Genomic DNA, 57671 nt, shown 5'->3' on the forward strand with positions numbered 1-57671 from the left:
GATTAGTAAGGGGATACACAGTGGAATGGGAGTTCCAATGTTTGAGTTTTTTAATATAACCCAAGAATTAAATAGCAAAAAAGTATTTATAAGAGATATTGATCAATGTTGGTATCATAAAGGGTTAGGTACTTTTTTGATAAGTAACATATTTGAATTAAAAGAATATATAGAAGAATTAATAGGGATCTCTAGGGCAACTAAAGTTGTCTTAGTTGGAAATTCTATGGGGGGGTACGCAAGTTTAGTAATAGGAAGGTTACTTAATCATCATGATGTGAGAGTAATTACATTTAATCCCCAAATATTTATAGGAATCGATAATTTTGAAGTATTCAAGGACTTGCGTTGGGAAAGTGAAATGAAAAAATTACCGTTTGTCAGCGACCCAGCACTGCTGAACCTAAATTATTTCTATAAACAAAATAAAAGTATTGGGGGAGAATATGAGATTCATTACTCTCACACTGACAGAAAGCATGCTGAGCTTATGAAAGATATAGATGGTGTTAAATTAATAAAATACAAATTGGATAGTGAAGTAGATGATCATGAACTCGTTAAGATATTAAGAAATGAGGAGAAACTACTTGGTATTTTGAACCAAGGATTAAAACGACAATGAAATCTTTATCATTAGTAATGATTGTTAAAAATGAATCAAAAGTTTTGTGTCGATGTTTAGCCAGTGTTTTAGGATTGGTTGATGAAATTATAATTGTTGATACAGGTTCCACTGATAATACTATCCAGATTGCCAGAGAACATAGTGCGAAAATTTTCTACTACGAATGGAACCGAGATTTTGCAGCGGCGCGAAATTACGCTCTGGATCAGTCCACAAGTGACTGGAACCTTGTACTTGATGCAGATGAATATATCTCAAATGATTGTTCCGCAGCAATCCGAGAATTTATTCAATCAGGGCCAGCAATCGGTAGAGTTAAGGTGAAGAATCAGTTTGAGAGTCAGGATGGAGTGAATACTGAAATAAGTTATATCTCAAGGTTATTTCCAAAGGGGTGTAAGTACTCCGGTAAGATACATGAACAAATACAATCTGATTTGAGTAGAGTCATCATTGACGTGGAAATTAGTCATGATGGTTATTTAAATCAAATTAAGAGTGATCGTAACATTCCTATTCTACTTGACTGCATCAAAGAACATCAGCAAGATGCTTACTTTCATTATCAGATTGCGAAGGAATACCGAGGGCTCCAGGAACATAATCAGGCTGTTGCTCACTTAAGACTAGCTTACCAGTTTATAGACCGAAGGAAAACTTATGCACCTCAAATCGTCATAAACTATCTTTACGCTACGATAGCTGCAGGGACCTTAGAGGAAGGGATTTCTGTTATAGAGGATAACTATGAATACTTAGAGGAAAGTGCTGATTTTTTCTTTGTTGCTGCCCTATTTATGCTTGAGCTTATCTTAAGTAATCCAGACGAATACAGTAGCAATTTAGCTTTAATAGAGCAATTTTATAAACGGGCTCTATCCATTGGAGAAGTTGAAGTTGAAGGTAAGGTTCAGGGGACTGGCAGTTATGCGGCACACCATAATTTGGGCGTCTATTATGAAGTCATAGGTCAGCACGATCAGGCCATGCAGCAATATAGTTCTGCAGCGGAATATAATTACGGTCCCTCTTTAAAAAGATTAGAGAATTTGCGAGAAAAATAATTTTGTGAGGAGAAAGGATACCCCCTTTCATACAACTAATTATATTTTCTCTCAAAAAACATTGAGATGAATAGGAGGGATTCAATGGGCGTTTCAGCTGCTATGATTGTAAAAGATTCTGAGCGTTGTATCGCACGCTGCCTCGATAGTATTGTAAACGCTGTTGATGAGATTGTAATAGTCGATACTGGATCGGAAGACGAGACAATTTCAATTATTAATGAATATATTCAGAAACATTCACATATTAAGTTGTACCATTTCAAATGGATTGATGACTTTGCAGCTGCACGGAACTATTCTTTGGAGCAGGTCACTCATGAATGGGTATTCGTAGTTGATTCGGATGATGTGCTGCCTAGTACGGAGCGAACTAAAATCCGTTCCTATATTCAGGGTCAGAAAGAGATTGGCCAAGAAGCGGTCTTCGATATTATTTATGATAACACTGTGGCCGGAGAAATAGTGGAAGTGATTCCTGTGGGGTATGTGAGGCTATTCCCGGCTCACTTAAGATACATGGATAGGATTCATGAACAGATATCCTATGGTGATATCCCTCGCTTATCAAGTGATATTCATCTACTACATGATGGTTATGATGTTAACATAGTTGATCTTAAGGCTAAGAAAAAGCGTAATATTGACTTACTGATTGCGAGCTTGCAAAGTAACCAGGGTAATGCTAGATTATGGCTGCATTTGGCTAGAGAAATGTCGGTTTTAGATCTCCCTAAGGCTTTGAGGTATTTGGACATTGCTGAGTCAAAGACTAACAATCCTGATCTGCTATTACTTATTAGGGATGAAAGGACAGCAATAAGCTCATTATAAATATCGTTTTGAGATCCTTTCTTCATTGCTCCTTTAATCTGATACAGCCAGTAATAGTTCTACCGTTCTTATAATTCGTCAATAATCTACAAAAAATACCAATAAAACATTTTCTTTACCAATTGACAATGGATAAGTCTGGATGGTATAGTCTGAATTGTGGGCTAAGGTCTTGGCCAGAGCTTCACTTCATTTGATGACGAAGGGAATGTTAGTGCATGCAAGGTAAAGTAAAATGGTTCAACGCAGAAAAAGGTTACGGTTTCATCGAGACTGAAGATGGCGGCGACGTATTCGTACACTTCTCCGCAATTCAATCCGAAGGCTTCAAAACTTTGGAAGAAGGTCAATCCGTAGAATTCGACATCGTCGAAGGCGCACGTGGACCTCAAGCCGCTAACGTAATCAAATTATAATCATCCGGACAATCCGACCTACATATATGGTTAGATGGTTACCAATTGAATTATCGCTAGCAATAGACTCCGGTTTTTCCGGGGTCTTTTTTTGTTTTTCTAATAGATTCATTTTAAGATATTACATAATAGATTGAGGAATGAGGAAAACGGTTAATTACTTCTTCAAGCGCCCTATATCAATATCATGTAAATAAAGAATTTCGCCTAAATATGATGAAATATCGCGAAATATGGCGTTACGCGTAGGTGGGCAGATGTGGCTTGAACAGATGTCATGATTCGGTCACCGGGAGTTTTTACATGGCGCTTACATTCGTGTTATAATGAAGTGGCAAAGGAAAAGGAGGAGTGCCCTATGAATTTAAGTATTCGAGGTCAACAAATCGAGGTTACCGATGCTTTGAAAGATTATGTCGACAAAAAGTTGAGTAGACTCGAGAAGTATTTCGATGCACCCCTTAACTCTGACGGTGCTGTTACATTGAGCACGACGAGAGGCTTGCATACGGTTGAGGTGACGATCCCTTTGAAAGGCATTGTGCTCCGCGCCGAGGATGAGAGCGACGATATGTACGCTTCCATTGATGCTGTGGTGGACAAGTTGGAACGTCAGATCCGTAAACACAAAACGAAAGTTAACCGGAAGTTCCGCCAGGAAGGCAGCTTGAAAACACTCTTCGTTGAAGATCCGACAGGTACAGTAGCTACTGCTGAACTGGATGTGGATACAGAGGACGATGATTTTGAAGTGGTACGGACGAAACGGTTTATGTTGAAGCCGATGGACGTGGAAGAGGCAATCCTCCAAATGAACATGGTCGGCCACAATTTCTTCGTATTCTCTAACATTGAGAATGAAGAGGTCAGCGTTGTGTACAAACGGAACGATGGGAAATATGGTTTAATCGAGCAAGGTTAATCACCTATGTACGATGACTCTGAATTACCCATTAAAGGTTAAAATGAGTACTTACGAAAAATGGACTACAGGAGGACACTTTAGTATCCTGTATGATTAAAATGAACAAACTAACAAGAGCCTCAGTCCCATACGGGATGGGGCTCTTTTCTGCATGGACGCAGCCGGGAAAATTTGTGCAAGCAAGTTTATGAAACTATTTCCCATGCAGACGCGTCTAATAGAGAGTAGGAAGAAGGATCACTGCCCACCTAAAAGATGAACTTTTACTCTTAATGTGTAAATAGTGGAGTTTTATGATAGACTCAGTAAACTGAGAAAAGGTTCCAATTTTACCATGAACATTTCCTTGGACTCACCATATGATCTGAAAATATAACAGCGAAAAGAAAGGCTTCCGCTAACGGCTATGATTTTTTGCACTTAAACGTGTACGAAGAGGCTCCAGAAGTTCTAAGAAGTATGCCTCGGCGTGTTGCGGCGACCCTTACAAACTGTTACAATTTATGCAAGAGAATCATTGTCCTGATGAGGAATTGTCAACGAATGATCGCTAATCATAATCAATGACAGGCACAGCACCATGAACATGATTCGTAAGGTTTGGATTTGCCCTTATTATGCAAGGAGCGAGTCCGTGAATATCGAATCAGCTTCATGAGTAATCCTGGCCAAGCCTGGAGTTGATTCATCCATATTAATGTTTTATATCGTTTGTCACCCCCGGGCAAGTGGATGCACATATCCATCCGATGGTGTCGCATGGCGGCAGCAGGGGGTCTATTCTGTTTTGCACGAAAGGGGTATACCATGCTAGGACTTGTCAAAAAGATCTTCGGCGACATGAACGAACGTGATGTTAAACGTCTGATGAAGACGGTCGATGTGATCAATAAACTGGAACCACAATTTCAGGCATTGTCTGATGAGCAACTGAAATCCAAAACCGAGGAGTTCCGTGCCCGTATTGAAAAAGGGGAAACAACGGATGAGCTTCTGCCGGAAGCATTCGCAACGGTACGTGAAGCATCCCGCCGGGTTCTGGGCAAACGTCACTATGACGTACAGATGCTGGGTGGTATTGCTCTGCATGAGGGCCGCATCTCCGAGATGAAAACGGGTGAAGGTAAAACCCTCGTGGGAACTCTCCCGGTTTACCTGAATGCATTGATGTCCAAAGGGGTACACGTCGTTACCGTCAATGACTATTTGGCACAGCGCGACAGCCAGGAAATGGGACAGATCTACGAATTCCTGGGCATGACGGTAGGGGTTAACCTGAGCGGCATGGACCATGCGCTGAAACAGCATGCATATGCTTGTGATATTACGTACGGAACGAACAATGAATTTGGATTTGACTATTTGCGTGACAACATGGTGCTCTACAAAGAGCAGATGGTACAACGTCCGCTGTTCTTCTGTATCATTGACGAAGTGGATTCCATCCTGGTCGATGAGGCGCGTACGCCTCTGATCATTTCCGGACAAGCTCAGAAGTCGACGGATATGTACTATGCTGCAGACCGTTTCGTGAAACGACTGACACCGGAAGAAGACTTTACAGTAGATATCAAAGTGAAATCCGTAGCCTTGACTGAAGGCGGTGTGGCTAAGGCTGAGAAAGCATTTGGCATTGAGAACTTGTATGATCACGCCAATGTCACGCTTAACCATCACATCGTACAGGCGCTGAAAGCGAACGTAATCATGCGTCGTGACGTCGACTACGTAGTCAGCGAAGAAGAAGTCATGATCGTCGACGAGTTTACAGGCCGTCTGATGGCAGGACGTCGTTACAGCGATGGTTTGCACCAAGCGATTGAAGCGAAGGAAGGCATCGAGGTACAGAACGAGAGTATGACGCTCGCTACAATTACGTTCCAGAACTATTTCCGGATGTACCGCAAGCTTGCGGGGATGACGGGTACAGCGAAAACCGAGGAAGAAGAATTTAAGAAAATCTACGGCCTCGAAGTATTGCAGATTCCTACCAACCGTCCGAACAAACGGAATGACATGGCAGATGTTGTATACAAGAGCATCGATGGCAAGTTTAAAGCTGTAGTTGAAGAGATCGTAGAACGCCACAGCAAAAACCAGCCGGTTCTGGTCGGTACAGTATCGATCGAGAACTCTGAGCGTCTTTCCGACATGCTGAAACGCCGTGGTGTGAAACACCAGGTGCTGAATGCCAAGTACCATGCGGAAGAAGCAGAAATTATCTCTGGAGCTGGTCAAGCTGGTGCGGTTACGATCGCAACCAACATGGCTGGCCGGGGTACAGATATTATTTTGGGTGAAGGCGTAGCTGAAGTCGGCGGTCTTCATATCATCGGTACAGAGCGTCACGAATCACGCCGGATCGATAACCAGCTGCGTGGACGCGCAGGACGTCAGGGTGACCCGGGATCTACACAGTTCTATCTGTCCCTTGGTGATGAGCTGATGAGACGCTTCGGTGCAGACAACGTACTGAACATGATGGAGCGTCTTGGCTTTGAAGAGGACCAACCGATTGAGAGCCGCATGATCACTCGTGCAGTTGAGTCCGCACAGAAACGTGTTGAAGGAAACAACTTTGACGTACGTAAAGTCGTTCTTCAATATGATGACGTCATGAATCAACAGCGTGAAATTATTTATAAACAGCGCCGCGAGGTGCTTGAATCGGAAAATATCAAACAGATCGTTATGGATATGATCAAGCCTTCCATTGAACGTATTGTTGAAGCGCACTGCAGTGACGACATTCCAGAGAACTGGGAACTGCAGGAAGTAGCGGACTATATGAACAGCAAATTGCTGGATGATGGTTCGATTACCAAAGACGATCTGTGGGGCAAGGAAGCCGAAGAGATCATCGAGTACCTGTTTGATAAAGTGCAGAAAAAGTACAATGCACGTGAAGAGCGTATCGGTGAAGAAATGGTTCGTGAATTCGAGAAAGTTGTTGTGCTTCGTGCAGTCGACAGCAAATGGATGGATCACATTGATGCAATGGATCAACTGCGTCAAGGTATCCACCTTCGTGCATACGGCGGTACAGATCCACTGCGTGAGTACCAATTTGAAGGCTTCGAAATGTTCCATCAGATGATTGCTTCGATTCAGGAAGAAGTGGCAACTTATGTGATGAGAGCTCAAATCGAGAGCAATCAGGAGCGTCAGGCGGTAGTGGAAGAGAGCCAGATCTCGACTAGCGGAGAACCTGCTGAGAAGCGTCCGGTAAAAGTCTCCGACCAAATCGGCCGCAACGATCCTTGTCCATGCGGCAGCGGCAAAAAGTATAAACACTGCCACGGCCAAGAATAGTTAAACGATATTCTCTTACACCCTATAGAATACATGAACGGCTCCTTGCGGCCGGGCATTTCAATTGATCAAATGAAGGATGCATAACCGGTGATTGGTGCATAGTTATAACTATGCAGCCATGATCCAGGTGAAGAGAATTGCCGCTATAATGGTAATCTGGACACCAAGGTGAAGCATCTGACACCCGATCTGGAGAAGTGCCCGGTTTGCGGGGAGCTTATCTTAATGAAAAGAGGAATTGCACATGATTGATCCAAGCGTGAAGCAGGACCTGCGTGAAATAGGCAAGAAACTAACAAACCTTAGGGGGTCTCTTTGACTTAGATCTCAAGCAGGAAATGATTGAGAACTTTGAAGAGAAGATGTCGGCTCCCGACTTCTGGGACGATAATGAAAAGGCGCAATCGGTTATCGCCGAGATGAATGCGGTGAAGGGATCGGTTGATCAATACGCCAAACTCCAGCAGGACTATGACGATGCCCTAATGATGGTTGAACTGGCCGATGAAGAAGGCGACGAAGATCTGGCCGCCGAGGTTGGCAGCAGCGTCACAGCGATTGTAAGCAAGCTTGAAGAGTTTGAGCTTCAGCTTCTGCTGAATCAACCGTATGATAAAATGAATGCCATTCTTGAGCTTCACCCGGGTGCGGGCGGTACCGAGTCACAGGACTGGGGACAAATGCTGCTCCGGATGTACACTCGCTGGGCCGAGAAACGCGGCTTCAAGGTAGAGGTGCTCGATTATCTGCCAGGTGATGAAGCCGGGATTAAAAGTGTTACGTTGTCCATCAAGGGACATAATGCTTATGGTTATTTAAAAGCGGAGAAGGGTGTTCATCGATTGGTGCGGATCTCTCCTTTTGACTCTTCGGGCCGCAGACATACATCCTTCGTATCCTGTGACGTTGTTCCAGAGATTGATGATACGGTGGAAGTGGACATCCGGACAGAGGATTTGAAGATCGATACGTATCGTGCGAGCGGTGCGGGTGGACAGCACATCAATACCACCGACTCTGCCGTACGGATCACACACATTCCTACCGGAGTCGTGGTAACGTGTCAGAACGAACGTTCACAGATCAAAAACCGTGAGCGCGCGATGACGATGCTTCGTTCCAAATTGTATGAGCGTAAAATTGAAGAGCAAAAACAACAGCTGGATGAAATCCGAGGCGATCAGTCGGATATTTCATGGGGAAGCCAGATTCGCTCCTATGTATTCCATCCCTATAGTATGGTAAAGGATCACCGTACGAGCGTAGAGACAGGAAATACAGGTGCAGTTATGGATGGCGACCTCGATGGATTCATCGACGGTTATTTGCGCAGCCAGATTAAAGTAGAAACCGATTAATCAAAGTTCCTGTATGGACCGGATACGTGTAGGCGTATGCTGGTGTATACAGGGGCTTTTTTTTGAGCCCAAATAGGGAAGAGAATTCAGCAACTTATCAGTCATATAAAAGGAGAGCGCGACAACCATGCAAGAGCATCAGCATTTCGTTCCAAACCGCAAAAAGAGGTTAGCCACCCTTATCCCTCTGAACGGACCCTGGAGAAACGTAGTGGATACGGCATCCATTATTATTGGTTCGTTTCTCATTGCGGTAGCCTTTAACTTATTTTTATTACCTAATCAGATCGCTTCAGGTGGAGTATCCGGGCTGTCTATTCTCGGAAAGGAATGGCTGGGGCTCGAGCCCGCATACACGCAGTGGGCCATCAATATTCCACTTCTCATCGCAGGGTTTCTGCTTATTGGTAAACAGTACGGGATCCGTTCAGTGCTCGGCAGTATTGTGCTGCCCCTATTTGTTTATCTGACGAAAGACTGGGCCATTCCGACGACGAATCCTTTGCTTGGATCTCTATATGGAGGTATTGGTGTGGGGCTCGGCATCGGCATTGTATACCGGGGAAGAGGTTCAACAGGTGGGATGAGTATCCTCGCCAGAATCGTACAGAAATACAGTGGACTCAGTTACTCTCTTTGCGTCGTAATCATGGATGCTACCGTTATCATTATGGCTGCGTTTGTATTGTCGTTGGAACAGTCACTTTATGCACTGATTGGATTATACGTTACCGGAAAAGTCATTGATGCTGTGGAGATGGGACTTGGCTACTCGAAGGTTGCTTATATTATTTCCAACAAGACGGAGCCGATCACTAAAGTCATTCTAGCCGATCTGGATCGTGGATTAACGAAGCTGGAGGCGAAGGGTGGCTACACGGACGACCAGCGTACCGTATTGATGGTCGTCGTTGGGCAAAATGAGGTGCCGAGACTGAAAGCACTGATCCGGTCCGTGGACCCGGGTGCTTTTGTTATTATCAGTAATGCGCACGAAGTGCTCGGCGAAGGCTTTAAGCGAGACGAGGCATAATTTCAGCGCCTATTAACGAGCGACATATAAAATAAAAAAGCAGGGATGTCCATTCCAGCCAACATGGCGGAGGATGTCCCTGCTTTTTCTTTTTTTAGGTTGTAACTATTTGGAGTAAACCTACATCATAACGGAGAGGACAGAATAAATCTGGAGAAGTGAAGCGCTCGCCTAAAAGCTTTCTAAAAGAAAGCTACTTCGGAAGCATAGGCTATCCCCGGATTTTTCCCTTTATATAAGGAATCTAAAAAATCTGGGGATAACAGCGATCGGAAGATTATTCTGTCAGCGGAGTTACAAAATTGGAGAAAGTAAGCGGGAGATCGCTTCTTTGAAACGAATCTTCAGGCTGCGCTTGTTGTACTCCTCCTGCGTCATCTCACGGGACACCTTAAGGTCATGCTCGAAGGTATCGACTAATGCCGTGGCGATGACCTCATCATACATAAAGGCATTCACCTCAAAGTTCAACCGGAAACTGCGGTAATCAATATTGGCGGTACCCACCGATGCGACCATGCTGTCAATAATGAGCGTTTTGGCATGGATAAAGCCGTTATCGTATATAAATACTTTTGCTCCGACTTTTAACAGCTCACCAATGTAAGACAGCGTAGCCCAATATACGAAGGCGTGATCCGGTTTGTTGGGAATCATAATGCGCACATCAATACCTGACAGGCACGCGAGACGTATGGCTTCGAATACACTGGCATCCGGGATAAAGTAAGGCGTCTGAATCATGATCGAATGTTTGGCTCCATTAATCATCTTTAGATAACTGTTCTTGATGTGCTCCGTCTCTGCATCCGGTCCGCTGGAGACAATCTGCATCGCCGTCGTTCCTGTACCCTCAATATGCGGGAAATGTTCAGGAACATAAGGGGTGTCATGCTGCTTGGATGCCTCGTTCCAATCGAGAAGGAAGCGCGTCTGAAGCGCATGAACGGCATTTCCCTGAATCCGCAGATGGGTATCACGCCAATAACCGAATTTGGAATTCAATCCGAGGTACTCATCACCCACATTAAATCCGCCGGTATAACCGAGGTTACCGTCAATGATGACGATTTTACGGTGGTTGCGGTAGTTCATGCGCAGGTTGATCAGGCTAAATTTCGATGGGAAAAAGACTTCCACCAAACCGCCTGCTTCGCGCAGTTCTTTGAAAAAGCGATTCGATACCCGCCGCGATCCAAGCGCGTCGTACAGCAGACGAACCTTGATGCCTTCCCGCGCTTTGCGGATCAGAGCATCCCGAATGCGTTTACCCAACCGGTCGCCCCGGTAAATGTAATATTGCACGTGAACATGATCCTGCGCGGCTTCAATATCATCGAGTAACCGTTGGAATTTGTCCGTTCCATCGGTGATGATCTCTACAGCATTGTCTTCCGTAAGGAGAGCGCCGTTCTGTTTCAGATTCATATAGATCATGTCCTGGCTGCTTTCGGTGGCTCTGTTGTTGAATGGCGTCCGATTATCATGCAGTTGTTCGAGCTGTGCGGCGATGCGTTCCTCCAGACCAAGCTTCTTTCTCTCTTTCCATTGGAACAGCCGGTAGCGGGTCAGATTCTGACCTGTTAGTAGATAAAGTACGAACCCAAGCACAGGAATAAAGTTCAGGACGAGCAGCCAAGCCCAGGATGCACTGGCATCCTTGCGTTCGAAGAACACGACTGCTGCAGCGAAGATAATATTCAGGCCCAGGAGTACCATAAGTAAAATGGATTCGATATGCACTGTAGTCCCCCATGTCTCGTAATGACCAACGTGAATCCATTCATAAACCCTTCCTCGTGTAGAATTTGTTATGAATAAGACCTTGGTATGTAATGTTTCCTATAAAACGTATTTTAGCAGAAGTATTCGGGTTCGTCCGCAGATATTGGAAAGATATGTTCGGATTTGATAAGAATCCATGTGAAATTGATGGTAGAGTGTTGTATTTATATAACTAGAGTCGTATAATAATACACAAATATGCATAGAAGCGACGGAATTACAGTGTGAGGGCCGTTTGAGGGCGTAAGCATCGTATAAGTATCGCATATAACAGGATTGGGGGAGCGAGAGTGAGTAACAAATTGAGAGTGGCAATTGTCGGTTCCACCGGCTACGGCGGGGTGGAGCTGATTCGTTTTTTTCAGAACCATCCACAGGTAGAAATCACTTCGGTGATCTCTTCATCCAGCAGCGGCGAGTCTATTGCAGACGGATTTCCGCATTTGACGGATGTGATTCGCAGGCCACTGGATGGCGTAGTTCCAGCTGAGATTGCAGAACGTGCAGATCTGGTATTCACAGCTACCCCATCCGGAGTAAGCGCGAAGCTCGTTCCAAGCCTGCTCGAAGCAGGGCTGAAGGTGATCGATCTCTCTGGGGACTTCAGATTGAAGGATGGAGCCGTATATGAACAGTGGTATAAACACCCGGCTCCGCCGAGTGATCTGCTGGAACAGGCTGTATACGGGATGGCCGAAGTGTACGGAGATGAAGTAAAAGGCAAAAATTTTATTTCCAACCCGGGCTGTTATCCTACAGCTACCCTTCTTGGACTTATTCCTGCAGTGGAAGCAGGCTGGATCGATCCATCTACGATTATCATTGATGCCAAATCCGGTGTATCCGGTGCTGGACGAGGAACGAGTCTGACAAATCATTATGCAGAGATGAACGAAAATTTCAAAGCCTATAAACTCAACAAGCACCAACATATACCTGAGATTGAGCAAGTGCTTGGCAATATTACCGGAAGTCCGGTAACGGTGACGTTTACGACGCACCTGGTGCCAATGACACGTGGGATCATGAGTACGATGTACGCAAGCCTGGTGGGAGATCATAGTGATCGGGATCTGGTGGACCTGTACCGCAAGTATTATGAGAATCGACCGTTTGTAAGGGTACGTGAACCAGGCATCTGGCCTTCGACCAAAGAAGTGCAAGGATCGAACTACTGTGATATCGGATTTGCAGTTGATCCAAGAACCGGACGTTTAACAATCATATCGGTCATCGACAACCTGGTGAAGGGTGCTTCCGGGCAAGCGATTCAAAATATGAACCTGATGATGGGATGGGAGGAAAACCTCGGGCTGAACATGACGCCGGTATATCCGTAAGGAAGGGGATCGGGAGAGCACGCTGCTGCACTTCCTGAACCATTCAGGAGACCATCGGATTCGGGATTAGCAAGCGGTTAATCGGCATGCAGCCGAACGCACACGGGGGATAACATATGGGAACAAATGTGAAGCAACAGGCTTATACCGTAGTGGAAAACGGAACGATTGTAACCCCGCGCGGGTTCGCTGCTGGCGGACTTCATTGCGGTTTGAAAAAAACATCACGCAACGATATCGGAGCGATCCGTTGTGAAGTGCCAGCCACGGCAGCAGCCGTGTATACGACGAACGTATTCCAGGCTGCGCCGCTGAAGGTAACTCGCGAGAGCTTGAGCAATGGACGCCTTCAGGCCGTTGTTGTTAACAGTGGTAATGCCAATGCTTGTACTGGCCAGCAGGGTGAAAAGGATGCATATGCGATGCGTTCGGCAGCAGCACGTGAACTTGGCGTAGCTGAAGAGGATGTTGCAGTGGCATCGACTGGTGTAATCGGTGAGTTGTTGAAGATGGACGCAGTACATTCGGGCATCAGCGCATTGCCGGCAAGCTTGGGGCAGGATGCCAATGAAGCGGAGCAATTCTCCCAAGCGATCCTGACAACGGATTTGGTGAAAAAGGAAGCCTGCGTATCTGTCGTTGTAAACGGCAAGAACGTTACGATTGCAGGTGCAGCCAAAGGATCTGGCATGATTCATCCCAACATGGCGACGATGCTCGCATTTATGACGAGTGATGCGGTTATTGGCGCAGAAGCACTGCAAAGTTTGCTGCGTCAGGCGACCAACCATACATTTAACATGATCACCGTAGATGGAGATACGAGCACAAACGACATGCTGGTTGCAATGTCCAGTGGGATGGCGGGGAACGAAGAATTGTCCACGGATCATCCGGACTGGGACGCTTTTGCTGCAGGATTCACTTATGTGTGTGAAGTGCTGGCCAAAGCAATTGCACGTGATGGTGAAGGAGCAACCAAGCTGGTTGAGGTGCAGGTTACGGGTGGAGTGAGTGATGAATCGGCACAGGCGATTGCCAAAACGGTTATCGGCTCCAGCCTGGTGAAATCAGCGATGTTCGGTGCGGACGCAAACTGGGGACGGATTATTGCAGCCGTAGGGCGTGCAGGACAGCCGGTTAACCCGGACACCGTGGATATCCGTTTGGGAGATATCTCGGTACTTGAGCAGTCCCGTCCAGTTGTATTTAACGAAGAAGCGGCGCTGGCCTATTTGCAAACCGATACGGTTCGCATTGTGGTGGATCTGCACCACGGCGAAGGAGAGGCTACAGCATGGGGCTGTGACCTGACATACGATTACGTTCGAATCAATGCGGCATACCGCACTTAATACGCTTTTCATTTTATAAAAAATATAACTACATTTACATGTTAACGGAGAGTGCGGAACCAATCTGTAGAAGCGAAGCGTTCGCCTTTGTCTCTGGGTTTCCCCTATTAGAGGGATTCGGAAAAACCTGGAGACAACAGCGATCGAAAGATGGTTCAGTAATCGGAGTGGTCAAGTGTAACGGTCTATAGTCATTTTAAGAAAATCGAAAGGAGTGACCCTCATGAATTCAACATTGCAAAATGAGAGTGCCGGAGTGGAAAAAGGTGCAGAGAAGCAGACGTTTGTTATGAAATGCGGAGGCAGTACGCTCGCGGCTTTGCCAGAATCCTTTTTTGCGGATTTGCGTGACTTGCAGTCCCAGGGAACTCAGCCCGTCATCGTGCATGGTGGAGGTCCGGCAATATCAGAGAATCTGGCGAAGCTGGGCATTGAAACCGAGTTCGTGAATGGACTCCGCAAAACGACCGAACCCGTGCTGGATGTCGTGGAGATGGTGCTGGCCGGGAGTATCAACAAACAGATCGTACGCCTGATCCAGCGCGTCGGAGGACATGCGTTGGGCTTGTCCGGCGTAGACGGTGGTCTGATCCAAGCCAAACCTGTGGCGAATCATGCAGAGATCGGCTGGGTTGGAGACGTAACGGGAGTTCAAGCAGGAATCATTCAAGGCATTGTGAACATGGGGTATATGCCAGTGATTGCGCCGGTGGGCGTGGATGAAAACGGACAACGGTATAATATCAATGCAGATACAGCTGCAGGTGCGGTAGCTTCCCACCTCGGTGTAAGCCGGATGATCGTTGTGACGGATGTACCTGGAATTATGAAGACCGTTAACGGGGAGAAAAAAGTACTGCCATCGGTCTCCGTACAAGAGATCGAGGACATGATTCAAACCGGAGAAATCTACGGCGGCATGATCCCTAAGGTGCGCGCAGCGATTGCATGCATTCATGGCAAGGTACGCGAGGTTATTATCGTGGACGGAAGCGAGCCACAAATTCTGAGCCGCGTGCTGAAGGGCGAAACGATCGGAACCCGAATTATCCGCATGCAATAAGGGGAATTTCAAAACAGATAGATTAATATTATGTACGGATTTATATAAGTTGAATAACAACGTTACACAAGAACGTAGAGTGCAGAACCAATCTGGAGAAGCAGCGCGCTCGCGTTTATACCCGGATGTTAACCTCTAAAAAAGTAGATCAAAAAAATCCGGGGATAACAGCGATCGGAAGATGGTGCTGCAATCGGAGTGGCTCTGTGTAAGTTGGTTTGTCTTATATGGAGTACCGGTATACTTACAAAAAGGAATAGGAGTGTGAAAGGTGATGGCAAAAGGCAATGAACAGCCAGGTTCTGGCACAGCAGTAGCGGGAGCAGCAGCAACAGGTGCAGCGGCACAGACGGAAAGCTCTCTTTTCCAAACGTATGCGCGTTATCCAATCAGTCTGGTCAAGGGTAAAGGCAGCTGGTTATGGGATGATCAGGGCAACCGTTATCTCGACTTCATGTGCGGACTCGCTGTAACGAGCCTTGGCCATGCACCGGAGAAAGTGGGAGCCAAGCTGAAGGCTCAGATTGATGAGCTGTGGCATGTCTCCAACCTGTTCCAAATTCCGGGTCAGGAGAAAGCAGCCGCGTTGCTGACGGCCAATACATGCGCGGATGCGGTGTTCTTCTGCAACAGTGGCGCGGAAGCCAATGAGGCGGCTATTAAGGTAGCCCGTCGCTATCATCAGAAGGTGAAAGGGAACGACCGTTATGAAGTGATTACGTTTGCCCAGTCCTTCCACGGACGGACACTCGCAACACTGACAGCAACAGGGCAGGATAAGGTGAAAGAAGGATTTTTGCCATTGCCAGCGGGATTCGTGACTGTTCCTTTGCATGATATTGCAGCACTGGAAGCGGCGATTGGCCCTAAAACAGCAGCGATTATGCTGGAAATGGTTCAAGCCGAAGGTGGCGTATATCCGGTCGAACCGGAATTCGTCAAGCATGTGCGGAAACTTTGCGACGAGCATGGTCTCTTGTTGATCGTAGACGAAGTACAGACCGGAATGGGACGTACAGGCAAGCTGTTTGCACATGAACACTACGGCATAGAGCCAGATGTGTTTACGGTAGCCAAAGGGATCGGCAGCGGCTTCCCGGTAGGCGCGATGCTGGGTAAAGGTTTCCTGCGGGATGCGTTTACGCCAGGCAGTCATGCAACGACATTCGGCGGTACGCCGCTAGCTTCTTCCGTGGTGATTGCCACGATTGAAACGATGCTGGAAGATCGCTTGTCTGAGCGCGCTGCTGAGATGGGTGACTATCTGATGAGCTCCCTGCGGAACCGTTTGGCAGGCAATTCATTTGTGAAGGAAGTTCGCGGATTGGGGCTTCTGGTCGGAATCGAATGTGCAGAGCCAGTAGGCGATATTGTTTTGGCCGGACAGAAACGCGGCATCCTGTTCGTCAACGCAGGGCCGAATGTCATTCGTCTGCTTCCGAATCTATATGTCAGCAAGGAAGAGATTGATGAAGCGGTATCCCTGGTAGCAACGTTGATTGAAGAGCACGTAGCAGCGAAGAAGGCCTAATCCATTTTGACAAAATGAAAGCTTGCTGTACTAGGGCCTTTCATGGCCCTGGCGCAGAACTAGATGATGAATCCCTGTAGCCGCGCGGAGAACTGCGGAAGATTAAAGTAAGCCATAGGCTGCCTGAGCGTGCGCTGCCACGGCTGCTCTCTTCTGCCCGAGCGGGTGCAGGGAACCGGATATAAGGAGGACAACATTCACATGACAGCACAACAAACGGAGAAAATCCAGAAGATTGATCTTAGAGGCCGTGATTTTATTGAGTTTACGGACTACACAGCCGAAGAGATCCGCTACTTGCTGGACTTGGCGATCGAGATTAAAGGCAAGCAAAAAAACGGCGTAGCCTATCAACCGCTGAAAGGTAAAACGATTGGACTTATCTTTGAAAAATCATCCACACGTACGCGTGTATCCTTCGAAGTAGGCATGTTCCAGTTGGGTGGACACGCGCTCTTCTTGAGTAAAAACGATATCCAGCTCGGTCGCGGGGAGACAACCCACGATACGGCTAAAGTATTATCCCGCTACCTGGATGGCATCATGATTCGTACCTTTGGACACCATAATGTAACTGAATTGGCGGAGCATGCCGATATCCCGGTTATTAACGGCCTGAGCGATGCTGCTCATCCGTGCCAAGTACTGGCGGACTTCCAAACCGTACTGGAGCACAAAGGCAAACTGGCTGGCCTGAAAATGGCTTATGTCGGAGACGGTAACAACATGGCTCACTCTCTCATGCTGGGTGCAGCGAAGATGGGCATGCATGTTGCTGTAGCGACGCCAAAAGGTTATGAGCCGGATAGCGCAGTGGTAGAGCAGGCGCGCAGCATTGCGAAGGAAAGTGGTTCTGAAGTGACTGTGACGTACAGTGCTCAGGAAGCTGTGAAGGATGCGGATATCGTTTATACCGATGTCTGGGCAAGCATGGGCTTTGAAGAGGAGCAAAAGGTTCGTGAGCAGGCTTTTGCTGCGTACCAGGTCGATGAGGAACTGATGAAAGGCGCGAAGCCAGATTACATGTTCCTGCATTGTTTGCCGGCACACCGCGGGGAAGAAGTAAGTGCGGGTGTAATTGATGGACCGAACTCCCTGATCTTTGATCAGGCAGAGAACCGGCTGCATGCACAAAAGGCCTTGATGGCTGCGTTAATGAGCGAATAGCCGCTGTTTACCTAAATGAGTTGATTTTAGGCGCAGGGTTAGCGATGATAGATAAAAGTTTATAGTAACTGAATTTGGGGAGGACCAACGAACATGGCTAAGGAAAAAATCGTACTCGCCTACTCTGGCGGGTTGGACACATCTGTAATTTTGAAATGGTTGAAAGAAACCTATGATGCAGAGATTATCGCATTCACTGCAGATATCGGACAAAAGGATGAGCTGGACGGCCTGGAAGAAAAAGCACTCGCTACCGGCGCTTCCAAAGTATATATCGACGATTTGCGCGACGAGTTCGCGAAAGACTTCATCTACCCGATGTTCCAAGCGGGTGCTCTGTATGAAGGACAATACCTGCTCGGTACAAGTATCGCTCGTCCGCTGATCGCGAAACGCATGGTCGACATCGCTCGTGCAGAAGGTGCTACTGCGATCGCTCACGGCGCTACGGGTAAAGGGAATGACCAAGTTCGTTTCGAGTTGAACGCAGCTGCGCTGACACCAGACGTTCAAGTCATTGCGCCATGGCGTTTGGAAGAATTCCGCAACCAGTTCCCGGGACGTGCCGAGATGATTGCTTATGCAGAGAAACACGGTATTCCGGTAACGGCATCCGCAGCTAAGCCTTACTCCACAGACCGTAACCTGCTGCATATCAGCTATGAGAGCGGTGTGCTTGAAGATCCTTGGTTTGACCCAAGTACAGACGAGAACAAAGACATGTTCCTGCTCAGCAATGCACCGGAAGATGCACCCGATCAAGCGGAATACGTTGAACTGGAATTTGAACAAGGCAACTGCGTAGCCCTGAATGGTGAACGTCTGAGCCCGCTGCAAGTGATGGAGCAACTGAACGAGCTGGGTGGTAAACACGGAATTGGCCGTGTCGACATGGTCGAAAACCGTTTTGTTGGCATGAAGAGCCGCGGCGTATACGAGACACCGGGTGGAACGATCCTGTTTACAGCACATCGTAAAATGGAATCCATCACGATGGACCGTGAGGTCATGAACCTGCGTGATAGTCTGATCACCCGTTACAGCACACTCGTGTACAATGGCTTCTGGTTCGCACCGGAACGTCTGGCACTGCAAGCGCTCGTAAGCGAAAGCCAAAAAAACGTAACAGGTACCGTACGTGTGAAACTGTACAAAGGCAACATCATTGGGGCAGGCGTGAAAAGCCCTGTCAGCCTGTACAATCCGGACATCGCTACGATGGAAGCTGATCCAACACAAGCATATGATCAAGGGGATGCAACCGGCTTTATCCGCCTGAACGCCCTGCGTCTGAAAGTTAATTCCGGCGTCGAACAAAACAAGAAATAATTCTTTAAAATAGCCTCATATCATGACCAATATCACTTTACAGGGCAGGCCGTTCTTGCACATCGGGCAGGGGCGGCTTTGTCCATGAACGAAAGGGGAGAACTCACCGTGAGCAAGCTGTGGGGAGGACGTTTTACCAAACAAACCAATCATCTGGTTGAGGAATACACGGCATCAATTAACTTTGACAAAGCTTTGGCTGAGGAAGATATTCAAGGCAGTCTCGCCCATGTAACGATGCTGGGCAAGTGTGGCATTTTGCCTGTAGAAGATGTGGAAACGATCAAGGAAGGCTTGATTACAGTACTGCACAAAATTCGTGCAGGCGAAGTGGAATTCTCTGTTTCAGATGAAGACATCCACATGAACATTGAGAAAAACCTTATCGAAACCATTGGCCCTGTCGGTGGCAAATTGCACACAGGTCGCAGCCGGAATGACCAGGTGGCAACAGACATGCACTTGTACCTGCGTGAGCGTGTAGTTGGTTTTGTCGGTATGCTGCATGCGCTGCAGGAGGCGTTGATCGGACAGGCCAAGGACAATCTGGATACAATCGTACCGGGTTATACCCATCTTCAACGTGCACAACCGATTCTGTTCGCCCATCACCTGATGGCGTATGTCTCCATGTTCCAACGGGATGCGGAGCGTCTGATGGACAGCTACAAACGGATTAACGTTCTGCCGCTGGGTGCAGGTGCACTTGCAGGAACAACATTCCCGATTGACCGCCACTTCGTGGCCGAGCAGCTCGGCTTCGACGGTGTGTACGAGAACAGCCTGGATGCGGTTAGTGATCGTGATTTTATCGTAGAGTTCCTGGCAGCTGCTTCCCTGATCATGACTCACCTGTCCCGTCTGAGTGAAGAACTGGTGCTGTGGAGCAGTACCGAGTTTGGTTTTGTTGAGCTGGACGATGCGTTCTGCACAGGCAGCAGCATTATGCCGCAGAAAAAGAATCCGGATGTACCTGAGCTTGTTCGTGGTAAAACCGGACGTGTATACGGCAACTTGATCGGTTTGCTGACGGTTTTGAAATCTCTTCCTTTGGCTTACAACAAAGACATGCAGGAAGACAAGGAAGGCATGTTCGATACGGTTGCTACGCTGGAAGGCGCGCTGCAATTGTTCGCACCGATGATTGCAACGATGAAAGTGAACAAGGACCGGATGCGCCAAGCGGTGAACCAGGACTTCTCCAACGCAACGGATATTGCAGACTTCCTCGTGGGTGAAGGCTTGCCATTCCGTCAGGCGCATGAAGTCATCGGTAAAACGGTGCTGTACTGCATCCAGAACGGCAAGTATTTGCTGGATCTGAGCATTGATGAGTTCCGTCAGTTCTCCCCGCTGTTCGACGACCGCATCTACGATGTGCTCCAACCGGAAGCGGTGGTTAACGCACGTAACGTCTATGGTGGCACAGCCTCTGGACAAGTGGCTGAAGCCATCGGACGCAGTGAAAAGGTGCTGGAAATTACGGCGCAATGGATCACTAGCCGAGGTTAACGCCAAGGTTGCTCTACATTGTTTATAAGGAAGGTATGGCTTCTTAAAACCCCTCAGGTCTGGAGTGGGTAAGAGATTCTGTTACATGAACTCTTACCGCAAGACCTGAGGGACTTTTTTCATTTCAGGAGATTATAAACGCGTGTTTAAACTGAAGTTCCAGAAGAAAGGTGCATTTATCTATGTATGTTTAGGAAGGGAAGAGTTGGTTAGTATCTGTCATTCCAGGATAATGAATATTTAGAATTTGTGCTAAATCCTTTAGTGACTTTGGAGTTGTGTGTTATATTCCTTTCCGAATTCTTTGATCTTTCGGACTCAGATAGCTCCATTAACAAGGTTTTTAGCGTGTTAAACGTTTGAAGTCCAATGTACTTCAGAAGCCGTATCTCCTTCTCACTAGCGTTAACAATGTCTTCAATGCAATCATAACCGTTCCTTCGCAGAATGTTGATTAACTTTTTTATTGTGTTTTCAGGAAATAATTCAGCATCAGCAACTTCCAACAGACATGAAATATCCCTGGATAGGGTTTTGTCATCTAACGATAATTGATCTCCTAATGTCACCATTTTCATCACCCGATGATTTCCTTTACAGTTATGGCCGTTGTTTTAGTGAGATCAAGGAAATCTTGATTCTCTAGTGCGATTAAAGGGCGAGTAGGATAATTTCTATCGACGAGTACGATCTTACCTTGTCTCCCATCAGATAACAAAACTTCGCAACCAAGTTGGGATGCCATTAATGATTCCAAAAAGGTTAACCCGATCTGGGACTCCAGACGATTATCCATAATTTCTTCGTGAATCATATTAACAACATTGAAGAAGGGGTGGGCTTCTCTGTATGGACGAGGGGATATCATGGCCATATAAATATCAGCAAGAGCGACTATTTTGCTCAGAGGGTCGATCTGATCACCTTTTAAACGATGCGGATAACCACTGCCATCTTCTCTTTCGTGATGCTCCAATGCAACCCGTGCTACACGAGGACTTGCCATGGAGTTCTTCAACATATCATGTCCCCAGATCGTATGCTGTTTCATGATTTCATATTCATTTGCATTGAATCTGGACGTTTTGTTGACTAAATCCGAAGGAAGCTTGGTTGAACCGATATCATATAGAGTTGCTGCAGTAGTCAATGTCTTTAATTCCTGTTCGTCCAAGCGAAGTTGTTTCCCCAGCTTGGTTGCAATGAATGCAACTCCCATGTTGTGGGTATAGCGAAAATCCCGTGTTCCCTTTAGCTCTGAAAGGAGTCGGAACAAGCTTGCTGAATTCGATGTGTCCATGATAACCGAAGTTAGTTTATCTTCAACTTCGTCAATATCCACTGTTCCGGAGAGTTCAAGGCTGTCTTTCATCCCTTTAAGATAGGACTCCGTTTGCTGAATAAGCTCTTTGGTTGGGATAGAAGGGAAATGAATACGTGGCTGATTGATATTTTCTTGATTATGGGTATGTATCTTATCACTCGTTTCTTCATCCACTTCATTAACTTCCAATGCCGACTCTACATCCAGAATATGAATATTGAATTTTTTTAGTTTGTCGATATGTTCAGGAAGAAGAAGGGTGCCTTTGGCTATTAGAAGTACGCCTCTAACATCCGTAATATTTTGTTTCAAATGTTTCCCTACTAAGTCATCGTAATCCTTAAACTCCATGCAGACTTCCCCCGATTTTTATGTATTATATGTATGTGCTTCTCTCATCTATAGAAAAGAAAGAGATGCGAAATAACTTAAATATAGAGTATGTAGTAACTTTATTCGGTTTAATTTTATTAGTTAATATGGCTCATCTTATATCTTCGTCATAATCACATTTTTATGTTATGGTACTTTCGGTACATTTAACAACGAGAATCAATTGATACTAATTACTCACTTAAACCAAATATATGAGCCGTTAGAAGGATGGGTTAGTGACGGGTAGTTCTAGTGTCTTGTATATTTCAAGCCAAATACCCGCTTCCTTTAGTAAGAAAAGCGGGTAAGCAAATTAAGAATATTAAACTAGAATATACGTTTTTGTTTATTTTTGTTTATTGCAAATTAAAGAGATTATGAGTGCATGAAAGGCAGGGAATCCTCTTACTTTCTTTCATTGCACCAAGCGCTTCCCTTTAGTTCCGTTCAGGCAGTGGCAGCCATCGCAGCACATTCTGAATCTTCTCATCCCAGTATGCCCAGTCATGTCCGCCAGGTTCTTCTTCATAGGTCAACTGAAAATCGGTCTGTGCACAAGCCTCACGGAAAGATTGGTTCTCCTCATACAGGAAATCTTCCGTGCCGCAGCATTGATATAGAAGTGGACGTGGTGCCTGACTAGCCTGACTTTCTTTTAGCAGATGAAGCAGATCATTCTCCGAGCCCTTGATCTCTGGTCCGAAGATACGCTCCATTTCGGTATGCTGCAATGCGGAGAGAATTTTGTTATCCATATGTGCAGCCATATCCAGAGCCCCTGATAAGCTTGCTGCGGCGGCATATTGCTCCGGTTTGCGCAGGGCCAGTTTGAATGCCCCGTAACCACCCATGGACAAGCCGGCAACGTAGTTGTCTTCCCGTTTGGAAGACAGCGGGAAGAAGGAGCGTGCCAGGGCAGGCAGCTCTTCGCTGATGAACGTCCAGTAACGTCCACCTTCAGCCATATCCGTATAGAAGCTGCGATGCACTTGCGGCATGACAACAGCGATTCCGAGGTTTGCCACATAACGTTCAATGGATGTCCGGCGCAGCCAGATGGAATCATCATCCGATAGGCCATGCAGCAAATACAGCGTAGGGTGAAGTCCTTTGCCCGAAACATTATCCATTCCAATCTGATTATGGGTCTGCTGTGGCAGAATAACGTGCATGCTCGTGCTGAGTCCTAGCGTGTCGGAGTAAAAATCACATTTAATGAGTGCCATCTCTACAAAGTAACCCCTTTCATGAATTCATTAACTGAATGTCCTGCCTGAGTTGAATGCGGTCACAGTTAATAGCTCCTTCGTTTCTATCACACAGGTTATACCCAAACCCCGTCCATTGCAACAACAACATTCATAGCTAAAGAAAGTGATGTATTAACTAAGATCAGACAGCGTTTAATAAGAAAGTTTAGTAGGAGATGGTTAATTGAAGTTAATTGTGAGCAAAATGATTTCTAAGCTTCACAACGTAACAATGTTATGTTACACTGTTTTCAACACAAAGGGGGACCATATATGACGGATGAATTGATCTCCAAAAAAGACTTGTTGGACCTCACGGGGATTTCCTATGGTCAGTTATACCGCTGGAAGCGGAAAAATCTTATTCCGGAAGAATGGTTTATTCGGAAGTCTTCATACACGGGGCAAGAAACCTTTTTCCCTAAGCAGCAGATCCTGACACGTATCGATAAGATTCTCAATATGAAGGATGGATTATCACTGGATGAGCTGGCAGATGTATTTTCGCCCACACTGGGTGAGGTTGAAATGTCTGCAGAACAATTAATGGATCGAAACATTGTTTCATTACCTTCACTTGAATTGGTAAAAGAGGCAGGACGGGAACAACCTATGTATGCTCTGGAGCAGATTATGATGCTCTATGTCCTCGAGAAGCTGCTGCTTAGCGGGGATATTACCCGTCAGGAGGGCTCATTGCTGATAGATGTCATGTCTGAGCATTATTACCGTTTTGCAAACAGAGCAAGTGAGCTGCTGCTAATTCGCAAGATGGGCGTACCGACATTCATGCTTACTGGTTCAGGATCAGAGCTTTATTTTGATCAGGGCGTCAAAGTGGTACTGAGACTTCCGCTGGGCACGTTTATGGAAGAGCTGAAACTCAAATTGGGATAAAGGGGAGAATGGACATGGAAGAACGTCATTTGAGAAATGATCTGAATGTATCAGGCTTGAGTCAAACAGCAGGTGGAGCCTTTCATCGGGTTTCCATTGATGGCATGGCTAAAGTAAACGGCAATCTGGATTGTACCTCCTTGAGTGTGAATGGGACGTTGAAGATGCACGGAGCCTTAAGTGCGGAAAGTGCAACCATTAACGGCATGTGCACGCTGAATGGCCCCTTGAACAGCTCCCGTGTTCGTGTGGATGGCCTGACAACCATTCATGGAAATCTCATTAGTCCTGAGCTTGAAGTAAACGGCAAGTGTACCGTACGTGGACGAGTGGATGGAGAACGCATCGATATTGGCGGCATGATCACTATTGATGGTGATGTGCAATGTGAGTCCCTGAACGTACAGGGCAATATCAAAATTAGTGGCTTCCTGAATGCAGGATCCGTTGAGATTAAGCTGCATACATCTTCTTCAGCCAAAGAGGTTGGCGGAGAACGTATTGATATTCGCCGTAAGGAACAAAGTGGCTTTTGGAAAAGTATCGGGCTGGGCGGTACACCATCCTTTAAAACATCCTTAATTGAAGGGGATGAGATCGTATTGGAAGATACGGAGGCTGATATTGTTCGAGGCAGCAAGGTATTTATCGGCCGTGGCTGCAGCATCAGGCTTGTCGAATACTCAGGCGAGCTTGAGATTGATCCAGATGCCAGGGTGGGCAGCAGCCAGCGCATCTAAGTTGGATTTTGAAAAAAGGGAAGTGATTCAATTGGATAACCATATCGTTAGTCCATCAGACAAGAAAAGTAACTATAGTATTATCGGTGAGGGCAGCTCCGCTGGCGGTGTGTACGCCAAGGTCAAGGTTGTAGGAGATTCCACCTTCAACAATGACTTATATTGTGATCAATTCAAATGTACGGGCACGTCGGTCATCTACGGATCTCTTGAATCAAACGATATTAATATTACGGGAACCCTAACCCTAACAGAACGAGTTATCGGCCCTGAAGATGAGAGTGGGAGTAGCGTATCCGGCTTACATGCAAAAGCTGAAAAAATGAAAGTGGTAGGTGAGTTTCATCTACCAGGTGACTGCCAGGCAGAGAATATCAAACTCAATGGTCGTTTTACGGTCGGAGGCATGCTTACTGCTGAACAAATGACACTTAAAATCATGGGTCCGTCTGAAGCCATGGAAATTGGTGGTTCAATCATCGCTGTGAAGAGTGGCCGAGGGAAGCTGCTCGATGGTTGGTTCGCGAGTAATGCAAGTAACCCATCGATCCTCAAGGTAAGCCTAATTGAAGGAGATAACATTGAGTTAGAGAACACGGTAGCCGAGGTTGTCCGGGGAGATAAAATAAAAATTGGCCCAGGCTGCCAAATTGGTACAGTTGAATACCGTTCTTCTCTGCAGATCCATTCACAATCCGAAGTTTTGGTTCAGCGCAATCGGTCCGTGGACTGATTATTGGGGGCGGCTTTTCGGATATACTATTTCAGTCATATGAATAGAGCGTGAATGGAGAGATTGAGTACAATGGTTGCACGTAAAAACAGTATTGGATTGGTGCTGGCAGGGCTGCTGCTCAGCATACTGATGGCTTCGATGGATAACACCATCGTGGCAACGGCGATGGGGGATATCGTCGGGAAGCTGGGTGGCCTCGACAAATTCGTTTGGGTTACTTCAGCTTACATGGTCGCCGAGATGGCAGGCATGCCGATCTTCGGTAAATTGTCCGACATGTATGGACGGAAGAAGTTTTTTGTATTTGGAATTATCGTGTTTATGCTTGGGTCGGCGTTATGTGGAACAGCAACATCCATTGTGGAGTTGACCATGTACAGAGCCATTCAGGGGATTGGTGCAGGTGCCTTGGTGCCAATTGCGTTTACCATCATGTTTGACGTGGTTGCACCGGAAGCGCGGGGCAAGCTGGGCGGATTGTTTGGGGCTGTCTTTGGATTATCCAGCGTATTCGGCCCGCTGCTGGGTGCGTACATCACACAGTACGCCACGTGGGAATGGGTATTTTATATTAACCTGCCGCTCGGACTGATTGCGTTTGTGTTTATTGCGTTTTTCTACAAGGAATCACATCAGCATCAATCCCAGCAGATTGACTGGCTGGGTGCCGTGACGCTGATTGGTGCTGTCGTGTGTTTGATCTTCGGCCTTGAATTGGGTGGCAAAACGTATGCCTGGAACTCGTGGCAAATTCTCGGTTTGTTCGCCGGATTTGCAGTGCTGGCGCTGCTGTTCGTATTTGCCGAATCGAGAGCGAAGGAACCGATTATATCCTTTAACATGTTCCGCAACCGCGTGTACTGGTCCAGTAATGTCATTGCCATGTTCAGTGGTGCGGCATTTATCACAGCATCGGTGTACATTCCCATCTTCATTCAGGGTGTGCTCGGCGGTAAGGCGACCAATTCAGGTCTTGTTTTGCTGCCCATGATGCTGGGTTCTGTCGTAACCGCCTCAATGGGCGGGGTGCTGATGACCAAGATCAAGTATCGGAACATCATGATTCCAACACTGGCGCTGCTGGTTCTCGGTCTCGGCCTATTAACCACACTGGATGCCGATTCGTCCCTCTGGACAATTCGTGTATTTATGGTTCTGGTTGGCCTGGGTGTCGGTGCCTCGTTCTCGGTGCTCAGCAATGCGGCCATGAATGCATTCGAACCACAGAGACGTGGTGCCGCGAGTTCCACGCTTAACTTTTTGCGATCGCTTGGAATGACGATGGGGATTACGATCTTTGGGATCGTGCAGAGCCAGGTATTTACACGCAAAATGAACGATGCCCTCGCCGGAGCTGCTGCCGAAGCAGGCGGGTCAGAGACTGGAGCACCGGCAGGCGGCATGCCTGAGGGCTTGAATCTGAGCGATCCGCATGCCTTGCTCTCCCCAGAGCTTAGACAGGCGATTCCGCCTCAGGTGCTGGAAGCGATCACTCAAGCGTTGTCCTCCTCGATCGTGCAGTTATTTGCCTGGGCGGCCATTCCAGCGGCACTGGCTCTGATTGCTGCTTTCTTTATGGGAAAAGAAAAGATGGTTATCGGCGAGGAACAGGGAGAATACACAGCAGGGCATTAATTTGAAGTGAACAACAAAGACACACCATTCTATCTCCACGCGGAGCAATAGAGAGGTGTGTTTTTACGTTGTCCAACTCTTATGGCTGTTTGGTATCACTCACACCGTCCTCTACAACAGAAGGCTCCTGCGGATCTGGCAGGCTGCTATGACCTGAACGTGCGATAAGGCGATCCTGAGCTTTGTAGGTATCTCGCGAAATGGTTTTGGACTCCACCACTTTGCCATCCACCTTCTTGATACGTACGGTTTCCACAATGTAGCCAGGCTGTCCGTTTTGCAAAACCTGCTGGGCGCCATCCGGCAGCGCGTTGCTGGATACATACTTTACAGGGGCGCTTAACGTTTCGATGGTGTGGGATTCGAGTGCGTAGCTGACATTCTCGGGAAAAGTACCAAAAAATTTGACGGTTAATTGGTGATTCTTCACTTCAGCAAGGATCAGCAGGGATTTGCCCGTATTGTTCTTGAAACGGAAATTGATAGCGCCAGAAGCAAAAGTGGCGTCCAGTCCTTTTGGCAAATATTTGACGGGTATCGAATGGTTACGCCGCTCGACAATATCGAGCCCGGTTAACAAGGCCGCATTGTATACAGTGCTGGACACCTGACATATGCCTCCGCCAACCCCCGGGGTGAGACGTCCGCTCACAATGACCGGAGCCTCGCGAAAGCCGTATTCCTTCTCGGCATGTCGAATGATCTTTTCATAGTCGAACATGCCGCCAGGCTTCAAAATCATGCCGTTCACGGATTGTGCTGCTGCACTGACATTATGTATGCGTCCTTCCGTGCTGCTTCCCAGCCCTGTGGAGAACTGGATGATCTTCCGCTCAATACCTTCCTTGCGTAAAGACTCCAGCGTTACTTGAGGCTGCTGGGTGTATAACGGCAGCTGAATTAACAGTGAAGCAGGTGTGTTCGCATTGTCCAGCACGGTGAGATCGTGGGGAAGCTTCGCCAGCAGCCTGGCCTCCAGTTCATCCCAGGCGATCCGCCGGACGCCCTTCTCGGGGATGTACTGGACCTTGTCGTTTGCGGTGATCCGCCGGACAGCGTCTGCGGGGGTGCCGAAGGTTTCCTTTTCCCACTCAGGGCTCAAACGTGTTCTAAGGGATTGGATATTGTACCGTTGTTCGAGAGGCCATTCCTCCGCGAAATGATAACGGGCATACGCACGTTCCCACACATTCCCTTCCTCCAGCTTATGCACCGCTGCACAAAAGGCGTCCGCACTGTAATCCGCACCGGCTTCGATCGCAGTCATGTTCAGCGTCAGGGAGGGCTCATCCACCTCCAGCGTAACAGGCCAGTCCCCCAGCTTTTTCAAACGTTCGTCCAGTCCCAGCAGTGCCTCGCTCCGATTCACGCCGCCGACCTGCCAGCGGCCAACCTGCACCTTACTCGGCAAAGCGGGCTGGTTCACATACATATACAACAATCCGTAGGAAGCGGAGCCGATAAAGACAATTGAAAACACGACAATGACGGCCAAATGTATTTTTTTCATATCCGTACGCTCCTTTATACTTCTGATGTTCCGCATTTCGTAACACTTTCTATATATATGATCCAATGCAGGAAAACTTTCGGGTACTCAATAGGTAACAAATTTGTTACAATATATTTTATATGTTTCCATCCAGAGGATCGAAATAAGGGTAAAATGGATTGCTCCTGATGAATTTCAGGTCTTTTTAAAGGAATTGCCGGGATTGTGTCGAAATGATAATGGCTAACTATGTGAGCAGGAAGTGATGATGTGATAGAAATGCAGGACGTGTGGAAGACCTACGCCAATGGGACCCACGCATTACAAGGGGTGTCGGTGAAGATCGACCGCAATGAATTTGTGTATATCGTCGGTCCGTCCGGCGCAGGTAAATCAACATTTATGAAACTGATGTACAGAGAAGAAATTCCGACCAAAGGACAAATATCCATCAATGGATTTAATATCGGCAAGTTGAAACCACGCAAGATTCCTTATGTGCGCCGCAACATCGGTGTAGTGTTTCAGGACTTCCGTCTCTTGCCCAAGATGACGGCATTTGAGAACGTGGCTTTTGCCATGGAGGTTATTGAGGCACCGAAGCGTCACATCAAGAAACGGGTCATGGAAGTGCTCGATCTGGTGGGACTGCGCAGCAAGGCGAATCGTGAACCTTCGCAATTGTCCGGAGGGGAACAGCAGCGTATTGCCATCGCACGGGCGATTGTAAACAATCCGTCAGTGATTATCGCGGACGAGCCTACGGGTAACCTTGATCCCGAGACGTCATGGGGCATTATGCAGCTGCTGGACGAGATCAATTTCAGAGGAACGACGATTGTCATGGCAACCCATAACAAGGATATCGTGAACACGATGCGTAAACGGGTTATCGCCATTGAGCGTGGCCAGATTGTACGGGATCAGATGAGAGGGGAATACGGTTATGAATTTTAGTACTCTCTTGCGCCATTTGCGGGAGGGATTCAAAAACGTATTCCGCAACGGCTGGATGTCTGTAGCATCCATCATGTCGATCATCGTGTCACTGCTCATTCTCGGAGTATTTATGCTGCTCGTGCTGAATGTGAACTCCATGGCTAACCAGGTGGACAGCCAGGTGGAGATCAGTACGTTTCTGGAGCTGAATGTGGATGAGAGTCTGCGCAATACGCTGCAGCAGGAGATCAGTGCCATGCCGGAAGTAAGCGAGATTCGCTTTGTCTCCAAAGAAGAGGGACTCAAGGAGTTCCGCGAACGTCTTGGTGACAGTGCGAATAACGTGCTGGACGGTTTCGATGTGGATAATAATCCGCTGCCGGAGACCATTGAAGTGGAGGTCATTGAACCGGAAACCGTCACTTTTGTGGCGCAAAAAATTGAAGCCCTGAACGAAAAGCATCCGGAGAAGCCGATCATGAAAGTGAACTACGGCAAGGAAACGGTGGAAGTACTGTTCAAATTTACACGCCTTGTACGGAATATCGGATTTATTTTTGTCGGGGGACTGGCTCTGATGTCCATGTTCCTGATCTCGAATACGATTCGCGTAACGATTCTTGCCCGTCGCCGGGAGATCGGCATCATGAAGCTCGTCGGTGCAACGAACACATTCATTCGCTGGCCTTTCTTTATTGAAGGAGCACTTATTGGATTTATCGGTTCAGTGATTACGGTAGCAGTACTGTTCTTCGGTTACAGCCGCCTGCTGGCTACCATTGGTCAGGATGTATTCATGCAGATGCTCAACCTGATCCCGCTCAGCGACATTTGGCTGCTGTTTGGAACCCTTTTGATCGGACTCGGTGTGCTGGTAGGTATTTTGGGAAGTACACTATCCATTCGCAAATCACTTAAGGTTTAATGTTTTATTACTGAAATTGCAGAAATTGTCGAAATAGAATGACAAAGCAGGTTCACAATTGGACGCTGTTTGACGATATGTAGGGAAGACGCACTCTTAATTAGATGGAAGAAAGCAAGCATAAGAACATGATGTTCACCACCTGTGCAGGTTGCTTTCTTGTGAATTCATAGGATGGGGGATCACCATTTTGAAAAAAACAGCTTCGCTGCTGGCCTTTACGTTATTGGCCGGTTTGACGCTTCAACCTTCGGACGGATATGCCAAGAGTAGCATTAGCGACATAGATCAACAGATTAAGCAGCTGGAGGGCAAGGCGGCTGCGGCCAAACAGGAACAGAAAAAGGCTGCTTCCAACAAGAAGGAAGCCCAGCATTACAAGAACAAAACCAACGCCTATCTGAAGGTTGTCATGGAGCAGATCAATGTTGTCAGTGATGAACTGGCGAACGTTTCCCTGGAAATTGAGAACACGGAAGAAGATCTTCGCACGACGAAAAAAGATCTCCAGGCTGCAGAGGAGCGCATTGTCGCAAGGGAGAAACTGCTGGAATCACGTGTACGTCTGATGTATACCGATGGAGCCGTATCCTATCTGGATGTGTTGCTGTCTTCAACAAGCTTCTCGGATTTTCTGACACGTGCAGATTCGCTGAAAACCATTGTGGATCAGGATCAGCATCTGCTGGATGAGCACAAAAAGGACAAGCAGCTCGTTGTCGACAAAAAGGCTGAACTGGACAAGCAGTATGCGGAAGCCAAAAGCCTATATGCACAAAAGAAACAACGCAAAGCCCAGTTAAATGAAAAGGAACAGGAGAAGCAGGTACTTCTGGCTTCCTATGATGCTAAAATTGAAGAGTCGGAAGAGCTGACGCAGGAGCAGGAAGATGTGTTGATTCAGATCGCCAGCAAGCGTTCAGCATTGCTTCAGGAAAAAAACAAACTTCGTGAGCAGCAGGCAGCCGCCGCTGCCAAAGCAAAAGCAGCCGCAGCAGCTCGGGCTGCAGCAGCAGCGAAGGCGCCAACGAAAGTCAGCACAGGCAGCAGTGAACCCGTGTATACAGCGGGCAATGGGATCTTCTCCAAACCGGTATCCGGCGGACGCATTTCCTCGCCATTCGGTCGTCGTACACACCCTATTACGGGTGAAGTAGGCAAGATGCACAATGGTACCGATTTTGCTGTACCTGTGGGAACCTCGGTTCACGCGGCATCAGGCGGTATCGTTATCATGGCAGAGTGGTACAGTGGTTACGGTTATACCGTTATCGTAGACCATGGTGGCGGACTCTGGACATTGTATGGTCACCTGCGTGAAGGCGGATTTAAGGTAAGCAAGGGAGATACGGTGAGCAAAGGAGACCTTATTGCCGAGTCGGGCAACACAGGTAATTCAACCGGACCTCACTTGCACTTCGAAGTTCGTGAAAATGGTACGCCAGTGAATCCAATGAATTACCTGTAATGGATTGCTTGTGAAGGAATGGAAAAGACATATTCCGTACAAGCTAGACATATACTAAGCTGGCATGTTCAGGGAATGGATTCGGGCAAATGGAATCTGACACGCTTCAAAACTAAAGGCGGTGAGCAAACGGATGATGAAGAAAAGATCGGCGCTGCTGCTTGCCATTGTGGCCCTCCTTGGAGGGAGCCTGCTTACGCTGGTACTGATGAGTTATCCCGGTGTGGCCAATCAGACCACTTCGGGTGAAGGCCTGCTGGCCAGTGTAACCGGCAATACGCAGCAGAAGAACGATTTGAAGAAGATTGAAACCGCAATGGATTTGATCTCAAGCAACTATTATAAAGATGTCGATAAGACCAAGCTGATCGATGGTGCGATCAACGGCATGATGGAATCCCTTGGCGATCCATATTCCAACTACATGGGTCAGGAAACGGCTGCCCAGTTCGAGGAATCCATTGAAGGATCCTTTACTGGGATCGGGGCCGAGGTATCCTCGCAGGATGGAAACGTCGTTGTCGTTTCCCCGATCAAAGGATCACCTGCCGAGAAAGCAGGCATTCGGGCGAAAGACATGATCATGTCTGTGAATGGCGAATCTCTGCAAGGTCTTGAATTAAACAAGGCTGTTAACAAAATCAGAGGTCCAAAGGGCAGTGAAGCCAAGGTCCAAGTGAAGCGCGCCGGTTCTACAGAATTGATCGAATTTACCATTGTGCGTGATGATATTGATCTGGAGACTGTGTATGCCCACATGGAGGATAACGGTGTAGGTGTCATTACCATCACTCAATTCTCGCTGAATACCGGAGAACGCTTCAAGGAAGAGCTGGCCAATCTGGAGAAACAGAACATGAAAGGTCTGGTCATTGACGTTCGTAATGATCCAGGCGGTGTACTGCAAGTCGTTATCGACATTGCCGAGCAGTTTGTTCCAAAAGGCAAAGTGATCGTGCAGGTCGAGGACAAAAACGGCAAACGTGAGCAAAGCAAATCGAATGGTTCCAGCAAGTCGTACCCGATTACGGTACTGATGAACAAAGGAAGTGCAAGTGCGTCGGAAATTTTGGCCGGTGCATTGCAGCAGTCTGCAGGCGCAACGCTGGTTGGCGAAAACTCCTTTGGTAAAGGCACAGTACAGACGAGCTATGACAAGCAAATGGGTGATGGCAGCCTGCTGAAAATCACCATTGCAAAATGGCTGACTCCGAATGGAGACTGGATTCATGAAAAAGGCATCAAACCGGATATTGCGGTGAACCAGCCGGATTACTTCTCGGTTGCACCGATTAACAAAGAGAAATTACCTTTGAAATATGACAGCAATAGCACGGATGTGAAAAGTGCGCAGACGATGCTGAGAGGACTCGACTTCAAGCCGGATCGTGTAGATGGATACTATGACCAGAAGACGCAAGAAGCGGTCAAAGCATTCCAGAAGCAGAAAGGCATTGAGGCCACCGGCGAGATCGACGAGAAAACCGCTGAATCACTGGAAGCGGCTCTGATTGAACGTATTGCCAATCCTCAATATGATGCACAGCTGAAGCGCGCGATCGAAAATGTCTCAAAGGATATTTAGACCGTCGTGTCGAAGCCATTAAGAAGGCTGATTATCAGCCTTCTTTTTTTCTGAACCGGCTGAAAGAGAGGGGTGACGGGCCATCATGGAATGGGCTTGGCCATGGTTAACGACATTAGGGGAAGCAGTGCTGCAGTTGTTTACTCAGCCGTTTTATTATATTTCGGTCATTTTGATTGCACTGATCTATCATCGTCAATTATTACAGGAACGTAGGTTGTTTCATGTTCGTCTGCAAAGCTCCATCACCCAGACGATCCGTGCCTTACTCGGAGGTATCGTCATTGGTATCATTGTCTCGGTGATATCCATCTTCCTGGGGACGCATCTTACACTCACTAGTGTCATTTGCATATGGGCCGCAACGTTAATTCTGGCGTTGTTCCGTATTCGCTATCTGTGTTTTGCCTACGCGGCAGGGCTGCTTGGCGTAGTGCAGTTTGGGCTGAACCTGGCCTCAGGCTGGCAGCCGGCGGGATGGCTAGGCAGTGTCACGGATGCATTGCGTGCGCTGGACATGCCTGCTTTATTGGTACTGGCTGCCTTACTGCATCTAGGTGAAGCGATGCTGGTTCGTTTGCAAGGGGTATCCATGGCTTCGCCATTGCTCTTTGAAGGCAAGCGCGGCAAGCTGGTCGGAGGATACCAGCTGCAGCATTTCTGGCCGATCCCGATGCTGATCATGGTACCCTTAACGGGGAGCGGAGCAGAACTTGCTTGGAGTCCTCTCTTGAATGCAGGAGGCGGCTACATGCTGATGGCACTTCCGATCCTGCTTGGATTCGGAGAGGTTACGCAGAGTATGCTTCCTGGGCAAAAGGTACAGATATCCGCCAAGCGGCTCTTGCTCTACGGGACAGGCCTGCTTGTGCTCAGTCTCTTGGCGGCGTGGTGGTCACCACTTATGGTGGTTGCCGCTCTGGCGGCATTTATCGGCCATGAATTTCTGGTGTGGTACAGTGGGTTCGAGGAACAGCACCGCAGTCCGGTGTTTGTTCATCCGGTCCATGGCTTGAAGGTGCTTGGCATTATTCCGGATAGCCCTGCTGCAGAGCTGGGCATCGAAGCAGGAGAGACACTGTATAAGGTGAACGGTGTGATGGTAGACTCACCGGAAGAACTGCATCGTGCACTGCGGATGAATCCAGCCTTTTGCAAACTGGAAGTTCGTAATCATCAGGGTGAGAGCAAATTTATGCAGCGGGCCATCTATGAAGGTGAACATCATCAGCTAGGTGTGCTTATGGCTCCGGTCAACCATGAAGCTTGGGCAGTGCAGCTGCGTCCGCTGACGTTGTTCCATATCATCACACTCAAATTGTTTGCCCGTCGCAAAAACAGTCGCAATGATGAGGCTCCGCTGGCTCTGCCGGCTCCGGCCGTGAACGAACAAGGATCAGTAGAAATGTAATCAATAAAGGGTACTTCACCGCTTGGAAAGCGAGGGAGTACCCTTTGTGCGATGTGAAGCTAATTCTTCAACATAAAGATGGCGATCTGTGTCCGATCACGCAGGCTTAGTTTTCCGAGAATTTCGGTGACATAATTTTTGACCGTACCTTCACTCAAGAACAGTTTAGCTGCAATTTCCTTGTTGGACAGCCCCTCCGATATCGCTTCTGCAACGGCCAGTTCGGTTCGTGTCAGACCGTAAGCATCAAGAGGTGGTTGTGGATGTGATTGGGGAGCCGCAGATGGACGAAGCAGCCCCGCAAGCTTGCGGGCAATATCGGGGTGAATCAGCATATCACCGTTATGTACTGTTTTGATGCCTTGAATAATTCGGTCGGGAGGTACATTTTTGAGCAAATAACCGCTAGCACCGTTCTGCAGAGCCTGGATAATGTATTCGTCGTCGTCAAATGTCGTCAGCATCAGTACACGCATGTCAGGGAAGCGGGACTTGATGATACGGGTACCCTCCACGCCATTGCAGTCCGGCATGCGGATATCCATTAATACAACGTCGGCAGCGGTTCCTGACTCCAGCAGCTCAAGTGCCTCACGTCCATTGGAGGCCGTGCCCGTGACAATAATGCCAGGATCAAGTCCGAGCAGGACCTTCAGGCTCTCACGAATAAAAGAGTCATCGTCCGTGAGAATCAGCCGAATGGGCTGGATTTGATCAGCTTCTTTATGTTTACTTGTTTCCATTCGTTCAGACATGAGCAAAATTACTTCCTTTCTCAGATCAAATCAGCTTTCTTCATCATGGGCAAACGTGTAGTTACGGTGTAAGGGTAAGCCTGCCGGATCTCAAGCCGGCCTCCAATGGATTCTGTGCGGAGTCGCATTCCTTCATGCCCCATTCCCGATGGGCCCGAATCTGCTTCTGTGCTGCGGTTCGATTGCATGCCCTCAGGCTGGGCTCTTGCTGACTGCTCCGCTTTGATTACTCCATCATTGCTGACCGACATGGAGACTTCGCGTTCCCCGTACTCCATTTCCACCGTAATCGTACTGGCGTTTCCATGTCTGAGGGCATTGGTTAGCGCTTCTTTGGCATTTTTATATAGTACGATCTGCATGCTTGGATACAGCTCACGGGATGAACCGCGGACTTCATAACTCGTCTTCACCCCCGTCTCCCTGCCTACCTCTTCCAGAAGAAGATCCAGTGCATAGGCTTCGGATACATATGAACTGGAACGCAGTTTGTGAAGCGTAGAACGCATGTCATCCATGCTTGCCGCCAATTGATCGCGTATTTGTCTCACCATTTCCGTACCTTTTTCGGTATCCAGAGGAAGGGTTAACAGGGCAGCCTCGGACATCATTTTCGTACGAATGAGGCGGTGTCCGATATCATCATGAAGCTGCCGTGAAATCCGGGTCCGTTCTTCCTCCTGAGCTACTCCCTCAAGCTGCTTCGTGAACAGCAGCAATTGTGCACGAGCGTCTTGAAGCTCGTAATGTTTACTGCGAAGCTCGTCATATACCTGTTCCAGCTGTCCGCGACTGCTTGCCATTCTGGAACCCTGCCAGGAGAGTGCGGCGGTAAGGACAAGGATCAGGTTTCCCACCATTCTTCCCGCTGTCTCCTTCAGGAAGGGGAATTTAGGTTGGGTAGGAAAGGAGGCAAACCAAGGAAGCAGCTCTTGAGGCGGAGTGTATTGCCAATGTAACGCTATATTTGTGGCGATAAGCTGAGCCCCCAACATCAACCAGCGGTTTGTCCCTTCGAGTCGATACATATACACATAAAGTATGGATAAGGACAAAAACAACATGAAGGGTCCGTATACAGCAATCAGCCAGCAGCTCCAGAGCATTTCAGCCAAGATGAGCAGCACATACCGAGCACGAGAACGGGCAAAGTCCTTGCAGACAGCGAGTCCGAGGGCAATGATGATATACAGCGTATATAAATCATCCCGGTCCAAGGGCTGCATCAAGAGGTACAGGACCGCAGGAACGAGGATCAAACCGTATTGCAGAATACGCATCGGCATAAGTAAGAAACATCCTTTTAAAATAGAATGGGAAATTACGGGTAATGCACCCCTGATTATAGCACAGCCTGCTTCTTATGCAGGAGATGACTTAAGTCACCTTCATCTTATGACCTTTCGTACCTTCGCGGGACCATGGGATTCGATACAATACAGATATGAAATCTGGCGGCGGGATGCTGGAGTGGAAGAGGAGTGTATGAGCGATGGCTATTCTTGAAATGGAACATGTGGTAAAACGGTACGGCAGCAAACTTTCGGTGGATCACTTGAATCTTAGTGTGGAGCGGGGGGAGATATTTGGACTCTTGGGGCCGAACGGAGCAGGCAAAAGCACCACTATCAGTATGATTGCAGGACTGCTCAGCATCGATCAGGGCGAAATCCGGCTGAATGGCATCTCAGTGAAGGAGCGACCGCTTGAAGTCAAACGCAAGATTGGACTTGTGCCGCAGGATCTGGCGCTGTACGAAGCGATGACTGCTGCGGAGAATGTCACTTTTTTTGCCAGGCTATACGGACTTCGCGGGAAACTGTTGAAGGAGAGGGTACAGGAATCGCTCGAATTTGTCGGGCTGCAGGATAAAGCAAAGGATGCTCCATCCACGTTCTCTGGCGGGATGAAACGCAGGCTGAACATCGCATGTGCCATTATGCACCGGCCGGATCTGATTATTATGGATGAGCCAACGGTAGGAATTGATCCCCAGTCGAGAAATCATATTTTGGAATCTGTGCGCACGCTTAACAAGATGGGGTCAACCATTATCTATACAAGCCATTACATGGAGGAAGTCGCGGCGATCAGTAACCGGGTGGCGATCATGGATCAGGGGCACATCATTGCCTGTGGCACCGAAGCGGAACTGAGAGAGCGGGTAGCGTCCGAGGAGAAAATCGTGCTAAGCGCTTCGGGGATTGGACCCGGTGCCGTTGAGGAACTAAGGCTTCATCCGCGTGTACGTGCGGTAGAAGCGGCAGGAGATACCCTGACCATTACGCTGCCTTCGGCACAGCAGGACCTGCAGGATATCCTTTTCATCTGCAGCAAACACGAGATTGCCATTCAGTCGCTCCAGGTTGAAGAGCCCGATCTGGAGACGTTGTTCCTCAATCTGACCGGTCGAACGCTGCGGGATTAGGAGGTGGCATGGATGAACATTTGGCATATTTGCATGTTTGAAATAAGGAGGATTCTGAGAATCCGATCTGTTCTCTTGAACCTGTTTGTTCTGCCGCTGCTGCTGATCTTTATTTTGGGAGCTGCGTTATCCAGTACGATGGATACGGGGGAGGACAACGTGCCTGGACAGGTACGCGTGGGAGTGATTCAGACAGGTTCGAATTCAGGTTCAGTCACAGAAGCCTTGAACGCATTTGTGGCGGCTCCGGCTGTATCCGAAATGATGAAAGTACAGCACTTTACGACCGAGGGGGAAGCAGAGCGTAATCTTCGGCAAGGTGAACTCGATTTTGCAGTCTTGATCCCGCCCGATCTGGAGGAACGGATGACGAAGGGGGAAGAGGCAAAGCTGCAATGGATTCTGGGGAAAGACGGCACACTGAACATCGTAGGTGAGACGTTGTTTACTCGCTTCACGGATGAACTGAACAGGCATATGGCAACAGTGGAAGTGTTGGGACCGGAAGCAAGTATGGCCGTGGCATCCACGGTTGATGAGGGCGCAGCCAATATCTCTTATGTTAACGTTAGCAATCCTGGAACCGCAGGTACCTCATACAGTGCCTCTCAATATTATGCTGCATCCATGCTGGCCATGTTTATGTTATACGCAGGCATGACGACGAGCAACAGCCTTTTTAGTGAGCGGGACAAGAAAACCTTAACCCGTCTGCAGGCTGCTCCCGTAGGCAATGGTGTCATTTTCGCAGGGAAAATTGCAGGTAACAGCCTCCTGGCCTTCATGCAGGCGCTGATTATTGTTCTGATGACCTATTGGTTATACGGCGTGAATTGGGGGACACATCCTTGGTTGATTGTTCTGATCTGCGTTCTGATCACCATATCTTCAATGATGATTGGTGTGATTGTGGCACTCGTGAGCAAAAGTGCGGCATCTGCTTATGCGTTAATGCAGGGCATCATCATTGCCATGACATTTATTAGCGGTGGCTTCACCCCGATTGCCATTGATTTTGTACAGCGGATTGGTGAATTTACGGTGAATCACTGGGCTCTGCAAAGTTTCCTGCGGATGATGCTGAACGCATCGATGAGCGAGATTATGCATAATATCCTCATGCTCGGTGTTGTGAGTGCCGTCTTGGTTGCCATTGCAGCTGTGATCTACGGGAAGGTGGGATACCGCTATGAATAGTCTGAATATTGCTTGGTTAATGATCAAACGCACCATAGGACGCAAACGGGGATTTATGGCTTTCCTGCTGCTTCCGTGCCTTGTTGTCACAGGCGCAGTTGCGTTATTTGGGAGTGAGCAAGCCACGCGGGCGGTTATTCCTTATGTAAACGAGGATCAAGGGGCAGCGGGTACATGGATTGTGAATGAACTTAGGGGCAAGGAAGAATATCTGCTCAAGCCGATGAACACGGAGGCAGAACTGCGAGAAGCCATTACCCGGCAAAAGGGGAATGCGGGAATCATCATACCTGCTCATTATACGGATGACTTGCTGCAAGGGAAGAACGTATCAATCGAGCTGGTTGAACTCCGTGTCAGTGAGAGCTCCTACACGCTGCGGGCTGCAGTGGAAGGGATGGCTAGCGGACTGCATCAGTCGGCCCAGGTTGTGATGGCGGCAACGAGTGCAGCATCAAATCAAGAAAAGATTGCAGAATCTGCAGCAACTCAAGAGCCATTCGAGCAGCTGCTGCAGAAAACGGCGGAACATCAGATCTCCGGCGAAGCTACCGACCTGCAGATGTATCCCAAACCAGGACTGAACAATGTGACCGGATTTACAATCATGTTCATGATGGGGCTGCTGACCAGCGCAGTAGCTGTCATTATGGAAGACCGCAGGCAGCGGACGATGGCCAGAGTGTACACCGCTCCTGTTCGTGCATATGAAATTGCTCTCGGCAACTTCCTGGGCAGCTTTGCCATCGGCATGATTCAGATTTTACTGGTGCTGGGGATCAGCAGGTGGGTGCTGCACTATGACGCAGGTATTCCATTTGGCGTACATTTCCTCATCCTGGCTGCGTTTATGCTGGTATCCATGGGGATTGCGAGTACGGTGGCCGGATTGATCCGTGAATCCAAAAACGCAAACGTCCTGAATTCGCTTATTATCACGCCAACCTGCATGATCGGAGGGTGCTTCTGGCCGCTGTCGATTATGCCGGATTATATGCAAAAGCTGGCGAACTTTGTCCCGCAAAAATGGACGATCCAAGCCGTTGAGACGATCTCTGCAGGCGGCACGCTGTCCGACATCAAACTGCCGCTGCTCATTCTGTGCGGCATGGCTGCCATATTGCTGACGGTCGGATCGGTTATTCTCCGACCCAATCAGCCTGGTGTAGACGCATAACCTATGGAAATATGCTGCGATCATCCAGGATTGGTTCATTTAATCGATAGAAAGACTTTCATAAATTCGAACGGCCGGGTGCACATTTGTGTATCCGGTTTTTGGGCTGTAATCAGGTAGGGAAGGTGCCAAGGGTCTGATTCGTGGTGCCTGCTTTTGGGTAAATCAGTGAAGTTATACCTATGTCCTCAGGTTGTTAATCTATGATAAATTGTTCGTTAAGGAATGAATTAGACAGGGTCCATCCGGTATACCGTACTTGTATATGCCAGCATATAACAAGGCCTGTGGGATTGTCCTGTACATTTTATAGATGTTGAACAGAAAGAGGGTAAGTACTCCATGACAATCATCGGTATTGATCTGGGAACAACGAACAGCTTGGTATCCTGCTGGGCTGGCGGAGAACCCGTTATTATTCCAAATGCACTCGGCAACCGCCTGACGCCTTCCGTCGTCAGTGTCGACGACAATGGGGAGATGCTCGTTGGTGAAGTGGCCAAAGAGCGACTGATCACACATCCCGAGCGGACAGCTTCTGTCTTCAAGAGGTATATGGGGACCGGGCGAACATTTCATTTGGGTACATATCATTTTTTGCCGGAAGAATTATCGGCTTTTATATTAAAATCGCTGAAGGCGGATGCTGAAGCCTATTTGGGGGAGTCCGTGACCGAAGCGGTTATTAGCGTGCCCGCGTATTTCAACGATGCCCAGCGCAAGGCCACACAACGGGCAGGAGAACTGGCCGGTCTCAAGGTCGAGCGCTTGCTCAGCGAACCCACAGCAGCGGCCATAGCGTACGGTCTGCATCAGCAGCAGCCAGAGACGAAATTCCTGGTATTCGATCTGGGCGGCGGTACATTTGATGTATCCGTCCTGGAACTGTTTGATCAGATCATGGAAGTGAAGTCGGTTGCCGGAGATAACTTCCTCGGGGGCGAGGATTTCACAAGACTGCTGGCAGACATGTTTGCCGAGGAGCATCAGATTGAGCAGGATACGTTGTCAGGCAAGGCGCAGTCAGCCCTTTGGAAGCAGGCCGAATCTTGCAAACGTGCGCTTGTTGATGGACGAGAAGGTACGATGTCCTTGACGCTGGAAGAGGGAGTAAAGGAACTTCATGTTGACCGTGCAAAATTTGATCAGGCGGCTAAACCGCTACTGGCAAGATTGCAAAAACCAGTCGAGCGTGCATTGCGCGATGCTTCAGTCAAACTAAATGAGCTGGATGCCGTAATCCTGGTAGGCGGGGCTACGCGTATGCCGCTTATTTATTCGTTTACAGGTAAATTATTCGGCAGACTGCCTGCGAACCATCTGCATCCGGATGAGGCTGTTGCCCTCGGTGTGGGAATTCAGGCCGCAATGAAGGAACGCCATGCCGATCTTGAGGAAGTGATTCTGACAGACGTATGCCCGTATACACTGGGAACCTCTGTGTCGATGTCGCTTGGCAATGGACGTTTCGAATCAGGCATGTTTGCACCGATCATTGAACGGAATACAGTCATCCCCGTTAGTAAGGTGGAGCGGTACTATACGATGCACAACAATCAGGCATCCATTACTGCGGATATATATCAGGGAGAGAGCCGGCTGGCGAAGAACAATGTCAAGCTGGGGGAACTGACCATCTCAGTACCACCTGCACCTGCAGGGCAACAGGCCGTAGATATCCGTTTTACGTACGATATTAACGGCATCCTCGAAGTGGAAGTGTCTTCGGTGGAGACAGGGGAGAAAAAGGTAGCGATCATACAGGGCAAAGAAAGTGACCTGTCCAAGGAGGAAATCGCCGAGCGATTCAAAGCACTGGAAGCGATCAAGATTCATCCGCGGGACCGGATGGAGAACCGATTGCTCCTGGCTCGCGGAGAACGGATGTATGAAGAATCACTGGCCGAGTACCGTACATTCATAGCCGAGGCCATGCTGCAGTTCGAAGAGACACTCAAACGTCAGGACGACCGTGAAATCAGGAAAGAAGCAGAAAAGTTGAAGGAAGTACTGGATCAAATTGAAAGAGTGCGGGAGTGATATGTGAATGGACATCTGGACAAGATTGGGGCTTAAGCCTACGCAGGATACGGGAGCCATTAGACGTGCGTATGCGAAGCAGCTGCGAAGTACGCATCCGGAAGATGATCCGGAGGGGTTCCAGGAATTGCGGTCAGCTTACGAACAGGCCCTGAAGGCAGCGAAAGAACCGATGCCGGATCAGGAGCTACTTGCGGAGCAGGCCAGCCAGCAAGCACAGAATCAGTCCGAGATGGAGCTCCGCTCTGTTCAGGCGGAAGGCTCTCTGCAGGAAGCTGTTTCCGAATCCGAAGAAGGTCCCGTCTACTTTACCGTGGATCACTGGGATGCTCCTGTTGAGACAGCAGCCACTTCGCTTCAAGATGCAGCTTCCGTGGATGACACAGTCCACTTGCTTGAACGAGCACGTTCTATTGTAGAGGATGTATTCAAACGGGCAGATTCCGCCGTATGGGAGGACTGGCTGCAGAGCGAGGAACTATGGCAGCTGGACGTGAAATTTTATACGGGAACAGAATTGCTGCGGATGCTGTATGAACGTCCTTTTTTACCGAAAGCCGTCTGGGGACGGTTGAATGACTTCTTCAGCTGGACGGAACAGCGGGAAGAGCTGAAAGAGGTGCTTCCGGAGGAAATCGCAGACTATCCAGGCATGGAACTGGGGCGTCCGTGGGAGCTTCGTTATGACACGTTTGATAAGGGAAGAGACGTAGACTATGAAACCTTCATTCGTTTGCGTGAAACTGCATTCCAACTGATGCTTCGAGGTGATATTGCGGAAGCCGCATCACACATTGATGCAGGTATGGCACTGTATCCGGATGACCCGGACCTGGTCCGGCTGGCCGCCAAATTCTGCCTCTGGAACAAGGAGGAAAACGCCGCTTTGGTATTGTTTGAAAGGCTGGCTGCACTCGAACCAGATGCAGTGGACGGGCTGCTGCATAGCGCAAGACTTCTGCATGCCGCCGGGCAGAGGGAGCAGGCTGAGCAGCTATACCGCAAGGTACTGGAACGCGAACCTCACCAACTGGATGCATGGAATGGATTGGCCTTGTTCTATCAGGAGCAGGGGGAATTGGAGACAGCACTCCACATGGTTGAGCAGATCGTTACTCAGTATCCTCATGATCTGGAGATGCAGATTACGCTGCTGGAGCTGAAACAGGAACGGGTTGTGCAAAAGATCAGAGCGGCTGAGCAGGAAGCGGATGCGGTCGTTCGTCGCAAGCAGCAGCGTGAAGCTGCCGAGGGGTATGCTGAACTGTGGAACGATGAGCAGCTTGTTCAGTATCTCGGTGAAATTAATGTGAACGAGGAGTTGGATGCGGCATTATATCTTCTCTGGGCCCAAGGCTTTGTTCGAATAGGCAAAGGCGAGGAAGGGATTGAAGCCCTTCAGTATGCTGAAGCTGCTGCGAGCAGGGAAGGGACCAGCAGCTTTCCGATATTGCTTGAACGGGGCCAACTGCATCTGCGCATGGACCATAATACGGCTGCCATAGAGGATCTGGGCAGAGCAGCAGAAATGGATCCGTCCCATGCCGAGGTCAGGCATTTGCTGGCGAGTGCTTACCAGAGAGAAGATCAGCTTGAGCCTGCCATTGAACTATCCGGTCAGGCGATTGAGCTCAATCCCGAGCCCTATGAATATTATTCGCTGCGGGCACTTTGTTATTTTAGAATGGGACGTTATGAAGAAGCGCTTGCCGATTATGAGATTGTTGTGGTTAAGGAGCATGATTTTGCAAATGCCTGGTACCGGAAAGGGTTCGCACATCTGAAACTGGGGCAGTATGCCGAGGCCGTACAATCCCTTGAAACTTCTTTGGTCCATGAGCATGAAGCGGTCATTTATTATTATTTGGCCATTGCAAGGGCGAAGCTGAGGGAGATGGAACAGGCACTGCAGGATATCCGGCAATTCCGGAGCGAGAATCCGGAGGACCAGGACGGCCCTCTGATTGAAGGAGATATCCTCCGTTTACAGGGGCAGCTTATGCCGGCACACGATACATACGTCAACGGGTTAAATGAACATCCGAACGTATATGAGCTTGCTAAAATGGCGGTCGTTTGCGTGATGGAGTCTGATATGCAGGACAAGGATCCACATTTGAACAAACTTGCGGAAATGATGTCCAACATGGAGACCGTCGAAACGTGGGGATTGCTGTTCATTACACGATATCTGGTAGAGGTCCAAGATTGGGCAAGTGTCCGCGCTTATGTGGAAGCTTATATAGACGGAGAAGAACCGGAGGATATTGATCCTCATATCTGGTTGTATTCCGGGATTGCAGCCTATCATGCGGGGGATATGGACCAAGCCATTCTTGAACTGGGCAAAGCCTACGGCGCAGGTCTGCGGGGCGATGTGTGCAGTGCTCTGAGCATGGTTTATTACGATAAACATGATTGGGATCAGGCGCTCGCCTATGCCGAAGAGGCTATACACAGTCAGCCAGAGCACCCGGATTATGTCGTGCGTCGTAACGCTATTGCTGCTCGTGCTGCAGAACGTGGATTTTCCTTTTTGAAAAAGCTTCGCAAATCCAAGCCGGCGTATGAACTGTGGCCTTCGACTGTACCCCTTCAACATCTGGAACCAGATGATGTCATGGACTTGCATTTTACATAGGAAGGAGGACAAGGATCATGGGACAGGACAGAGGAGTGGCTCAGGCTGTGCAGGGCGTTACGGACAAACAGCTGTGGTTTCGGGGCATGAGCGCCATCATGGATGAGATGAATGGACTGGATATACGTAGCGATTACGAGCATGATGAGAATGAAGAGGAAAAGGATCGATTCCGTACCTCTCTTGAGGAAGAATGGCGTATTCATAATAGGGAAGAGCTTCTGTCGGCTTTGGAATGGATCCGGGAAGGCGGGCATCGGGTTGCGTTTGAACAAATGAGGACTTTTATGAATGCATTATCGGAAGCTGATCAATGGAAGTGCATTCAGTCCCTTAATCCGGAAACGGGGAGATATCATGAATATCTGGTGGTCAAAACGTATATGTACAAACTGCCCCCTGCCGGCATTGCAGCTTGGGATTGGGGAAGATACGCCAACCTGTGCCGGAAGAGTGCATATGTCGGGTTTATCACTGAAGTGGAGGCAGAACAATTGATTTTGGAGGCGGCCCTTGAAGCGCAATCGGCTTATTCTTCGTGGAAAGAGTACGCGGTTGCTTTCCTGGCAGGCAGATTGTACTGGTTGGAGCAGACGGCCGAGCCGCTCGTTCAGCGTCAGGTGAATTATGTGCGTAATTTGTTCGTGCAATCGAACAGCATTTATAACAAAGTGGACTGGAATTTGAATTTGTCCCTACAGTAAAATGTCCCCACAGTAAAATAAACACACAAAAGCACGTTCTACTGAACTCGGTTCAGCAGGAACGTGCTTTTTTGGTGAAGTGACGGGATGCCTCGTCCGATTGGAACTTAGGTTTGGGGTTGCAGCTGACGAAGTACGGTGATTTCGACCCGGCGGTTCTTTTGCCTGCCGGCTGCGGTGGAATTATCACCTGTGGGACGTGTGTCTGCATAGCCTGCATACTGAAACCCGTCAGGGTCCAAATTTTCTTTGTCCAAGAAAAACCGTAGCACAGACAGTGCGCGTTCACCGGAAAGCTCCCAGTTGTCTTTGTATGTGGAATTCGCGCCGACAGGCACGTTGTCGGTGTGTCCCTCGATGCTGACGACAGTGCTCAGGTCACGAAACAGGCTTGCGAGCTTGCTGAGTGTAGGTGCAGCGTCACTTTTGAGGGCGGCCTGTCCCTGATCGAAGAGAAAGCGGTCACTCAGGGTGATGGAGATCCCCTGCGGATTATCTGCTACAAAAATCTGATTTTCCAGTTTATTATCTTCGATATACTGGGTAATCACATTGAACAGATTCTGCAGCTCCTCTTCCTGGGATCGAAACTGTTCTTCCCGCTCGGTCAGTGGCTGACCTTCTTCGGGAGATGTTGTATCTTCGCCCTGAACCTCGGTTGGAGGGACTTCAGTAATCGTTTGCCCTGCGGTTTCATCGATTCCATTGCCAAGGTCAAGAATGGAATCGGATTGATTAAATGTATTTTGCAGTGATTGGGTTACCACGTCGTATTTGCCGGAGTCCAGATTACTCATGGCGTACATGATGACAAAAAAGATCAGAAGCAGCGTAATGAGATCGGCATAGGTAATCATCCATCGATCCCGATGGTCACCAGGTTCACGTTTTCCGCGCCTTCTACTGCGCCGACTCATCCAATCCCTCCTTCACTACAGAACGTGAGATTTGACGATGTGTGAGTGTGAAGGACTCAAGCCGTTTCCGTACAAGATGAGGATTCTCCCCATTCTGAATGGCGAGCACACCTTCAAGCAGCATCTCCATCATCTGAATATCTTCAGCACCTCTGGACTTAATTTTGGAGGCAATGGGCAAAAAGATAAGATTGGCACTCGCTACCCCGTATAAGGTAGCCGTAAAGGCGACAGCGATGGCCGGGCCCAGTCCCGTAGGATCCGTCAGACTGCCTAGAACCTGAATCAGTCCCATGACCGTACCGATAATACCCATGGTTGGTGCGTATCCTCCTGCGGACTCGAAGATTTTGGCATAGCCCTCATGCTTCTGTTCTACCGAATCGATCTCCAGCTCCATGATCTGACGGATCACATCCTGATCGGTGCCATCGACAACCATCTGGATACCGTCTTTCAGAAATGGATGCGGATGATCCATCACCTGGCGTTCCAGTGCAAGCACGCCTGAACGGCGGGCGATTGAGGACATGTCCACCAATTCTTCCATCCACTTGCGCGGATCATTGTCATTACGACCAAAAGCCATGCGCAGTGCTGCCGGAATGGTACGCAGCCGATGAGACGGGAAGCTGGCAACCACTGCAGCAATTGTTCCACCGAATACAATCAGAGCAGCCGTTTTTTGCACGAGGCCGGATAGTTGGCCGCCTTCCCACAAAAAACCGCTGATCACTGCGGCAATCCCGGCTATGATGCCGATAAGTGTCGCAATATCCATAAATTAACCCACTCCTGTCTTTACTTCACGTTTGCATCACATGTACGAACGAGGTATAATTATACGGGAACAAATATTCCTATTACTATAAGTTTTCCCATATGAAAATTCGGGGAACTTCGACAATATATAGTGACTATTATTTTAGACGATAGGGTGAGATACGGCAATGAGCGATATTATAATGAGCGACAAAACGTTCGAGATCGAGTCCGAGTTTTCTCCCCAAGGTGACCAGCCTGCTGCCATTGAAGAACTGGTGCAGGGTGTTCAGGAAGGGAAAAGATATCAGACGCTGCTGGGTGCAACGGGAACGGGTAAAACCTTCACAATTGCGCAGACGATTGCCAAGCTGCAACGTCCCACGCTGATTATTGCCCACAATAAAACGCTGGCAGCACAGCTTGCGAGTGAATTCAAAGAATTCTTTCCAAACAACATGGTTGAGTATTTTGTCAGTTACTACGATTACTATCAGCCAGAAGCATATATTCCGTCTTCCGATACGTATATCGAGAAGGACTCCAGCATCAACGAGGAAATTGACAAGCTGCGTCACGCGGCGACCAGTTCGCTGTTTGAACGCCGTGATGTCATTATTGTAGCGAGTGTGTCCTGTATCTACGGTTTGGGATCGCCGCATGACTACTCCAGCATGCTGCTGTCACTGCGCGTAGGGATGGAGAAGCCGCGCAACCAGATCTTGTCCCGATTGGTCGAGATTCAATATCAGCGGAATGACATCAACTTCGTACGGGGAACATTCCGTGTGCGTGGCGACGTCGTAGAGATTTTCCCGGCATCCAAGGGTGAACATGCCATTCGGGTAGAGCTATTCGGAGATGAGATTGAGAAAATTACGGAAATTGATGTGTTAACCGGAGAACTGATCGGTGAGCGCGATCATATTGCCATCTTCCCGGCATCTCACTTCGTAACCCAGGAAGAAACGATGCGGGTCGCACTCGTCAACATTGAGCGTGAACTGGAAGAGCGGCTTGAAGTGCTGCGCGAACAAGGCAAACTGCTGGAGGCGCAGCGACTGGAGCAGCGTACACGTTATGATATCGAGATGATGAAGGAAGTTGGTTTCTGTTCAGGGATTGAGAACTATTCAGGCCCGCTGACATTCCGTGAACGCGGTGATACGCCTTACACACTGCTGGATTACTTCCCGGACGACATGCTGATCGTTGTCGATGAGTCCCACGTGACCCTGCCGCAGATCCGAGCAATGTACAATGGTGACCAGGCACGGAAGACTGTTCTGGTGGATCACGGATTCCGTCTGCCGTCAGCACTGGATAACCGTCCGCTGAAATTCGAAGAGTTCGAAGAGAAGATGAACCAGATCATCTATGTATCGGCAACGCCAGGACCGTATGAGATTGAGCATACGGATACGATGGTACAGCAGATTATTCGTCCAACCGGTCTGCTTGATCCAGTCATTGAACTTCGTCCGACAAAGGGACAGATCGATGACTTGATCGGCGAGATTAACGACCGGATTGCCAAGGACGAACGTGTGCTTATTACAACGCTGACGAAGAAAATGTCCGAGGACCTGACGGATTACCTGAAGGAAATTGGTATCAAGGTCCGCTATCTGCACTCCGAGATCAAGACATTGGAACGTATGGCGATCCTGCGTGATCTGAGGCTGGGAACATTCCATGTGCTGATCGGGATCAACCTGCTCAGAGAAGGTTTGGATTTGCCGGAGGTTTCACTTGTTGCCATCCTGGATGCCGACAAGGAAGGTTTCCTTCGTTCCGAACGCTCCCTGATTCAAACGATCGGCCGGGCGGCACGGAACAGCGACGGTAAGGTTATTTTGTACGGTGATAAAGTAACCGATTCGATGGATAAAGCAATAAAAGAGACCGAACGACGTCGTGAAATTCAAATCGCATATAACGAGAAGCATGGAATTACGCCACAGACGATCCGCAAAAAAGTGCGTGATGTGATCGAGGCCACCAAGGTTGCCGAATCCAAGAACGAGTATCTTACAGGCGCTGCCGAGAAGATGTCGAAGAAGGAGCGTCAGTCGCTTATTCAGCGTCTTGAGGCTGAGATGAAAGACGCCGCGAAGAACCTGCAGTTTGAGCGTGCAGCCGAGCTTCGTGATGCGTTGCTGGAGCTGCGAGCGGAGTAAATTGATAAATAGATATGCAACAAGAGAACGGCCAGTTGGCCGTTCTCTTGTTGAGTAAAGAACCGGCAAGGAATGACCGATAATTAGTCATGTTGAAAACCTGGAATCAGGTCTATACTGATAGAAATGTTGAAATTGGTTAAAAGGTTTATAGGAATGCACTTGGAAGTCGTGTAGAGGGGAGCCGAGCCGAAGGCAATGGCGACCACCGCGAGCGAGGCGAAGCCGTGAGCGTCTTGGTGTTCAGTGGAGCCGAGCAACAGGCAATGGCGACCTACCGCGAGCGAGGCAGAGCCGTGAGCGCTTGGTGTTTAGTGGAGCCGAGCCAAAGGCAATGGCGACTTACCGCGAACGAGGCAAAGCCGTGAGCGCCCTCTCACAGTAGAGCAGCCTTCCAAGAGACCGGCAACAGGCCGGAATCTTGGAAGAAGCTGCGGGCACACGACACACCTTCACATAGCAAGACCCGACCTCACACCAAGCACAGCCTGTTTCGGGTGTCCAGAGGGCTGCGCCCTATGGGGCCCTCCCTTGGAAGGGAGGGTTTGGGTGGGATCAAAACGCCTTTTAAAAAGGTTGGATTACATTATTGAGAGGATGGATAACCATTGGCGAGCGAGAACATTGTCATTAAAGGTGCGCGAGCGCACAACCTAAAGAACATTGATATTACCATCCCGCGTGACCGTTTTGTCGTACTGACCGGTCTGAGTGGCTCAGGCAAGTCCTCGCTGGCTTTTGATACGATTTATGCCGAAGGACAGCGGCGTTATGTGGAATCATTATCTGCTTATGCACGCCAGTTTCTCGGGCAGATGGAAAAACCGGATGTCGACTCGATCGAGGGCCTGTCACCGGCCATTTCCATCGACCAAAAAACAACAAGCCGCAACCCGCGTTCCACGGTAGGAACAGTTACGGAGATCTACGACTACCTGCGTTTGCTGTTTGCACGTGTGGGACATCCTCACTGTCCGGATCATGGTGTAGAGATTACATCCCAGACCGTAGAGCAGATGGTAGACCGCGTAATGCAGTACCCGGAACGTACCCGATTGCAGATTTTGGCACCGATTATCTCCGGCCGTAAGGGCGAGCACAAAAGTGTATTTGCTGATGTATCCAAGCAAGGCTTCGTCCGTGTGCGGGTAAACGGGGAATTGCGTGATTTGTCTGAAGATATTCAGTTGGAGAAAAATAAAAAGCATACTATTGAAGTGGTTGTTGACCGGATCGTAGTGAAGGAAGATGTACAAGCACGTCTGGCTGATTCCATTGAGACGGCACTTAATCTCTCGGGAGGACAACTGCTGGTAGACATTATGGGTGAAGAAGAACTGCGCTTTAGTTCCAACTTTGCTTGCCCGGTGTGTGGGTTCAGTATTGAAGAGCTCGCACCACGGATGTTTTCCTTCAACAGTCCATTCGGAGCTTGCCCTGATTGTGATGGACTGGGCGTAAAAATGATCGTAGACCCGGATCTGCTCGTTCCGGATCGCAGCAAAACGATTGAAGAAGGTGCGTTTGATGCCTGGACAGGCGGTACGTCCACGTATTATCCGCAGTTCCTGAAGTCAGTATGCGAGCACTTTAATATTCCACAGGATGTACCTGTAGAGGATTTGCCAGCGGATCAGATGAACAAGCTGTTGAATGGTACAGGTTCGGAGAAGGTCCGTTTCCGTTACGAGAATGATTTTGGCCAGCGCAAGGAAGCTATGGTGACCTTTGAAGGGATCGTTAACAATCTGGAACGTCGTTATCGTGAGACGGCATCCGAGGGGATCCGGGAGTTTATTGAAGGTTACATGAGTGCGAAGCCTTGTGGTACCTGCAAAGGAAACCGATTGAAACGGGAAAGCTTGGCTGTTACCATCAACGACCACAACATGGCATATGTGACTGGCCTGTCCATCGGGGAAGCAGGACGTTTCTTCGAATCGCTGCAGCTTAGCGAGAAGGAACAAGCCATTGCCAAACTGATTCTGAAGGAGATTAACAGCCGTCTTGGCTTCCTGGTCAATGTCGGTCTGGATTATCTGACCCTGAGCCGTGCTGCCGGAACATTGTCCGGTGGTGAAGCGCAGCGGATTCGTCTCGCTACCCAGATTGGTTCCAGCCTGATGGGCGTGCTGTACATTCTCGATGAGCCGAGTATCGGTCTGCATCAACGGGATAATGATCGTCTGATCTCCACACTTGCTCACATGCGGGATATTGGTAACACGCTGATTGTCGTGGAGCATGATGAAGACACGATGCTGGCAGCCGACTACATTATCGACATCGGTCCAGGCGCAGGTATTCATGGCGGTACCGTCATGTCACAGGGTACACCGGAAGAGATTATGAATGACGAGAACTCACTGACTGGGCAGTACCTGAGCGGACGCAAGTTTATTCCTGTACGGACGGAACGCCGCAGTGTAGGAGATCGCTGGCTGGAAGTGCGGGGGGCGAAGGAAAATAACCTGAAGAACCTGAATGTGAAAATTCCGGTGGGTGTATTTACTGCAGTCACAGGTGTATCCGGATCAGGTAAATCGACACTGATTAATGAAATTCTGTACAAAACGCTCGCACGGGATCTGAACCGTGCACGTGTGCGCCCTGGACAGCACAAAGAGATCCGGGGTCTGGAACATATTGATAAAGTCATCGATATCGACCAGTCGCCAATCGGCCGTACACCGCGTTCCAACCCAGCTACGTACACCGGTGTCTTTGATGATATTCGGGATCTGTTTGCACAGACGAATGAAGCCAAAGTTCGTGGTTACAAAAAGGGTCGGTTCAGCTTCAATATCAAGGGCGGACGCTGTGAAGCTTGCCGCGGAGATGGAATTATCAAGATCGAGATGCACTTCCTGCCCGATGTCTACGTCCCTTGTGAAGTCTGCAAAGGGAAACGGTACAACCGGGAAACCCTTGAAGTTAAATATAAAAACAAAAATATTGCGGATGTACTCGAAATGACAGTTGAAGATGCTACACAATTTTTCGAGAACATTCCGAAGATTCATCGCAAAATGCAGACATTGCTTGATGTAGGTCTGGGTTATATTAACCTTGGTCAACCTGCAACGACCTTGTCTGGTGGTGAAGCCCAGCGTGTGAAACTAGCTTCCGAGCTGTATCGTCGCAGTACAGGCAAAACAATCTACATTCTGGACGAGCCTACAACAGGTCTGCATGTCGATGATATTGATCGTCTGCTTAATGTACTCCACCGTCTGGTGGATTCGGGTGAATCGGTACTCGTGATCGAGCATAATCTCGACGTTATCAAAACCGCCGATTATATCGTGGATCTGGGTCCTGAAGGTGGTAGCGGCGGCGGAACGATCGTGGCGACAGGGACACCGGAGGATATTATTAAGGTGGAAGCTTCGTATACAGGCAGGTACCTCAAACCGGTATTGGAGCGCGACACGGAACGAAGCAAGACGCTGCAATTGACGGAGTAGGTAGTACGATATGGTTCATTGAAATCAAATATAGAATGAGTGACCATCCACCCTACTTGATTCAAGTACCATTTACTTATCGGTGTCTTGGCGACAAGCCGAGCCGGAACGTAAATTGTTGATTAGCTAACTAGGGTGGATATCTCTATAATCAATAACCCTTCTTTTGATGAAGGGTGAGGTATTTATTTTCTGATGAGTGCCTTGCTCTATTCAAAAGAGGGGTTATTCCTTTTTTCGCTGAAGTTAGCATAATAGTTATTTCATTGAAAGTGTTTACATATGAGGTGGGGCAGGCATTGCAACGATCCGAGTTCGAACTGGATTTTTTTCATTTTTCTGGATGATAGGGCTTGCATTACTAGCAGGGGACAGATAACATAGAGGAAGATATTAGGGTATGCGTTAGCTGTTCAACTATGGTGAGGGGGGTCTGTCTATCCATGCTGTTTGCAGAAGCTGCCACGGCGAGTACATCCAATTTTAATGCATTTGATATTTTTGTCATTCTGTTTACAATCATTATTTTTATTGGTGTGGTTCGTCTCCTTCGAGCACCGAAGAAGAATCTGTTTGCGATCGGATTTGCAGTAGTCAGTCTGCTTGTCTTCCTAATGACGGACTATGCAATGATTAAGAACTGGTTTAGTTAGGGTGTTCAGAAAATAGCAAACGGAAACAGACAAAACACTTTCCAGGTAAATGGCGGAAGGTGTTTTTTTGTGTGCTTGATGGGCATGTGTGAAGCCATGTTTTTACGAGTAAAAGTAGGACTGAAAACATTTGTACAGGAAGAATATGTATGATAAATTGGAGGATACCGGTATAGCAGATGATAGAGACAAGAAATCCATAGAGTTGGATGCTAGGATGGATGCATAACGGAGGATATATGGAGAGGGCTAGGTGAAAAGATGAGATCGTTGGGGAAAAAATGCGTGGCGGTGTGTATGGCTGCTGTACTCGCGGTGAGTGTTGCGTCTACGGCTGGAGCAGCAGAGCAGGCAGCTGGCATGAAGGCCAAAGTCGTCGACGGACAAGTGTATGTCAGTGCAGCTGATTTGGTCAAGTCCATCGGTGGGAATGGACAGTATGATGCAAAAACGGGAACCTATCAGTACAAGGGGAATGAAGCCATTCCTAAAGTAATTGAGAAGGTGTCACCTTCTGTTGTTGGTATCATTGGCAAAGCGGATGCAGGGCAGGAAGGGGTCACGACAGACCGCTATAACCTGGCTCATGGGACCGGCGTGATTATACGCTCCAATGGCTGGATTGTGACCAACGCACATGTGGTGGACGGGTTAAGCAACGCCTTGGTTGTGACGACCGATGGCAATACATATAAAATTACGAAAACATACAGCGATCCACTGAGTGATCTGGCGCTCATCAAAATTAATGCCAAATCGCTTAAACCGGCGACGTTCGCCAAAGCTTCCCAAACTTCAGTCGGCGAGACAGTTGTCGCTATTGGTACACCCATCTCCTTCTCCCTGCGAAATTCGGCAACTGTGGGTGTCATTAGTGGCCTGAATCGCGGAGTTGAGGCAACCTATCGTTTGATTCAGACGGATACAGCCATTAACCCGGGGAACAGCGGAGGACCGCTCGTTAACCTCAAGGGGGAGGTTGTTGGCATTAATTCCATGAAGTTTTCAGCGGTGGGTGTCGAGAATATGGGATTTTCGATTCCTGTGGATACCGTTCAATATATTATCAATCAGTTTTTTGAATACGGCAAAATCAAACGGGCAAGCCTCGGTCTGCAGCTCGAAGAGAGCTGGTCTGCGATTGTAGGTCTGCCTACGGACGATCCGCTCACAATCACGGGTGTGCTGTCCAGTGAAGCGAAGAAAGCCAAGATTCAGGAAGGAGACGTGTTATACAGCGTAGCAGGTACGCGTGTCTCTTCCGTTGTGGATATTAATGAGCTGCTCAAGAAATATGTACCCGGGCAAAAGGTGAAACTGCTGATGCAATCCGATGGTGATATCGTCACACGTACATTGGTGCTTGCGGATCGTGCAGATATCCAAGAGGAGGATGTAGAGCTGTTTCCGGTAGATGAAGAACAATAAAGCCCGGTGAACGACCCGGATCAGAGAGGACGATGGAACGGAATGAAGAAGTCATTTTTACGTGTGCTGTGCACAGGGGTGTTGACCGGGATGCTGACCATGGGTGCTGTAATGCCTGTATGGGCAGCTGAATATACAACGAAAGAGCTGCGGATCCAAGCGGGAAGCACGAGCGCCTACATCAACGGCAGCAAGCAAGCGATCGCCAAACCGTATAAGGTTAAGGGTGTGACGATGGTGCCTGTCGGTGTCTTCAAGAAGGCGTTTGGCAGCGAAATTCGGCTGGAGAATAATGATGTCGTCAAAGTGAAGGAAGGCCCGCATACGGTCACCTTAACGATTGGCAGCTCCATTGCTTGGGTGGATGGGGTCAAAAAAGAAATGGGTGCCGCTCCCAAAATGGTGAATGGCGTGCTTATGGTTCCGCTTCGTCCGGTAGCTGCCGGCATTGGAGCGACACTCGCTCCAAGCAGTTCCGGGGAAGTGGTCATTCGATTACTGCAAACGGATGATTCCGTGGATGAAGATGAGGGCGGCATCGATCTCGACGCAGGCAAAACGAGAATCGGCAACAGTTATTACGGCTGGTCCATTAATTACCCGGCAGATCTGATGGTTTTGCAAACAGGTGAGCAGGAGCGGATGATGACGTTTGGCTCGGCGGACAGCAGTTACTACCTTGAGGTGTATGTTAGCGACCAGGATGTAGCTCTGGATTCGGATGACATGCTGCAGCAGCTGGTGCAGGAGGCCAAGCAGTCGGGGGATACGGTGCTGGACCGGGAATCCGTTGCCAAAGGCAAAACGCCTTATGCTCGGATCGTGGTTAAAGATACGGACGGCATGTTATGGGAGATGCGCCAGTACATTAATAATGGGCGTCAATATGACGTTTACCTGGCGGATTACGATGCGATGAACTACAAGGATCTGAACAAACGTGCCGCGTTCCTCAACTCATTCCAGCCTACCTACGTGCAATCGGACCGGACCATTAAGGATCTGTCCACCGTCGATAATGGCATGCGTTCCGCATGGAATGACGATTACGGCATCGAACTGAGTGTCCCGGCAGGCTGGTCGATGGACAACACACAGATGACTTATGAATCCAAAGATGGTGCGTTTCTGCAACTGCGCGTGACCTCAGCGCCAGCTGGGGCAACCGTAAAAGACTGGAGCGGTCAACTGGACAAGTGGATGCGAGAAACGTTCACACCTGAAAGTTATGAACCGATTCGTTCGTATACCATTGATGTTTCCGGCGAAACGGCGGAGGTCAATGAGTTCCGTTATAACTTCGGTGACGGATGGCAGACGGAGTTCGATGTACTTTTGCAGAAAAACGGCTATCGCTATTACGCCGAATACACATTCCCTGAGGAGCAGACTCAGGATCGGGAATGGTTTGAGCGGGTGATGAATAGTGTGGTGATTGATTTTGATACCGTCTCCGATAACTTCGGGCAACTGGATGAAGATCCGTATTTGACCGATAAAACGAAGACTTTAACGCGTACCTCCAAACGATACCATTATAGCGTCGACATTCCGCGTTACTGGACGGCTTATAATGACCGATTCGAGTATTCTCCCGTTGTTTATACGTTCACAGGTGGCCAGTTCTCCATTGGCGTGAACGAGGATCAATCGGTCGAAATGACGGTCAGCCAGCTGAGAGAAGCTTATGAGGAAGCTGCGAAAACGCGGAAAAACTTCAAGCTGCTGAACAGTGGGGAAACGACCATTGCTGGTGTTCCGGCGTTCTCCTTCACGTATCATGAACTGGACAATGGCGTGCCGTATACCGGGCAGCAGATCGTCTTTGAACAGAATGGAATGACGTATACCATAACGACGGGACTGAATGATGCCAACAAAACGGATGTG

At 48.5% G+C, this 57671-nt stretch carries 43 protein-coding genes (1 of these 43 running past the window's edge); 35 read left to right on the forward strand and 8 right to left on the reverse strand.

The window, feature by feature from the left end; translation table 11 throughout:
* From AC3WQ3_RS24720 to AC3WQ3_RS24755, 8 genes are all read left to right on the forward strand, one after another.
* The coding region (locus AC3WQ3_RS24720; protein ID WP_492473967.1) for a lipase family protein at positions 1 to 625 on the forward strand (625 nt) is incomplete at its 5' end.
* Positions 622 to 1692: a glycosyltransferase family 2 protein gene (locus tag AC3WQ3_RS24725; RefSeq protein ID WP_492473968.1), complete on the forward strand. Its 1071-nt coding sequence runs from the start codon at positions 622 to 624 to the stop codon at positions 1690 to 1692. The genes AC3WQ3_RS24720 and AC3WQ3_RS24725, both read left to right, overlap by 4 nt.
* Positions 1693 to 1776: 84 nt before the next feature.
* The gene (locus AC3WQ3_RS24730; protein WP_492473969.1) at positions 1777 to 2526 is read left to right on the forward strand and encodes a glycosyltransferase family 2 protein; all 750 of its coding nucleotides are present in this window, start codon (positions 1777 to 1779) and stop codon (positions 2524 to 2526) included.
* Positions 2527 to 2744: 218 nt separating this feature from the next.
* The gene (locus AC3WQ3_RS24735) at positions 2745 to 2942 is read left to right on the forward strand and encodes a cold shock domain-containing protein (RefSeq protein WP_024631599.1); all 198 of its coding nucleotides are present in this window, start codon (positions 2745 to 2747) and stop codon (positions 2940 to 2942) included.
* 358 nt (positions 2943 to 3300) lie between these two features.
* On the forward strand, positions 3301 to 3864 hold the full coding sequence (gene hpf / locus AC3WQ3_RS24740) for a ribosome hibernation-promoting factor, HPF/YfiA family (protein WP_095359917.1): 564 nt from the start codon (positions 3301 to 3303) through the stop codon (positions 3862 to 3864).
* A gap of 810 nt (positions 3865 to 4674) precedes the next feature.
* The gene (gene secA / locus AC3WQ3_RS24745) at positions 4675 to 7179 is read left to right on the forward strand and encodes a preprotein translocase subunit SecA (protein ID WP_110758653.1); all 2505 of its coding nucleotides are present in this window, start codon (positions 4675 to 4677) and stop codon (positions 7177 to 7179) included.
* Between the two features lie 247 nt (positions 7180 to 7426).
* Positions 7427 to 8540, forward strand: a protein-coding gene (prfB, locus tag AC3WQ3_RS24750) for a peptide chain release factor 2 (RefSeq protein WP_492473970.1) whose coding sequence is annotated in 2 segments (ribosomal slippage) — positions 7427 to 7498 and positions 7500 to 8540 — 1113 coding nt in all. Because the reading frame shifts where the segments join, the coding sequence is not laid out codon by codon here.
* A 127-nt stretch (positions 8541 to 8667) separates the two neighbouring features.
* A complete protein-coding gene (locus AC3WQ3_RS24755; protein WP_367076582.1) occupies positions 8668 to 9573 on the forward strand; it encodes a YitT family protein in 906 nt (301 codons plus the stop codon).
* A gap of 294 nt (positions 9574 to 9867) precedes the next feature.
* On the opposite strand, the gene cls is transcribed toward AC3WQ3_RS24755, so the two are convergent.
* Positions 9868 to 11316: a cardiolipin synthase gene (gene cls, locus AC3WQ3_RS24760; protein WP_127541012.1), complete on the reverse strand. Its 1449-nt coding sequence runs from the start codon at positions 11314 to 11316 to the stop codon at positions 9868 to 9870.
* A 332-nt stretch (positions 11317 to 11648) separates the two neighbouring features.
* Between cls and argC the strand changes: the two genes are divergently transcribed.
* The 7 genes from argC (at position 11649) to argH (ending at position 20655) form a co-directional block, all read left to right on the forward strand.
* Positions 11649 to 12698, forward strand: coding sequence for an N-acetyl-gamma-glutamyl-phosphate reductase (argC, locus tag AC3WQ3_RS24765; RefSeq protein WP_492473971.1), 1050 nt, complete (start codon positions 11649 to 11651; stop codon positions 12696 to 12698).
* Between the two features lie 116 nt (positions 12699 to 12814).
* Positions 12815 to 14053, forward strand: coding sequence for a bifunctional glutamate N-acetyltransferase/amino-acid acetyltransferase ArgJ (gene argJ, locus AC3WQ3_RS24770; RefSeq protein WP_492473972.1), 1239 nt, complete (start codon positions 12815 to 12817; stop codon positions 14051 to 14053).
* A 223-nt stretch (positions 14054 to 14276) separates the two neighbouring features.
* Positions 14277 to 15116: an acetylglutamate kinase gene (gene argB / locus AC3WQ3_RS24775; protein ID WP_492473973.1), complete on the forward strand. Its 840-nt coding sequence runs from the start codon at positions 14277 to 14279 to the stop codon at positions 15114 to 15116.
* Between the two features lie 274 nt (positions 15117 to 15390).
* Positions 15391 to 16647, forward strand: a complete 1257-nt coding sequence (locus tag AC3WQ3_RS24780) for an aspartate aminotransferase family protein (RefSeq protein ID WP_492473974.1) — start codon at positions 15391 to 15393, stop codon at positions 16645 to 16647.
* A 201-nt stretch (positions 16648 to 16848) separates the two neighbouring features.
* Entirely contained in the window at positions 16849 to 17814 is a 966-nt protein-coding gene (gene argF / locus AC3WQ3_RS24785; RefSeq protein ID WP_095359908.1) for an ornithine carbamoyltransferase, read from the forward strand.
* A 93-nt stretch (positions 17815 to 17907) separates the two neighbouring features.
* A complete protein-coding gene (locus AC3WQ3_RS24790) occupies positions 17908 to 19143 on the forward strand; it encodes an argininosuccinate synthase (RefSeq protein ID WP_095291411.1) in 1236 nt (411 codons plus the stop codon).
* A gap of 108 nt (positions 19144 to 19251) precedes the next feature.
* Positions 19252 to 20655, forward strand: coding sequence for an argininosuccinate lyase (argH, locus tag AC3WQ3_RS24795; protein WP_492473975.1), 1404 nt, complete (start codon positions 19252 to 19254; stop codon positions 20653 to 20655).
* A 577-nt stretch (positions 20656 to 21232) separates the two neighbouring features.
* On the opposite strand, the gene AC3WQ3_RS24800 is transcribed toward argH, so the two are convergent.
* Both AC3WQ3_RS24800 and AC3WQ3_RS24805 read right to left on the reverse strand, forming a co-directional pair.
* Positions 21233 to 22330, reverse strand: a complete 1098-nt coding sequence (locus tag AC3WQ3_RS24800) for an HD-GYP domain-containing protein (RefSeq protein WP_492473976.1) — start codon at positions 22328 to 22330, stop codon at positions 21233 to 21235.
* A 461-nt stretch (positions 22331 to 22791) separates the two neighbouring features.
* Entirely contained in the window at positions 22792 to 23580 is a 789-nt protein-coding gene (locus AC3WQ3_RS24805) for an alpha/beta hydrolase (protein WP_492473977.1), read from the reverse strand.
* A gap of 297 nt (positions 23581 to 23877) precedes the next feature.
* Here AC3WQ3_RS24805 and AC3WQ3_RS24810 point away from each other — a divergent pair, with 297 nt between their 5' ends.
* The 4 genes from AC3WQ3_RS24810 to AC3WQ3_RS24825 all read left to right on the forward strand — a co-directional run bounded on the left by AC3WQ3_RS24810 (position 23878) and on the right by AC3WQ3_RS24825 (position 27612).
* The gene (locus tag AC3WQ3_RS24810; protein ID WP_492473978.1) at positions 23878 to 24501 is read left to right on the forward strand and encodes a YhbD family protein; all 624 of its coding nucleotides are present in this window, start codon (positions 23878 to 23880) and stop codon (positions 24499 to 24501) included.
* A gap of 14 nt (positions 24502 to 24515) precedes the next feature.
* On the forward strand, positions 24516 to 25241 hold the full coding sequence (locus tag AC3WQ3_RS24815) for a polymer-forming cytoskeletal protein (protein ID WP_492473979.1): 726 nt from the start codon (positions 24516 to 24518) through the stop codon (positions 25239 to 25241).
* Positions 25156 to 25974 (forward strand): hypothetical protein, encoded by an 819-nt coding sequence (locus tag AC3WQ3_RS24820; protein ID WP_492473980.1) that lies wholly within the window; start codon positions 25156 to 25158, stop codon positions 25972 to 25974. The genes AC3WQ3_RS24815 and AC3WQ3_RS24820 overlap by 86 nt, the downstream gene beginning before the upstream one ends.
* 72 nt (positions 25975 to 26046) lie before the next feature.
* Complete coding sequence (locus tag AC3WQ3_RS24825; protein WP_492473981.1) at positions 26047 to 27612, forward strand: MDR family MFS transporter; 1566 nt, start codon at positions 26047 to 26049, stop codon at positions 27610 to 27612.
* Positions 27613 to 27691: 79 nt separating this feature from the next.
* Here the strand turns inward: AC3WQ3_RS24825 and AC3WQ3_RS24830 are convergent, their stop codons facing one another.
* Positions 27692 to 29122 carry a VanW family protein gene (locus AC3WQ3_RS24830; RefSeq protein WP_492473982.1) on the reverse strand — a complete coding sequence of 477 codons (1431 nt, stop codon included), beginning with the start codon at positions 29120 to 29122 and terminating at the stop codon, positions 27692 to 27694.
* Positions 29123 to 29374: 252 nt separating this feature from the next.
* Here AC3WQ3_RS24830 and ftsE point away from each other — a divergent pair, with 252 nt between their 5' ends.
* The 5 genes from ftsE (at position 29375) to AC3WQ3_RS24855 (ending at position 35432) form a co-directional block, all read left to right on the forward strand.
* Entirely contained in the window at positions 29375 to 30061 is a 687-nt protein-coding gene (gene ftsE, locus AC3WQ3_RS24835) for a cell division ATP-binding protein FtsE (RefSeq protein ID WP_095291427.1), read from the forward strand.
* Positions 30051 to 30968: a permease-like cell division protein FtsX gene (gene ftsX / locus AC3WQ3_RS24840; protein ID WP_336782120.1), complete on the forward strand. Its 918-nt coding sequence runs from the start codon at positions 30051 to 30053 to the stop codon at positions 30966 to 30968. The genes ftsE and ftsX overlap by 11 nt, the downstream gene beginning before the upstream one ends.
* A gap of 190 nt (positions 30969 to 31158) precedes the next feature.
* A complete protein-coding gene (locus AC3WQ3_RS24845) occupies positions 31159 to 32436 on the forward strand; it encodes a murein hydrolase activator EnvC family protein (RefSeq protein ID WP_492473983.1) in 1278 nt (425 codons plus the stop codon).
* A 133-nt stretch (positions 32437 to 32569) separates the two neighbouring features.
* A complete protein-coding gene (locus tag AC3WQ3_RS24850; protein ID WP_110758674.1) occupies positions 32570 to 34021 on the forward strand; it encodes a S41 family peptidase in 1452 nt (483 codons plus the stop codon).
* Positions 34022 to 34106: 85 nt separating this feature from the next.
* Complete coding sequence (locus tag AC3WQ3_RS24855; RefSeq protein ID WP_492473984.1) at positions 34107 to 35432, forward strand: PDZ domain-containing protein; 1326 nt, start codon at positions 34107 to 34109, stop codon at positions 35430 to 35432.
* A gap of 59 nt (positions 35433 to 35491) precedes the next feature.
* On the opposite strand, the gene AC3WQ3_RS24860 is transcribed toward AC3WQ3_RS24855, so the two are convergent.
* Together AC3WQ3_RS24860 and AC3WQ3_RS24865 are read right to left on the reverse strand one after the other, a co-directional pair.
* Positions 35492 to 36175, reverse strand: coding sequence for a response regulator (locus tag AC3WQ3_RS24860; protein ID WP_492473985.1), 684 nt, complete (start codon positions 36173 to 36175; stop codon positions 35492 to 35494).
* Between the two features lie 32 nt (positions 36176 to 36207).
* Positions 36208 to 37473, reverse strand: coding sequence for a sensor histidine kinase (locus AC3WQ3_RS24865; RefSeq protein WP_492473986.1), 1266 nt, complete (start codon positions 37471 to 37473; stop codon positions 36208 to 36210).
* Between the two features lie 206 nt (positions 37474 to 37679).
* On the opposite strand from AC3WQ3_RS24865, the gene AC3WQ3_RS24870 reads away from it, so the two are divergent.
* The 6 genes from AC3WQ3_RS24870 to AC3WQ3_RS24895 all read left to right on the forward strand — a co-directional run bounded on the left by AC3WQ3_RS24870 (position 37680) and on the right by AC3WQ3_RS24895 (position 46374).
* The gene (locus tag AC3WQ3_RS24870) at positions 37680 to 38615 is read left to right on the forward strand and encodes an ABC transporter ATP-binding protein (protein ID WP_492473987.1); all 936 of its coding nucleotides are present in this window, start codon (positions 37680 to 37682) and stop codon (positions 38613 to 38615) included.
* A 33-nt stretch (positions 38616 to 38648) separates the two neighbouring features.
* Positions 38649 to 39812 carry an ABC transporter permease gene (locus tag AC3WQ3_RS24875; RefSeq protein WP_492473999.1) on the forward strand — a complete coding sequence of 388 codons (1164 nt, stop codon included), beginning with the start codon at positions 38649 to 38651 and terminating at the stop codon, positions 39810 to 39812.
* Positions 39805 to 40989, forward strand: coding sequence for an ABC transporter permease (locus AC3WQ3_RS24880; protein WP_492473988.1), 1185 nt, complete (start codon positions 39805 to 39807; stop codon positions 40987 to 40989). Before AC3WQ3_RS24875 ends, AC3WQ3_RS24880 begins: the two co-directional genes overlap by 8 nt.
* A 342-nt stretch (positions 40990 to 41331) precedes the next feature.
* Positions 41332 to 43029: a molecular chaperone HscC gene (locus AC3WQ3_RS24885; protein ID WP_492473989.1), complete on the forward strand. Its 1698-nt coding sequence runs from the start codon at positions 41332 to 41334 to the stop codon at positions 43027 to 43029.
* Positions 43030 to 43036: 7 nt separating this feature from the next.
* Positions 43037 to 45670 (forward strand): tetratricopeptide repeat protein, encoded by a 2634-nt coding sequence (locus AC3WQ3_RS24890; RefSeq protein WP_492473990.1) that lies wholly within the window; start codon positions 43037 to 43039, stop codon positions 45668 to 45670.
* A 17-nt stretch (positions 45671 to 45687) separates the two neighbouring features.
* On the forward strand, positions 45688 to 46374 hold the full coding sequence (locus tag AC3WQ3_RS24895) for a DUF1266 domain-containing protein (protein WP_492473991.1): 687 nt from the start codon (positions 45688 to 45690) through the stop codon (positions 46372 to 46374).
* 107 nt (positions 46375 to 46481) lie between these two features.
* On the opposite strand, the gene AC3WQ3_RS24900 is transcribed toward AC3WQ3_RS24895, so the two are convergent.
* Together AC3WQ3_RS24900 and AC3WQ3_RS24905 are read right to left on the reverse strand one after the other, a co-directional pair.
* Complete coding sequence (locus tag AC3WQ3_RS24900) at positions 46482 to 47291, reverse strand: flagellar motor protein MotB (RefSeq protein WP_183526832.1); 810 nt, start codon at positions 47289 to 47291, stop codon at positions 46482 to 46484.
* Positions 47275 to 48072, reverse strand: coding sequence for a flagellar motor protein (locus AC3WQ3_RS24905; protein ID WP_127540963.1), 798 nt, complete (start codon positions 48070 to 48072; stop codon positions 47275 to 47277). Before AC3WQ3_RS24905 ends, AC3WQ3_RS24900 begins: the two co-directional genes overlap by 17 nt.
* 169 nt (positions 48073 to 48241) lie before the next feature.
* Between AC3WQ3_RS24905 and uvrB the strand changes: the two genes are divergently transcribed.
* From uvrB to AC3WQ3_RS24930, 5 genes are all read left to right on the forward strand, one after another.
* Positions 48242 to 50233 (forward strand): excinuclease ABC subunit UvrB, encoded by a 1992-nt coding sequence (gene uvrB, locus AC3WQ3_RS24910; RefSeq protein WP_095291456.1) that lies wholly within the window; start codon positions 48242 to 48244, stop codon positions 50231 to 50233.
* Positions 50234 to 50841: 608 nt separating this feature from the next.
* The gene (uvrA, locus tag AC3WQ3_RS24915; protein WP_095359884.1) at positions 50842 to 53700 is read left to right on the forward strand and encodes an excinuclease ABC subunit UvrA; all 2859 of its coding nucleotides are present in this window, start codon (positions 50842 to 50844) and stop codon (positions 53698 to 53700) included.
* A gap of 443 nt (positions 53701 to 54143) precedes the next feature.
* Positions 54144 to 54353 carry a DUF2759 family protein gene (locus AC3WQ3_RS24920; RefSeq protein WP_095291462.1) on the forward strand — a complete coding sequence of 70 codons (210 nt, stop codon included), beginning with the start codon at positions 54144 to 54146 and terminating at the stop codon, positions 54351 to 54353.
* A 261-nt stretch (positions 54354 to 54614) separates the two neighbouring features.
* Positions 54615 to 55781 (forward strand): S1C family serine protease, encoded by a 1167-nt coding sequence (locus AC3WQ3_RS24925; RefSeq protein WP_492473992.1) that lies wholly within the window; start codon positions 54615 to 54617, stop codon positions 55779 to 55781.
* 42 nt (positions 55782 to 55823) lie between these two features.
* On the forward strand, positions 55824 to 57671 hold the 5' portion of the coding sequence (locus AC3WQ3_RS24930; protein ID WP_492473993.1) for a stalk domain-containing protein. 51 nt of this gene lie beyond the right edge of the window; the window shows 1848 of its 1899 coding nt (coding positions 1-1848); the start codon lies at positions 55824 to 55826; its stop codon lies beyond the right edge, outside the window.

The sequence above is a fragment of the Paenibacillus sp. FW104-T2 genome (assembly GCF_058789975.1).

Coding starts and splice junctions, on each gene's coding strand:
- AC3WQ3_RS24790 (WP_095291411.1), top strand. CDS start 17,908: ATGGCTAAGGAAAAAATCGTACTCGCCTACTCTGGCGGGTTGGACACA.
- AC3WQ3_RS24855 (WP_492473984.1), top strand. CDS start 34,107: ATGGAATGGGCTTGGCCATGGTTAACGACATTAGGGGAAGCAGTGCTG.
- argB (WP_492473973.1), top strand. CDS start 14,277: ATGAATTCAACATTGCAAAATGAGAGTGCCGGAGTGGAAAAAGGTGCA.
- hpf (WP_095359917.1), top strand. CDS start 3,301: ATGAATTTAAGTATTCGAGGTCAACAAATCGAGGTTACCGATGCTTTG.
- AC3WQ3_RS24865 (WP_492473986.1), bottom strand. CDS start 37,473: ATGCCGATGCGTATTCTGCAATACGGTTTGATCCTCGTTCCTGCGGTC.
- AC3WQ3_RS24920 (WP_095291462.1), top strand. CDS start 54,144: ATGCTGTTTGCAGAAGCTGCCACGGCGAGTACATCCAATTTTAATGCA.
- AC3WQ3_RS24735 (WP_024631599.1), top strand. CDS start 2,745: ATGCAAGGTAAAGTAAAATGGTTCAACGCAGAAAAAGGTTACGGTTTC.
- AC3WQ3_RS24825 (WP_492473981.1), top strand. CDS start 26,047: ATGGTTGCACGTAAAAACAGTATTGGATTGGTGCTGGCAGGGCTGCTG.
- AC3WQ3_RS24730 (WP_492473969.1), top strand. CDS start 1,777: ATGGGCGTTTCAGCTGCTATGATTGTAAAAGATTCTGAGCGTTGTATC.
- AC3WQ3_RS24895 (WP_492473991.1), top strand. CDS start 45,688: ATGGGACAGGACAGAGGAGTGGCTCAGGCTGTGCAGGGCGTTACGGAC.
- AC3WQ3_RS24805 (WP_492473977.1), bottom strand. CDS start 23,580: ATGGCACTCATTAAATGTGATTTTTACTCCGACACGCTAGGACTCAGC.
- AC3WQ3_RS24885 (WP_492473989.1), top strand. CDS start 41,332: ATGACAATCATCGGTATTGATCTGGGAACAACGAACAGCTTGGTATCC.
- argJ (WP_492473972.1), top strand. CDS start 12,815: ATGGGAACAAATGTGAAGCAACAGGCTTATACCGTAGTGGAAAACGGA.
- AC3WQ3_RS24810 (WP_492473978.1), top strand. CDS start 23,878: ATGACGGATGAATTGATCTCCAAAAAAGACTTGTTGGACCTCACGGGG.
- argF (WP_095359908.1), top strand. CDS start 16,849: ATGACAGCACAACAAACGGAGAAAATCCAGAAGATTGATCTTAGAGGC.
- AC3WQ3_RS24725 (WP_492473968.1), top strand. CDS start 622: ATGAAATCTTTATCATTAGTAATGATTGTTAAAAATGAATCAAAAGTT.
- AC3WQ3_RS24850 (WP_110758674.1), top strand. CDS start 32,570: ATGATGAAGAAAAGATCGGCGCTGCTGCTTGCCATTGTGGCCCTCCTT.
- AC3WQ3_RS24800 (WP_492473976.1), bottom strand. CDS start 22,330: ATGGAGTTTAAGGATTACGATGACTTAGTAGGGAAACATTTGAAACAA.
- AC3WQ3_RS24900 (WP_183526832.1), bottom strand. CDS start 47,291: ATGAGTCGGCGCAGTAGAAGGCGCGGAAAACGTGAACCTGGTGACCAT.
- AC3WQ3_RS24755 (WP_367076582.1), top strand. CDS start 8,668: ATGCAAGAGCATCAGCATTTCGTTCCAAACCGCAAAAAGAGGTTAGCC.
- AC3WQ3_RS24860 (WP_492473985.1), bottom strand. CDS start 36,175: ATGGAAACAAGTAAACATAAAGAAGCTGATCAAATCCAGCCCATTCGG.
- AC3WQ3_RS24875 (WP_492473999.1), top strand. CDS start 38,649: ATGTTTGAAATAAGGAGGATTCTGAGAATCCGATCTGTTCTCTTGAAC.
- AC3WQ3_RS24815 (WP_492473979.1), top strand. CDS start 24,516: ATGGAAGAACGTCATTTGAGAAATGATCTGAATGTATCAGGCTTGAGT.
- uvrB (WP_095291456.1), top strand. CDS start 48,242: ATGAGCGATATTATAATGAGCGACAAAACGTTCGAGATCGAGTCCGAG.
- AC3WQ3_RS24870 (WP_492473987.1), top strand. CDS start 37,680: ATGGCTATTCTTGAAATGGAACATGTGGTAAAACGGTACGGCAGCAAA.
- AC3WQ3_RS24925 (WP_492473992.1), top strand. CDS start 54,615: ATGAGATCGTTGGGGAAAAAATGCGTGGCGGTGTGTATGGCTGCTGTA.
- AC3WQ3_RS24890 (WP_492473990.1), top strand. CDS start 43,037: ATGGACATCTGGACAAGATTGGGGCTTAAGCCTACGCAGGATACGGGA.
- AC3WQ3_RS24830 (WP_492473982.1), bottom strand. CDS start 29,122: ATGAAAAAAATACATTTGGCCGTCATTGTCGTGTTTTCAATTGTCTTT.
- ftsX (WP_336782120.1), top strand. CDS start 30,051: ATGAATTTTAGTACTCTCTTGCGCCATTTGCGGGAGGGATTCAAAAAC.
- AC3WQ3_RS24905 (WP_127540963.1), bottom strand. CDS start 48,072: ATGGATATTGCGACACTTATCGGCATCATAGCCGGGATTGCCGCAGTG.
- AC3WQ3_RS24880 (WP_492473988.1), top strand. CDS start 39,805: ATGAATAGTCTGAATATTGCTTGGTTAATGATCAAACGCACCATAGGA.
- secA (WP_110758653.1), top strand. CDS start 4,675: ATGCTAGGACTTGTCAAAAAGATCTTCGGCGACATGAACGAACGTGAT.
- AC3WQ3_RS24780 (WP_492473974.1), top strand. CDS start 15,391: ATGGCAAAAGGCAATGAACAGCCAGGTTCTGGCACAGCAGTAGCGGGA.